The sequence below is a fragment of the Mycobacterium europaeum genome (assembly GCF_002102155.1).
Classification (GTDB): Bacteria; Actinomycetota; Actinomycetes; order Mycobacteriales; family Mycobacteriaceae; genus Mycobacterium; species Mycobacterium europaeum.
Map to the genome: position 1 here is coordinate 1 of NZ_LQOU01000067.1, position 57,671 is coordinate 57,671.

The following is a 57,671-nucleotide window of genomic DNA, read 5'->3' on the forward strand; positions in this document are numbered from 1 at the left end:
CTGCCGCGGGCCCAGATCACTGGCTTCTGTGACCCGCCGCGAGGCTTCGGCGCGGCTGATCAGCGTGGCCTCGGCGATCGCGTGGGACAGCGTGCCGCCGAGCTCTTCTGGCGTGGCTTGGCGGGCCAGGGAATTGATCACCGGATGCTCGATGGACGGCAGTTGGCGGCGCACCTTCTCGCAGCGCTCCAGCAGCACCAGCTGTTGCTGGACGCTCATCGCGTCAACCGGTAACGCGCGAGCGCGGGCCAAGACTGAGTCAAGGTCGTCGAACACCGCGACGGCCTCGTCATCACCACCCGAACTCATGAGCCCCAAACTAGCCACCCCCACCGACAAAAAGCGGTCTGAAATCGCCATAGATGCACACTCGCGCAAAAGATTTAGAGAATCTCCTGTGCGAATGATCGCCATAGATGCACACTCGGCAGTAGCGTCCGAAATCTGGCCCCTCTCGGGGCCGCCCCGAGGAGGCGTGACCACACGAACGCTGGCCTGCGTGATTAGAGGGCCTAGGCCCCTCTTCACAGCAGCCGCCCGGCAGGAACATACACGCAACGGGCAACGAAGGAACGGCGGACGTGACACTCGGTGCGGGTACGGCCCACGCCGTCTGCTCCACCGACACCGGCGGCAACCAGCCACCCGAGTGCGCACCGCCCGAAGGACCCGCGGGCTGCTACACCTCACATATCTGCAGCCAGAGATCCAGGGACAGCCGCCGGGGTTGCGGCTGCCGCCGAACACCGGCGTCTGCCCGCCCTTTGGCCCGGATGTGTCCGTGAATTACAGCGTCTCGTCCAGCTCGCCGAGCCGGTCGGTCAACCGCAAGTTCTCCGAGTAGTCGACCGGGCAGGCGATCACCGAGACGCCGTCGTCGTCGAGCGCGGCACGCAGTGTGGGTAACAGTTCCTCGGCGCTGTTGATCCGATATCCCTTGGCGCCGAAGCTTTCCGCGTACTTCACCACGTCGGGGTTGCCGAACTTCACGTAGTAGTGCGCGCCGAGCTCGAGGTCCATCTTCCACTCGATCAGCCCGTAACCGCCGTCCTCCCAGATCAGCACCACCAGCGGTATCCGCTCGCGGACGGCGGTCTCGATCTCCTGCGAGTTCATCAGGAACGCGCCGTCGCCGACGACGGCCAGCACCTTCGTGTCGGGCCGTGCCAGCTTCACACCGAGCGCGCCGGGTAGGGCAAAACCCATGGTGGACAACCCGTTCGACACCAGGCAGGTGTTGCACTCATACGTCGGGTAGAGCCGCGCCATCCACATCTTGGTCGCGCCGGTGTCGACCAGGACCACGTCGCTGCGCCCCAGCGCCGCGCGCGTGTCGGCGACCACCCGTGCCGGGGCCAGCGGGTAGCGCGAATCCTGTTGCCCGCGCGAGAATTCCTCTTCGAGCAGGCCGTGGCCGGGAACCTCCGGATCGGCCTCGTAGGCGTGGCCGTCCAGCCCGACGGTCAACGCGTCCAGCGAGGCGCTGATGTCGCCGATGATCCCGACGTCCACCGAATAGTGCGCGTCGACCTCGGCCGGGAACCGGTGGATGTGGATGATCTTCTTGTCGGCCTGCGGGTTGATCCGGACGGGGTCGAACTCCTGCAACTCGTAGCCGACGGCGATCACCACGTCGGCGTTGTCGAAGCCGAAGTTCACGTAGTCGTGCCGCATGAAGCCGATGGTTCCGATGCTGTTGGGATGGTCGTCGGGCATCACGCCCTTGCCGTGGAAGGTGTTGGCCACCGGGATGCCGAACTGCTCCGAGAACCGGACCAGCGCCGCCGTGGCGTTGCCGCGGGCGGCGCCGTGCCCGGCCAGCACCACCGGCCGCTTGGCCTTGCGCAGGGTGTCGACCGCACGCTCCACCTGGCCGGGCGCGGGCGCATCCGGGCGAACGACGTTGCGCGGCAACGGTGTCAGGTCGTAGTCGGTCTCGTCGGCGTCGATGTGCTCGGGCACCGCGAGATAGACCGCGGCCGGGCGTTCGGTCTCGGCGACCTTGAACGCCTTGCGGAACATCTCCGGGATGGCCCGCGCGGTGGGGACGCCGGCGGCCCACCGGGTGATGGGCGCGAACATCGACACCAGGTCGACGTACTGGTGTGACTCCTTGAACTCCCGGTCGTGACCCACCTGCGCGGAGATCGCGACCAGCGGGGTGCTGTTGGTGGTGGCGTCGGCCACGCCGAGTTGCATGTTGATCGCGCCCGGCCCCAGGGTGCTCGACACCACCGCCGCCCGCCCGGTGACCCGCCCGTACATCTCGGCCATGAAGGCCGCGCCCTGCTCGTGCCGGGTCAGCACATAGCGGATGCTCGAGGCGGCCAGCGCCTGCACGAAGCGGATGTTCTCCTCTCCCGGCAGGCCGAAGACCACGGAAACACCCTCGTTTTCCAGGCACTTGACCATCAGCTCGGCGGCTTTACTCATCCGGCACCTCCCTCGAGGGAACGATAGTGGCAGGCTGGATGTTGGACCTTTCACCAACCCCGAAGCGAAGGATGTCAGCGTGCCCATCGCGACCATCAACCCGGCCACCGGCGAGACAGTAAAAACCTTCACCCCGGCAACCGACGAAGAAGTCGACGCGGCCATCGCCCGCGCGTACGCCCGGTTCCAGGACTACCGCCATAACACCATCTTTGCCCAGCGCGCGCAGTGGGCAAACGCGACCGCCGACCTGTTGGAGAAAGAGGCCGACGACGTCGCCGCGATGATGACGTGCGAGATGGGCAAGACGCTGAAGTCGGCCAAGGCCGAAGTACTCAAGTGCGCCAAGGGCTTTCGCTACTACGCCGAGAACGCCGAAAAGCTGCTGGCCGACGAGCCGGCCGACGCGGCCAAGGTCGGCGCGTCCAAGGCATACATCCGCTACCAGCCCCTCGGCGTGGTCCTGGCCGTGATGCCGTGGAACTTCCCGCTCTGGCAGGCCGTCCGGTTCGCCGCGCCGGCGCTGATGGCCGGCAACGTCGGCATCCTCAAGCACGCCTCCAACGTGCCGCAGACCGCGCTCTACCTCGCCGACGTCATCGCGCGCGGCGGCTTCCCGGAGGGCTGCTTCCAGACGCTGCTCGTCTCGTCCAGCGCGGTCGAGCGCATCCTGCGCGACCCCCGCGTCGCCGCGGCGACCCTGACCGGCAGCGAGCCGGCCGGGCAGTCGGTCGCCGCCATCGCCGGCGACGAGATCAAACCCACCGTGCTCGAGCTCGGCGGCAGCGACCCGTTCATCGTGATGCCGTCGGCGGACCTGGACGAGGCCGTCAAGACCGCGGTCACCGCGCGGGTGCAGAACAACGGGCAGTCCTGCATCGCCGCCAAGCGCTTCATCGTCCACACCGACATCTACGACGCGTTCGTCGACAAGTTCGTGGAGCGGATGGCGGCGCTCAAGGTCGGCGACCCCACCGACCCCGAGACCGACGTGGGCCCGCTGGCCACCGAGTCCGGTCGCGACGACATCGCCAAGCAGGTCGACGATGCCGTCGCGGCGGGCGCGACGCTGCGCACCGGCGGCAAGCCGCTCGACGGGCCGGGCTGGTTCTACCCGCCGACGGTGATCACCGACATCACCAAGGACATGGCGCTCTACACCGAGGAGGTGTTCGGCCCGGTCGCGTCGATGTACCGGGCCGAGAGCATCGACGAGGCCATCGAGATCGCCAACGCCACCACGTTCGGGCTGGGCTCCAACGCCTGGACGCGAGACGAGGCCGAACAGCAGCGCTTCATCGACGACATCGAGGCCGGCCAGGTCTTCATCAACGGGATGACGGTGTCCTACCCGGAGTTGGGCTTCGGCGGCGTCAAGCGCTCCGGCTACGGCCGCGAGCTCGCGGGCCACGGGATCCGCGAGTTCTGCAACGCCAAGACCGTCTGGGTCGGGTAGTGGCGATCGCAAGCGCGGCGTAGCCGGGCGCTGGGGCACGCCCCCAGGGGGTACCCCCACCCGCTTGCGGGGGACGGGTCGCCACCAACGGGGGTGAGACCGACACCGGGGACGCGGCCGGCGGCAGCAAGGTCGGGTAGCCGCGTCAGGCCGACGCGGCCGCCAGGGCCCTCTCGTCCTCGTCGGCGAAGGTGTCCTCCAGGTGCAGCGGCGAGTAGTCGAGGTCGATCTCGGCGACCGGCCGCCCGCGGGCGCTGGAGATGGTGCCGAAGCGCCGCATGCCCTTGTCGGACGCGTACTGCATGAACTCGTCCACCGACAGGCCGAACGGCATCGGGTCATACAGGGTGAAGCCCTCCTCGATGAGGCGCAGCCCCAGCGGCATCAGCTCGTTCATCCGGGTCTCGAAGACGCCCCAGTTGGCGTCGTCGGCGGCGACGTGGCGGCGGCAGGTGAACGTCCCCCACGCCATGTGGCGCCGCTCGTCGTCGCCGATGCGCCGGACCAGTTCCTGCATGCCGGGCAGGATGCCGCGCTCCACGCAGATCTTGTGCCAACCGAAGTAACCGGTGAGCGCCAGCATGCCCTCGACCATGTGGTTGTAGGTGACCGACGCCCGCACCTGGGCGGCCGGCGACGGGTCCACCGACAGCGCGTTGAGGCAGTCCGGCAATTCCTCGTAGAAGATCGTCCGGTAGGTGGGGATGGCGTCGAGGTAGCGGTGCAGGTCGTCGGTGACCCCGACCGCGTCGAGCCACATGCGGAACACCTGGACGTGCTTGGCCTCCTCGAATGCGAACTGCGTCAGGTACATCTCGTCGCCGAGCCGGCCCTCGGCCCGCATCGCGGACATGAACGGCTGAATGTCCTCGGTCACGGCTTCCTCGCCGGCGATGAACTCCGCGCACAGCCGGATGGCGTAGTCGCGTTCGTCGTCGGTCAAGGTCTCCCAGTCGGCGCGATCGCGGGAGAAGTCGATGTCGGCCGGATCCCAGAATTTCGCGTTGCCGCCGGCGAACAGCCGCAGCGGCAGGCTGTCCCAGTTGAGGCCCCCTCGAACCATCGAGCCCGAATGTGTGCGTGTCATGTGACCTCCTCGGATCGTTGTGGGGCTGAGCGCACGGGCGGCTGGGCGTGCGTAGGCGCCGCGAAGGCGGCCGCCAGCACCGCGACGAGCCGGCGCACGGCGAGCGCCGGCTGCTCCGGTGTGTGTTCGTCGAGCCCGAGAACGGGATCCAGACCGCGCATGTACGGCGCGAGTGCCAGGTGCGGAAAGATCAAGAGCAGCAACGACAACAGCGCATCGGTGTCGGAATCGGCGCGCAGGTCGCCGCGCGCCTTCGCGTCGCGCACGAGCGGCCGCATCACCTCGAGGTAGTGGCGGTGAATGACGTTCTGCACACTGACGCGGGCCTCGGTGTCGACCTCGAGCGTCGCCGCCGCGTGCAGCGCGCGTTCGTGCGGGTGGTCGGCGAAGTAGGCCACCCACGCATCGAGCCAGTCGGTGAGGAAGTCGAAGAACGGCCGGCTCGGGTCCAGCTCGCGGATGCGGTCTTCCATGTAGGCGCGCACCCGCTGGCTGCCGATGTCGGCGATGAAGGCGTACAGGTCGCGCTTGTCCGCAAAGTATTGGAACAGGCTGCCTTTGGCGACGCCGGCCCGGCGTGCGATGACGTTGAGGCTGCCGCGGGAGAACCCGTGCGCCCCGAATTCCTGTTCGGCGGCGTCGATGATGGCGGCGCGACGACCGGGGTCGACCCGGGCCCAAGTCACCGTTGGCAAATGCGGCCTCCTAGCAATCGATGACCACTGGTCATATTACGGTGATCTGCATCACAGTCAAGGGGCCGGCGGGCACGGCCCGCGCAGGCCGGCCTAGGGCCGCATCTCGTACGCGCCGTTGAGCGGAAGGATGTGCTCCTTCCAGATCTGGGCGTACCGCGAGGGGTCGTGGGCCGGGCGGCGGATCATCCGCGTCGCGAACCGGGCCTGGTCGTCCGTCGTCGCGGGCTTGTCGCTCAACTCCACCGCGTAGCCGTTGAAGTCGCGGACCAGCACGGCGAAGATCCCGTCGATCAGCGTCTCGTCCACGTCCGACAGCGCGGCCTCCTCGAGGATGAGCTGCGCGTAGGGCACCGTCGCGAACAACTGGCCCACGGCGAACGCGAAGTCGACGTCCTTCTGCTGCGCGGCGTCGGGGGTCGCGCTGGCCAACATGTCGGCGAGCACGTCGATCTGCTTGCGCAGCAACGCGACGTTGGGCAGGTGCGCGTACCCGTCGAACATCGCGCGCCAGTCGTGGAAGCGCACCTTGCCCAGCCCGCCGGTCGGACCCTGCGCGAACAGGAAGGTGTCGTCCGACGCATCGTCGCGGCGGCCGATGATCGGCAACTCGCTGGTGGGGGCGAACAGGAAGTTGGGCATGAACTTGCCGAGCAGCCCGATGTTGATGTGCACCGTGCCCTCCAGCCTTGGCAACAAACCGATCTCGCGGGTGACGGCCTCGAAGAAGGTGTCCTTCTCGACGCCCTTCGCGGCGATGACGTCCCAGAGCGCGATGACGACCCGCTCCCCCTCGCTGGTGACCTTCCCCTTCGTGAGCGGGCTGTACAGCAGGTAACGCCGGTCGTCGGCCGACGCGCTGCGCATGTAGTCGCAGGCGCGGGTGGTCACCAGCCGCATCGCGACCAGCCGCAGGTAAGCGTCGGTGAGCAGCCGCCGGACATGGGTGAAGTCGGTGACGACGGTGCCGTAGAGGACGCGGTTGGAGGCGTGGGTGACCGCCTCGTACATGGCGTGGGTGCACATGCCGACGGCGCCCCAGCCCAGGTTGTACTTGCAGACGTTGACGGTGTTGAGGGCGGCGTGGAAGGCCTCGGGGCCGCGGTGCAGGATGTCGGCCTCGCTGACCGGGTAGTCGCGCAGCGCGTAGTTGGCCACGTAATTCTGCGAGTTCACCACGTTCTTGATCAGGTCGTACCGATCGTGCTGGGAGTCGGCGGCGAAGAACACGTACTCGTCGGTGCCGGCGATCTTGCCGAAGGTCGACACCATCCGCGCCACGTTGGCGTTGCCGATGTAGTACTTCTCGCCGCTCGCGGTCCAGCCCCCGAGACCAGCCTCGTCGGAGGGCGTCAGGATCATGTCGGTCTGGTAGACGTCGGCGCCGTGGGTCTGCTCGGACAGCCCGAAGGCGAACACCTCCCCGGCCTCCAGTTGAGCGGCGGCCTTGCGCTTGGCGTCGGAGTTGCCGCTCATCCAGATCGGGCCCAGGCCCAGCGCGGTGACCTGGAAGGGGTACCAGTAGCTCAGCCCGTAGAAGCCCACGATCTCGGCGAACTCGCTGATCCGGTAAGTGTCCCAGCGGCAATCGCTGGCACCGTACTCCGACGGTGTCAGCAGCGACGCGAAGATGCGCTCGCGTCCGATGTGGTCCAAAAACTCGGAATACCACACCCGTTCGTGGTCGTCGGACTTCAACCGCGCCTTGCCCCGCGATTCGAAGAAGTCCACCGTCGCGGCCATGATCTCCGCCGAGCGCCGGTCTGGGTATTGACGTTGCAGGTGGTTGGGATTGAGCAACATGACGCGACTCCCGCGGGTTCCGGTTCGGACGAGGGTGACGGTACTGCAACCTCGGGCGCGCCGGAATAAATCGGCACTGTTGTGCGACCACCGAGTCGACCTAGCATCAGTCTCGTGTCAGAACTCAATACCGCCCGCGGCCCCATCGATACCGCCGACCTCGGTGTGACGCTCATGCACGAGCACGTGTTCATCATGACCACCGAGATCGCCCTGAACTATCCCGAAGCCTGGGGCGACGAGGAACGGCGGGTCGCCGACGCCATCGACCGGCTCAACGAACTGAAGGCCCGCGGCGTGGACACCATCGTGGACCTCACCGTGGTCGGGCTGGGCCGCTACATCCCCCGCATCGCGCGCGTCGCGGCGGCCACCGAGTTGAATATCGTTGTGGCGACCGGGCTTTACACCTACAACGACGTGCCGTTCCGGTTCCATTACGAGGGCCCGGGAGGGTTGCTGGACGGCCCCGAGATCATGACCGAGATGTTCGTCCGCGACATCGAGCAGGGCATCGCCGACACCGGCATCAAGGCCGGCATCCTCAAGTGCGCCACCGACGAACCCGGCATCACACCGGGCGTCGAGCGGGTGCTGCGGGCCGTCGCCCAGGCACACAAGCGCACCGGGGTGCCGATCTCCACGCACACGCACGCGGGGCTGCGCCGCGGGCTCGAGCAACAACGCATCTTCTCCGAGGAGGGGGTCGACCTGAGCCGGGTGGTCATCGGCCACTCGGGTGACAGCACCGACGTCGGCTACCTCGAGGAGCTCATCGCCGCGGGTTCGTATCTGGGGATGGACCGGTTCGGCCTGGACGTGATCTCGCCGTTCGAGGAGCGGGTCAAGATCGTGGCGACGATGTGCGAGCGCGGGCACGCCGACAAGATGGTGCTCTCGCACGACGCCAACTGCTACTTCGACGCGCTCCCCGAAGACCTGGTGCCCCAGATGGCGCCGAATTGGCATTACCTGCACATCCACAACGACGTCATCCCCGCCCTCAAAGAACGCGGCGTCACCGACGAGCAACTGCACACGATGCTGGTCGACAACCCGCGCCGCATCTTCGAGCGGCAGGGCGCATATGAGTGAGCCGGTCCCGCCGATCGGCACCCAGATCGCGGCGCTGGCCGAACTCGCGCCCGACGAGGCCGCCGTCACCTGTGACGGGCTCACCCTCACCCGCGCGGAGCTCGACGCCTCGACGAACCGGTTGGCCCGCGCCTACGCGGAGCGCGGCGTCGGGGTCGGCGACTACGTGACCATGGTGCTGCCCAACTCCGTCGAGTGGATCCAGGCCGCAGTGGCGTGCTGGAAGCTGGGCGCGGTCCCCCAGCCACTGTCGGCGCGGTTGCCGGACGCGGAGCTGCGGGGCCTGCTGGACCTGCGACCGCCCGCCCTGCTGGTCGGCCGCGAGCATCCCCAAATACCCAGTCTTCCGGCCGGTTTCACGCCCGGCCCGGAGCATTCCGACGCGGCGCTGCCGGAGGCGGTGTCGCCGGTGTGGAAGGCGATGGGATCCGGCGGCAGCACCGGCCGGCCCAAGCTCATCGAATCCGGCGGCGACAGCCGGATACCGGCCGCCATCGGATATCCGCTCGGCGCGCAGGAGGGCGACACGACACTGGTGCCGATTCCGTTGTCGCACAACACCGGTTTCACCACCGCGACGCTCGCGCTGCTGATGCGCCACCACCTGGTCCTGATGAGCCGGTTCGACCCGGAGCGGTTCCTGCGGCTGATCACCGATCATCGCGTCACCTTCCTGACGACGGTGCCCACGATCATGCAGCGGGCGCTGCCCGTGTATCACGCCGACCCGAAGTCCTACGACCTCTCGTCGATCCGGCGCTTCTGGCACATGGGCGCCCCATGCCCGCCCGCCGTCAAGCAGGCGTGGATCGACCTGCTGGCCCCGGAGAAGGTGTGGGAACTCTACGGCGGCACCGAGTTACAGGCGCTCACCTTCATCTCCGGGGACCAGTGGCTGACCCACCGCGGATCGGTGGGGGTGGTGGTCGCCGGGGAGATGAAGGTGCTCGACGACGATGGCAACCCCTGCCCGCCCGGCGTGGTCGGCGAGATCTTCATGCGCCCGGCCCCGGGCAGCGCGCCGACCTACCGCTACGTCGGCGTCGAGGCGAAGAGCCGGGATGGCTGGGACTCCCTGGGCGACCTCGGCCACTTCGACGCCGACGGGTTCCTGTACCTGTCCGATCGTCGGGTCGACATGTTCACCGTCGGCGGCCGCAACGTCTACCCGGCCGAGATCGAGAACGCACTCTCGGCACACCCCGACGTGCTGTCCTGCCTCGTCGTCGGTGTTCCGGATGACGATCTGGGTCAGGTGCCCTACGCGCTGGTGCACACCGCCGACGGGTCCACCCTCGACGCAGAGGGCGTGAAAGAGTTTCTGCGCGAACACCTTTCACCGTACAAGTTGCCGCCCTCCCCCGATTTCATCGAGTTTGTCGACGCTCCCCTGCGTGACGACGCCGGCAAGGCCCGGCGGTCGGCCGTGCGCGCCGAGATCATCGCGCGGCTGCGGGCGCCCGAGCCGGCCTGACGCCCACCAACGATCCTCCAAGGCCGCGGCCGCACCATCGGGTTACGTCTCCGAGTCGACCGGCTAAGGCGCGATCGCGTCGGCCTCGGCGTCGACGGCATCCGGCGTTTCGTCCGGCTTCTCCCGTTTCTCCCAGCGCCGCAACGCTTCCCGGCAGGGTGACTCGACCAGCCCGTAGCTGACCGCGGCGATCGCCCACCCGAAGATCAGCGTGAGCACCAGCACCGACGGCATCCGGCCGGTGAACGCGAAAGTTCCGAGCACCGGGAACACCATGGCCAGCGCGGCCAGGTGCCACACGAACAGGCCGTAGGACCATCGCCCCAGCGTCACCGTGGCGGTGCTGCCCAGCAACCGGTGCGGGGTGTCGACCCGGTCCAGCACCAGCGGGGCGACCAGCGCGAGCGCCACCAGCGAGCCCGCCGCCGTCTTCACGGCGAACTGGGTGGCCGTGCCGGGAATCAGGCCCTCCGGTCCGGCCAGCGGGGACGCCGCCAGCAGGTAGGCCAGCACGGCGACGACACCCATCGCCACGCGCCGGCGCGCCCACCGGTGCGGCACACCGATCGGGTCGTGCACCCATTCGGCCAGCAGCATGCCGGCGGCGAACCAGGAGAAGAAGGCCGGCGGCCAGTTGAGCGGGTTGGTGCCGGATCCCGTGTGGATGGGCGCCCAGCCCCAGGCCCAGCTCAGCGCGGCCAGGGCGGCGATGGCCGGCACCCGCGCGCCGACCGGCAGCCGCCGGGCCAACAACGCCAGGATCGGCAGCGCGAGGTAGAAGCTGACCTCGACGGAAAGGCTCCACATCTGGGTCAGCCCGCCGGTCAGGGTGAGCGGCACATAGATCTGGGTCAGGGTCAGGTTCGCCAGCCACACCGTCGGGCTGGCGTGATCCGCGTCGGGCAGCAGCGTCAGGATCACGACGACCGCCACCACATAGGCGGGCATGATGCGCACCACCCGGGACCGCAGATAGTGGCCGGTGCGCGGGCGCGGCGCCAGGCCGCGCGCCGCCGCCGCGTGGCCGCGCCACAACAGGAAGCCCGACAACGCGAAGAACACCGCGACGGCCAGATCGAAGCGGCCGAACAGCCGGCCGGTGACGCCGCTGGAGTGCCCGGTCTGGAAGGCGACGTGCGTGACGACCACACCCATGGCCGCGCACGCGCGCATCCCCTCCACCGCGGGCAGGAAGCTGCGAACGCCGCCCGCACGCTGGCCATCCGTCACCCCCACAGTCTGCATCTGATGGGCCGGCAGAACGAATGGGTACACCCGAAGGACCCGCGTGCGACGGCGACAGGTTCGCAAGCCGCGGGCTTACGTTCGGCTGTTAGGGTCAAACGGGTTTGCGGCTGACGGCGCAAGAGAGCACTAGGAGGGCACAGCAACGTGAACCGAGCAGTCATGTTGCGGTTCGCCGCATGCGGGGTCATCGGACTCGGAGCCGCCCTGCTGATCGCCGCGCTGCTGTTGTCGACGTACACCACCAGCAGGATCACCAAGGTCCCGCTCGACATCGATACCACGCTGATCAGCGACGGCACCGGAACCGCGCTCGACTCCGCCTCGTTGTCGACCGATCACGTCGTCGTCAACCAGAACGTGCCGCTGGTGTCCCAGCAGCAGATCAGCGTCGAATCGCCCGCCAACGCCGACGTCGTCACGCTGCAGGTCGGCAGCTCGGTGCGGCGCACCGACAAGCAGAAGGACAGCGGCCTGCTGCTGGCGATCGTCGACACCGTCACCCTCAACCGCAAGACGGCGATGTCGGTCTCCGACGACACCCACGCCGGCGGCTCGGTCCAGAAGCCGCGCGCCTTCGGCGACGAGAACCCGCCCACGGCGATGCCGCTGCGGCACGACGGCCTGGCCTATCGGTTCCCGTTCCACACCGAGAAGAAGACGTACCCCTACTTCGATCCGATCGCCCAGAAGGCGTTCGACGTCAACTACGACAGCCAGGACGACGTCAACGGTCTGACCACCTATAAGTTCACCCAGAACGTCGGCTACAACGCCGAGGGCAAGCTGGTGGCACCGGTGCCCTACCCGTCGCTGTACGCCGACCAGGCGACGGACTCCAAGTTCACCGCCTCGGCGGCGATGTGGGGCCTGCAAGGCGGCGACCCCAACGAGCAGATCACCATGACCCGCTACTACGCGGCGCAGCGCACCTTCTGGGTGGACCCGGTGTCGGGCACCATCGTCAAGGAGACCGAGCACGCCAACCACTACTTCGCCCGTGACCCGATGAAGCCGGAGCTGACGCTGGCCGACTACAAGGTCACGTCCAACCAGGACACGGTCGAATCGCAGGTCAACGCCGCCCGCGACGAGCGCGACCGGCTGGCGCTGTGGTCGCGGGTGCTGCCGATCACCTTCACCGCGGTCGGGTTGATCGCGCTGGTCGGCGGTGGGGTGCTCGCCTCGTTCAGCCTGCGCACCGAGAGCGCGCTGACCGATCCCGGCCTGGACCGGGGTGACCAGGACTTCTTCGGCCGCAGTGGGCTCGAGGAGCCGGTGCCCGGCGCCGAGGCCGAGACCGAGAAGCTGCCCACGCAGCGCCCCACGTCGCGCGATGATCCCGACGCGCCCACCCTGGGTGCCGACGAGCCGCCCGACTCCGGGCCGCCCGAGCCCACCGGTCCACCCGAACGGGAATAGCCCGCCGCGTGCGCTGGACCCGGCCCGGGTACGCCCTGGTCTTGGCCCTGCTGGTGGTCGGGCCGCTGCTCAGGCCCGGTTACCTGCTGCTGCGCGACGCGGTGTCCACGCCGCGCTCATACGTGTCCGACACCGCGCTGGGCCTGACGGCGGCCCCGCGCGCCACGCCGCAGGATTTCGCGGTGGCGCTGGCCTCGCACGTGCTGGACGGCGGCGTCGTGGTCAAGGCGTTGCTCGTGCTGGGGCTCTGGCTCGCGGGATGGGGCGCTGCCCGGCTGGTCGCCACGGCGCTGCCCGACGCGGGTGCGCCCGGGCAGTTCGTCGCCATCACCCTGGCGATCTGGAATCCCTACGTCGCCGAGCGGCTGCTTCAGGGGCACTGGAGCCTGCTGGTCGGCTACGGCTGTCTGCCCTGGGTCGCGACGGCGATGCTGGGGCTGCGCACGGGCTCCGGCTCGTTCTTCGGGTTGACCTTCTGGATCGCGCTGGCCGGGCTGACACCGACCGGCCTGCTGCTCGCCGCGACGACGGCGCTGTTCTGCGTGGGCGCGCCCGGCACCGGCCGGTCGCGCCGGCTGTGCGCGGCGGTGACGCTGGGCGTCGCGCTGGTGTCCGCGCTGCCCTGGCTGGCCGCGTCGGCGCTGGGCGCCTCGTTGACCGCGCACACCGCGGCGAACACCCTGGGGGTCGCGGCGTTCGCGCCGCGCGCCGAGCCGGGGCTGGGCACGCTGGCCAGCCTGGCCGCCCTGGGCGGGATCTGGAACGGCGAGGCCGTGCCGATCTCGCGGACCACGATGTTCGCGGTGGCGTCGGCCGCGGTGTTGCTGGGCGTAGTCGCGGCCGGGCTGCCGACGGTGCTGCGCCGTCCCGCGGCGCGGCCGCTGTTGGTGTTGGCCGCGGTGGCCGTGCTGGTTCCGGCGGCGCTGGCGACCGGCCCGGGCCTGCACCTGCTGGCCGCGTTGGTGGATGCCGTGCCCGGCTTCGGTGTGCTGCGCGACGGGCAGAAGTGGGTCGCGCTGGCCGTGCCGGGCTACGCGCTGGCGGGCGGGGGCGTGGTGGTCACGCTGCGCAGGTGGGTCCCGCCGCCCGCGGACATGGTGGCGGCACCGGTCTGCTGCCTGGCGCTGGTCTTCGCGCTGCCGGACCTGGCCTGGGGGGTGTGGGGCCAGGTGTCGTCGGTGCAGTATCCGCGCGGCTGGGCGGCGGCGACGGCCGCGATCAACGCGCAGCCCGCGACGGTGGCGGTGCTGCCGGCCGGCACCATGCGGCTCTACTCCTGGGCTGGTCGCGCGCCGGTCTTGGACCCGTTGCCCCGCTGGGTGCGCGCCGACGTGCTGAGCACCGGCGACCTGGTCATCTCGGGGACCGTCATCCCGGGCGAGGGCGCTCAAGCCCGCGCGGTGCAGCAGTTGCTGTTGGCCGGGCCCGCGCCGTCCGCGCTGGCGCCGGCGGGCGTGGGCTGGCTGGTCGTGGAGTCGGACACCGCCGGGGACATGGGGGCGTCCGCCCGCACCCTCGACGCGCTGACCCCGGTCTACCGGGACGACGACCTCGCGCTCTATCGGATCGGCGGCGACACCGCCGGGGTCTCCGCCACGGCGCGCACGGTGACTCTGCTCGCGCACCTGGCGTGGCTGGCGGCGCTGCTGGTGGGCGGCGCCGGCGCCTTGGTCGGCCGTGCGCGACGCGCTGGCTTCCCGCCGCCGCTTCACGACACATAAACGGCTGCGACGACACGCCGCGCAACGCTTTATGTCTCGCGGCGACGCCGACGCCCGTGGCTAAACCACGCCGCTCAGGTACCCGCCCGTGCGCACGGCCTCCAGCACCGTGCGCATGGCGTCGGCGCTTTGCCGCCACGAGAATTCACCGCTTCGGGTGTGCGCCTTGGCGCCGAGTTGCTCGCGCAGCACCGGGTCGGACAGCAACTCGCCGAGACGATCCACCAGCTCGGCGTGGGTGTCCACCAGGATGCCGGTGACCTCGTCGACGATGGAATCCGACAAGCCGCCCGAGGACCGGTAACCGATGGTCGGCACCCGGTGCTGAGCCGCCTCCACGACCGCCAGGCCCCAGCCCTCCTTGCGCGAGGGCAACAGCTGCACCCACGAGCTCTGCAGCACATGGTGTTTGGTCACGTCGTCGACGTGACCGTGGAACGTCACCGCGTCGGGGATGCCGAGCCGGCGGACGTGGTCGACGAGCCGCCGGCGCCACCACCCGTCGCCCACGATGTCGAGGTGCAGGCCCGGCATCCGGGGCCGCAGCCGCGCCACGGCCTCCAGCGCGTCCTCGATCTGCTTGTGCGGCACCAACCGCGACAGCACCACCACCCGCGGCGCCGCGGCGCGCGGGCCGGTCAGCGAGCGCGCCGGGGCCTCGTCGAGCCCGTTGCGCACCACCGCGATTCGCGCGTTGTCCACGCCCAGCGCCAGCAGGTCGCGCGCCGACGGCAGCGATACCGTCACGTACTGGTTGCGCCGGTTCAGCCACGGCGACAACGTCGACTCGACGAACCAGCCGAGCCGGCCCAGCACGGGCCCGGCCACCGGCCATTGCTCGCGGTGACAGTGGTGTACCAGGACCACCACCCGGCGGCCGTAGACCAGCCGGGCGAGGAACGGCAGGCCGTTCTGGGTGTCGACGACCACGTCGGGCCGCACCCGCCGCAGCGGTCCGAGCCCCAGCCGGGCCGCCGCCATCGCGAGCAGGGCCCAGACGTAGACCGAGTACCGGCCGCCGGCCCGGTCGATCCGCACGCCGTCGACCATCTCGCGCCGGGGCGCGCCGGGATAGCGGGCGGTGCGCAGCGTGACGGCGACACCGGAGGCGGCCAACTGCGCGCCGATGCGCTGCAGGTAGGCCTCGCTGCCGCCGCCCTGGGGGTGTCCGGTATCGCGCCAGCACAGCAGGAGCACGGAGCGCAGACCAGACATCACTGGTCAGCCTAGCTCGGCGACGATGCACGCCGCGGCGCGGCGCGAGGTGGGGGCACCCCCAGCCGCGTTAGCGGCGAGGGGGCGAGTCGGGCAGTCAAGCACAGCTCGGCGACGATGCACGCCGCGGCGCCCGGCAACCGCGCTGCGTAGGGTTGGCCGGTGCCCGTGACCCCGCCTTCCACCCAAGTCTTCGCCCGGCGGGCGACCCTGGCCCGTGCGGTGCGGCTGCTGTCCGAATTCCGCTTCGAGCAGTCCGACCCGGCCCGGTTCTACGGCGCGCTCGCGGCGGACACCGCGGCCATGGTGTGCGACCTGTGGCTGGCGGCGCGGGGCGGACCCGCCGCCGGCCGCACCGTGCTCGACGTCGGCGGCGGCCCCGGCTACTTCTCGGCTGCCTTCGACGACCTGGGTCTGCGCTACATAGGCGTCGAACCCGACCCCAGCGAGATGCACGCGGCCGGCCCGCCGCTCGCGGCAGATCCCGGAGACTTCGTCCGCGCCTCGGGCATGGCGCTGCCGTTCGCCGACGACTCGGTGGACATCTGCCTGTCGTCCAACGTCGCCGAGCACGTGCCGCGGCCGTGGCAGCTGGGCAACGAGATGCTGCGGGTGACCAAGCCGGGCGGGCTCGCCGTGCTCTCCTACACCGTCTGGCTGGGCCCGTTCGGTGGGCACGAGACCGGCCTGGCCCACTACCTCGGCGGTGCCCGCGCCGCCGCCCGGTACGCCCGCAAACGTGGGCATCCGGCGAAAAACAACTACGGGTCGTCGTTGTTCGCCGTATCCGCGGCCGAAGGGCTCGACTGGGCCGCGAGCACCGGGGCGGCGGTGGCGGCATTTCCCCGCTACCACCCGCGATGGGCATGGTGGCTGACGTCGGTCCCGCTGCTGCGGGAGTTCGCGGTCAGCAATCTGGTGCTGGTGCTGCGGCCCCGATAATGAAACATGTTCTCGTTTTGTCCCGGCTTGGGTAGGGTGGCGCCATGCGCGCCGGCGACGATGCAGCGCGGAGCAATGAGGAGGAGCGGCGCAGATGCCAGAGAGCCAAACGACGGAATACGACAAGCTTTTCATCGGCGGCAAGTGGACTGCGCCGTCGACTGACGAAGTGATCGAGGTGCACTGCCCGGCCACGGGCGAGTATGTCGGCAAGACGCCCATGGCGGCGGCCGCCGACGTCGACGCCGCGGTCGCCGCGGCCCGCGCGGCCTTCGACAACGGACCCTGGCCCACGACGCCGCCCAAGGAGCGCGCGGCCGTGATCGCCAACGCGCTCAAGCTGATGGAGGAGCGCAAGGACCACTTCACCCAGCTGCTGGCGGCCGAGACCGGCCAGCCCCCGATGGGCGTCGAGACCATGCACTGGATGAGCTCCATCGGGGCGCTGAACTTCTTCGCCGGCCCCGCCGTCGACCAGGTCAAGTGGAAAGAGATCCGCACCGGCGGCTACGGGCAGAGCATCGTCTACCGCGAGCCCATCGGCGTGGTGGGCGCGATCGTCGCGTGGAACGTGCCGCTGTTCCTGGCCGTCAACAAGCTGGGCCCGGCCCTGCTGGCCGGCTGCACCGTGGTGCTCAAACCGGCCGCCGAAACCCCCCTGAGCGCAAACGCTTTGGCCGAGGCCTTCGCCGAGGCGGGGCTGCCCGAGGGGGTGCTGTCGGTGGTGCCCGGCGGGATCGAGACCGGACAGGCGCTGACCTCCAACCCGGGCGTCGACCTCTTCTCGTTCACCGGCAGCTCGGCCGTCGGCAAGGAGATCGGCAAGCGCGCCGCCGACATGCTCAAGCCGTGCACGCTGGAACTCGGCGGCAAGTCCGCGGCCATCGTCCTCGAGGACGTCGACCTGGCGGCCGCGGTCCCGATGCTGGTGTTCTCCGGGATCATGAACACCGGGCAGGCCTGCGTGGCCCAGACCCGCATCCTGGCCCCGCGTTCGCGATACGACGAAATCGTGGATGCCGTAAGCGCTTTCGTGCAGGCCCTGCCGGTAGGCCTGCCGTCGGACCCGGCCGCCCAGATCGGTTCGCTGATCTCGGAGAAGCAACGCGCCCGGGTCGAGGGCTACATCGCCAAGGGCGTCGAGGAGGGCGCGCGGCTGGTGTGCGGCGGCGGCCGGCCCGAGGGCCTGGACAGCGGCTTCTTCGTGCAGCCGACGGTGTTCGCCGACGTCGACAACAAGATGACGATCGCCCAGGAGGAGATCTTCGGGCCCGTGCTGAGCATCATCCCCTACGACACCGAGGAGGACGCGATCAAGATCGCCAACGACTCGGTGTACGGCCTGGCCGGCAGCGTGTGGACCGCCGACGTGGAGCGCGGCATCGCGGTGGCGGAGAAGATTCGCACGGGGACCTACGCGATCAACTGGTATGCCTTCGATCCCTGTTGCCCCTTCGGCGGTTACAAGAACTCGGGCATCGGGCGCGAGAACGGCCCCGAAGGTGTGGAGCACTTCACCCAGCAGAAGAGCGTGCTCATGCCCATGGGCTACACGATCGAGGGCTAGCGCCTAACCCCGAACGCGCACCCACCGCGAAAAATCAGCAGCTCGCGGTGGGTGCGCGTTCGGCGTTTCCGGCCACCCGGCGCCAAAGATTATGCAAAAGGGCATAGAAACCAGCTGGGTTACTAGCGCGTAAATTAAGCGACAACGGACCGGTTTCGGACTTTCCCGTGCGTCTGAGCTTACCTAGCCAATAAAACTTGCTTACTGGACCGTTGTCTTATATGCTTCTCAGCATAATCATCGGCGGCGCTCAGGCCGGGAGAGAATCATGTGGATCATCGAGCTGAACATCGGCGGCTATCAATTCACCCGCGAGATGCCCGACCTCAAACGCCGGAGTTTCCGCTTCAGCCCGCGAAGCATGCACTGGCCGGTCCCCCGGCACTCACACGCTGCATGACGTCAGCCACGGGAGGCACGAGAGTGGCGACCACGAGCGAAACACTGCGGGACCACACCGCGACGAAGCGCGGCGGTACGCGCAAGAAAATGCTGGCCAGCGCCGCCGAGGTGATGCGTGAACGCGGCGCCGCGGGGGTGACCATCGACGCGGTGCTCGCCCGCAGCGGCGCCCCGCGCGGCTCGGTCTACTACCACTTTCCCGACGGCCGCAATCAGATCCTGATCGAGGCGCTGCGGTATTCCGGTGACGCGCTCACCGCGATGATCGACGACGCCGCCGAGCAGGGTGCCCGGGCGTTGCTGGGCAAGTTCGTGGAGTTCTGGGAGCGCCTGCTGACCGAGGGCGGCTTCAGCGCCGGTTGCCCGGTGGTGGCCGCGGCAATCGGCTCGGACGACGACGACGCCAAGCTCTCCGCCGAGGCCGGCGCCATCCTTGGCCGCTGGTGCGCCGCGCTGACGCGGGCGTTCACCCACGACGGCTTCGACGAGCCCTGCGCCGCCTCGCTGGCGGTGACGTCGATCGCCGCCCTGGAGGGCGCCATCGTGTTGTCCCGCTCGACCGGCAGCATCGACCCGTTGCGCCAGGTCGGCGATCAGCTCGAATTCCTGATCAAGGCAAGGGAATTCGTGGTCCGCAACAAGATCGCGGAGTGATCCTCAGTCGCTGGCCGGCAGCGGCTTGACCTCTTTGAGCTGCAGCGCGGTCGCCCCCACGCTCAAGCTCCCGGCGCCCGGCTTGGTCACCAGCACCTCGGCGCCGGTCTCGTCGACGTAGCGCTTGCCCATCACGGTGCCGTCGGCGAACGCCGGATCCGGCTCCCCCGAACGCTCTCCGCCTATCGGCACCATCGGCGCACCGCCGCAACGCAAGTCGTCGAGGCTGTCGGCGCTCCTGACGACGATCACCTGCGTGTCACACACCTGGCTGGCCAGGCGGGTTCCATTCTTGATCATGCACGTAGCCCTTCCAGCGTCTCGATGATCTCCCGGCGAAGCACTTTGCCGGTGGGGGTCGTGGGCAGCTCGTCGCGAAACACCACCCGGTCCGGGGTTCGTGACCCGCGCAGGCTTTTTCGGACGTGCTCGCGCAATTCCTCGGGATCGGGATCGGCACCGGGCCGGGGTACCACCACCGCGACGATCGCCTGTCCCCACTGCGGATCCTCCACGCCGACCACGGCGACGTCGCGCACGTGCGGGTGCTCGACGAGGACCTCTTCGAGTTCGGCGGGCGCGATGTTCTCACCGCCGCGGATGATGGTGTCGTCGCTGCGGCCGCCGATGAACAAGTACCCGTCCTCGTCGAGCATGGCGACGTCCCTGGTGGGAAACCAACCATTCTCGTCGAGCACCGAACCGATGCCGGTGTAGCGGCCGGAGACCTGCTCGCCCCGGACGAAGAGCTCACCGGTCTGCCCGGGCCCGAGCACGTTGCCGTCTTCGTCGCGGATCTCGATCTCGATGCCGGGCACCGGCCGTCCCACCGAGGCCAGCCGCCTGGCGACTTCCGGCTCCGCGGCGGCGTGCGCCGCCCGGTGATCGTCGGGGGTCAGCACCGCGATGGTCGAGCTCGTCTCGGTCAGGCCGTAGGCGTTGACGAAGCCCACGCCGGGCAGCAGTTCCAGGGCGCGGCGGACCAGCGGCAGCCCCACCTTCGACCCGCCGTAGGCCAGGTTGCGCAGCGAGGGCAGCTCGTGGCCCTCGGCCTCCAGCGTGGCGACGATGCGGTCGAGCATGGTGGGCACCACCGTCGCGGTGGTCACGTTCTCGGTGTTGACCAGCCGAACCCATTCCCGCGCATCGAAATTCGGCAGATAGACCATCTTGCGCCCGGCGTACAGGTTCGACAGCGCGGCGCCCACCCCGGCGATGTGATAGGGCGGCACGCAGATCAGCGCGGCGTCGCTCTCGGCGGCCGACTCGAACTCCACCGTGCCGGTGACGTAACTGGTCAGGTTGTTGTGCGAGAGCTCGACGGCCTTGGGCTGCGACGTGGTGCCCGAGGTGAACAGCACGATCGCCACCGAGTCCGGGTCGGGGAATTCGGCGGCGGGCTCGCTGTCGCGCGCGGCCGCGAGGAATTCGTCGGTGGTCATCAGCCGGCCGGGGGCGCCGCCGACCATGTCGCGGTAGCGGCCGTCGACGATCACCAACGGCTCCGGCAGGCGCTCGATCAGCGCCCGGATGGCGTCGGCGGACAGCCGGTAATTGAGCGGGGTGAAGGGCAGCCCGGCCCGCGCGGCGGCAAAGATCAGCACCGGCAGCATCGCGCCGCCGGTGCCCACGTAGACCACGTGTTGGGCGTTCGTGCCCGCGATCACCCCGGCGCCACCGTCGGCGAGATCGCTGAGCTGCTGCGTCGTCAGCCGCAGGGCGCCGGAGGAGCCCTCGGATACCACGGCCGTGCGATCGGGATTGCTCGACGCGGCCATCTCCAGCAGCAACGAAATACTCACGCTTGCACTTTCTGCGGTATCAACGCGTTACAAAGCTGACCAAAAGTGTCATGTTCGACTGTAGTTTAGATCACGCGACACCGTCGAAGCCGGGGGCCGGGCTCAGCTGCCCGTCCACCGCGGGAGGCGCTTCTCGGCGAAGGCGATGGCGCCCTCTTTGGCGTCGTTGGACGCGAACACCGGAGCCAGGATCTTGTTCTGCTCGGCGAACATCTCCTCGGGGCTCCAGCCGCGGGACTCGACGATGATCCGCTTGGTGGCGGCCACCGCGAGCGGCCCGTTGGCGGCGATCTTCTCGGCGAGCGCGATCGCCTCGTCGAGCGCCTTGCCGGGCTCGGCCAGCACGTTGACCAACCCCAGCTCGTGGGCGCGCTCGGCGGACAGGTTGTCGCCGGTGAGGGCGAGCTCCATGGCGATGGCCGGCGCGATGCGCTGCGGCAGCCGCAGCAGGCCGCCGCCGCCGGCGACCAGGCCGCGCTTCACCTCGGGGATCCCGAACGCGGACTCCCTGGACGCGACGATCAGGTCGGTGGCCAAGGCCAACTCGGTGCCGCCGGCCAGGGCGTAGCCCTCGACCGCCGCGATGAGCGGCTTGACCGGCGGACGCTCGGTGAAGCCCATGCCGCGGCCCTCGACGATGGGCAGCTCGCCCCGGGCGAAGGCCTTGAGGTCCATGCCCGCGCAGAACGATCCGCCGGCCCCGGTCAGGATGCCCACCGAAAGACCCGCGTCGCCGTCGAGCCGGTCGACGGCCTCGGCCAGGCCGTTCGCCACCGCGGCGTTGACCGCGTTCTTGGCCTTCGGCCTGTTGATCGTGATGATCAGGATCCGATCCCGTTGTTCGACCAGGACTTCGGGTTCTTCGGCTGCTTCGCTCCCAGTGCTCACGTGCCGCACAGCTCCTTCGGGGTCGGGGTGGCTGTTGTCCGACCGATGGTAGCGGTCGGCCAGAATGCGATTAACGTCAGGCGAGAGTGCCGTTTTCCTCCGCGCGGCTCAGGCCGGCGCCATCGCGGCTTCGACGACAGTCAGCTCCTCGGAAAGACCTGCGGCCCTGCGTATTTCGACAAAGTCGGCGACCATGGCCTCGGTCACCTCATGTGGGTCCTTGAGCGTGGCGCCGTCGGAGAGTACCGAGATGTTGAGCTGATCGACGTAACTCCACACCGTGATGTTGAGGCCGCTGCCTGCGGTCAGCGGGCCCACCGAATAGATCTCGGTGACCAGGGCCCCGCCGACGCGGCCGCGTTCCCGTGGACCCGGAACGTTGGAGATGTTCAGGTTGAGGATCTTGTTGTGGCCGTCGCGCCCGGACGCCCACCGGAAGAAGGCCTGGGTGGGCGCGGGCGGCATGTAGGCCGCCCACCGGCTGACCAGTTCCGGCCCCATCAGCTGGTTGCTCTCCTTGGCGGCGATGGCGTTCTCGTGGCTGCACCGCACCCGCTCCAGCGGGTCGTCGGAATCGGTCGGCAGGCCCACCAGGACGCCGGTGAAGCGGTTGCCGGAGATCCGCTCGGGCGAGAAGTCGAAACTCATCGGCACCGATGCCAGCAGCGGTTCGGCCTTGCCGTCGTAGCGCAGCAGCAGGGTGCGCAGAGCGCCGGCCGACATGGCCAGCACCATGTCGTTGATGGTCGCGCCGAGCCGCTTGCCGGTCTCCTTGACGTCGGCCAGCGCCAACGTGGCGGTGGCGAACCGGCGTTCGGGCGTGATCTTGTGGTTCATGAACGTCGGCGGCGGCTCGAACGGCCGGGTCAGCTCGGGCGAGAGCTTGCGCGAGCTGCGCCGCACCCGGCCCAGGCCCTCGACCGTGTAGCGGATCGTGTGCGGGATCCGGCCGACATGGCGCAGGTGATCGGCGAAGGCCGAACTCATCAACTCCCGCGTGGTGGGCGCCGGGTCGCACAGGTACGGGCCACCCTCGGGCCCCGGCTGCAGGTCCATGCCGCGGGCCATCAGGTTGGCCGAGGCGACGCCGTCGGCCAGCGCGTGGTGGATCTTGCCGACCACCGCGATCCGGTTGTTGGCCAGGCCCTCGATGAAGTACATCTCCCACAGCGGGCGGCTGCGGTCCAGCGGTGCGCAGGCGATGCGGCCGATCGCCTCGTCCAGCTCGCGCCGGCCGCCCGGTGCGGGCAGCCGCCACGGCCGGATGTGGTAGTCCAGGTCGAGATCGCAGTGCTCCCGCCACATCGGATGGTGAAACTTGAACGGGATCTCGACCAGCTGGTAGCAGAACGGCTCGAGCTTGTTCAGCCGGCCGCGGATGACTTCGCGGAACGCGCCGACGTCCAAGCCACGCCGATCGGAATCGAGTTCGATCACAGCGGCTTTGATCGTGTGCATGTGCACGTTCGGCGTTTCGCTGTACAACAGGACCGCGTCCCACCCGCTCAGCCGTTTCACCGCTGCCCCTTACCCATAAAGGGACCATACTCAGCGGCGGCTGCTCAGATAACCTCTTTTGCCGCGTTTGTCTTGGTGCGATACACCTGGTTGAGGAACAGCGAAGTCGCGTGCGCGGCAGCGCCCGCCCGCTCGCCGTCGATGAGGTCGTAGCCGTGGCCCGCGCCGGGCAGCTCCAGGTAGCCCACCATCGAATGCGAGACCGCCCGCATCCGGTCGACGAAGCTGCGTGCCTGCTCGACGGGGATGACGCTGTCCCTGCTGCCGTGAATCACCAAGAACGGCGGCGCATTTCGGTGCACGCGTGCCATCGGCGACGCGGCGCGGAACACCTCGGGGTGGCGGGCGATCCGGCGCTTGACCACCACCCGCTCCAGGAACTCGACGAACCGGTCGCGCTCGGGCGTCGAGCGGTCCTCCCAGTCGTAGCGGCCGTAGATGCCGACCACCGCGTCCACCGAAGTGTTGGCGCCCTCCGGCAGCTTCGCCTGATACTGCGGGTCGTCGGGGGTGAGGCCGGCCAGTGCCGACAGGTGACCGCCGGCCGAACAACCCGCCACCGCGACGAAATCGCGGTCGCCGCCGAACTTGTCGACGTTGGCGCGAGCCCAGGCGATGGCGGTCTTGACGTCGATGATGTGCCGCGGCCAGCGGTGGTGCGGGGCGACGCGGTAGTCGATCGCCAGGCAGACCCAGCCCTGCTCGGCCAGGCGGGACATCAGGGCGGAGCCCTGGCCCATGGCCTTGCCGTGCACCCAGGCGCCGCCCGGGACGAAGATCAGCACCGGCGCGGGTTGCGCGGGCAGGTCCTTGCGGCGCCAGACGTCGAGCACCTGCGCGGGGTGGTCCCCGTAGTGGACGGCGCGCCGGTGCAGGTACCGGCGCTGGCGCATCGCATCCCAGATCGGCGGCGTCCGCAGCGCCGCGGGCCACTCCAGCTCGAGCTCCGCGGCCGACACGATCCCGCGCAGCGCGGCGATGGACACGTCTTGTGCGCTCAATCCGTCGGGCAGGCGGGCGTCGTCGTCCGGCGAGCGTCGGGGCTTGGTCAGACCGGAGAAGAACTCGGGGGCGTGCCGGGCGCCCCAGATGCCCATCGCGGTGAGGCCGCCCAGTGGCTCGAGGTGCTTGCCGACCACCGGCAGCGAAGCGCCCGCGGCACTCAAGGCCAGCGCGTAGTCGCCGGGACGCGCCCGCAGCAACCATTTCGCGCACGATGTCATAGCCGGCCTCCTTGCCGTGGTGTGAGGGCAGCGTACCCCCGCCCCCCGCTCCGAAACGGGCGTTTGTGTTCGCGCCGCGTCAGCCGTCGGCGGCGCGGCGCGACCCGCTCAGATCGCCGCCAGGCACGCGATCACCCGGCCGCCGATCAGCCGGACACCGGTCAGCGTCAGACCGACCTGCGCGGCCAGCGCGGCGGCACTGTCGACGCCGACGGACGCCCACCGGAACCAGGGTCCGACCTCGCAGGCGGACTCCAGCCGGACCCAGCGGGAACGGATGCCGATGTTCTCGGCGTCGAATTCGGCCACGCACCGCCCGCCCCGCGCCAGCAACTCGGCGGCCCGCCCCAGGATGCGGCGCGGGTCGCCGCCCAGGCCGACGTTGCCGTCGACCAGCAACACCGTCTGCCACAGACCCATCGCGGGCAGCGGGTCGAACACGTCGCCGAGCAGGACCGGAGCGCCGCCGCGCCCCGCCAACCGAATCGCGGTCACGGACCGATCGATGCCCAGGGCCGGTACACCCCGCTGAATCAGCCGGGCCACCAGCCGGCCCGGCCCACACCCCAATTCGATCGTCGGCCCGGTGCACATCCGCGTGACGGCTTCGTCGAAGTCCTCGTCGAAGGCGTCACCGGGACATCCGTCCCCGGGACTTCGCACGCCCAACCAGCGGTGCGCCGGTAGCGGCCGCAACTCGCCGTCGTCGTGGCGAATCCAACATCGCTCGCCGCCCAGCGCCCGATCGTAAAGATGCCCCAGCATTCACGTCCCTCGCGTCCTGCCCACCGGGCGGCCCAACGCGCGGTCCCGGTAGGGGACGTTGCGACGCCGAACCAGCAACAGCTTGCACGCTAACGCATGCCGTGCTCGCCAGCATTGCACCGATACCCCGATCTTCGTTCGGCTAATCCACCGCCATTGGTGCACGCACGCGGCGGCGCAACGGTTCAGTCGCCGCCCGTGTCCGCCGGTGCGGTGTCGGTGATACTGATGCGGTGCCGAACACCGATGTTCACCCTGACCTGCACCGAGTCGCCCGTTTCGCCCCACGCCGACTCGTCGGACCCCGGACGCTGGCGATCATGCGGGCGGGGATCGCGCTGCGCGAGCGCCTCGCCAAGCCCGTTCCCGGTGTCGAGGAGATCACGCTGGGTTCGGGAACCGGTGTCCGTCTGTTCCGGCCGGCCGGCGTGGCCGAGCCGACGCCGGCGCTGCTGTGGATCCACGGGGGCGGTTACGTGATCGGCACCGCCCGCCAGGACGACCGGCTCTGCAGCGGGTTCAGCCGGCGGCTGGGCATCACCGTCGCATCGGTGGATTACCGCCTGGCGCCCGAACATCCGTATCCCGCGCCGCTGGAAGACTGCTATTCGGCGTTGACCTGGCTGGCCGGCCTACCGTCCGTGGACCGGTATCGGGTGGCCATCGGCGGTGCCAGCGCCGGCGGCGGCCTGGCCGCGGCCCTGGCCCTGCTCGCCCGCGATCGCGCCGAGGTGAGCCCCGCGTTCCAGCTGCTGACCTATCCCATGCTCGACGACCGCAGCTCGGCGACCGCCCACAACCCGAACTACCGGCTGTGGGACACCCGCAGCAACCGGTTCGGCTGGTCGGCGTACCTCGGCGGCGCCGACCCACAGATCGCCGTGCCCGGGCGCCGCGAAGACCTCAGCGGCCTGCCACCGGCCTGGATCGGCGTCGGCACCCACGACCTGTTCCACGATGAGGACCTGGCCTACGCGGAACGCCTGACGGCCGCCGGGGTGCCGTGCGAGGTGGAGACCGTGCCTGGAGCCTTCCACGGATTCGACCTCTGGGCACCCAAAGCCCAAGTGTCGCAGCGGTTTTTCGACAGCCAGTGCGCCACGTTGCGCGCGGCGCTCGCCCTCGCGCCGTGATCGCCGGTCACATCGCGAAGTAAACGAGTTCCCCGCCGATGATGGTGGCCGCCACCATGCCGGCGTCCAGCTCCGCCAGCGCCGTAGCCGGCGGCTCGCTGAGCACGCACAGGTCCCCCGGCTCTCCGGTCGCCACCGTCCGCGGCCGGGCCGGCCGCTCGGGCCGCCCCAGGAACATCGTCAAAGCGTCTCGGGCAGAGACACATTCGTCGGCGTTGAGGACGACACCGCTCGGGGTGGTGCGGTAGACGGCGGCGCGCATCGTCGTCCAGGGATCGCCGTGGCCGAACGGCATGTCGGTGGACAGCGCCACGGGCACCGCCGCCTTCAGCAGGGAGGCAACGCGCCACAGCTGATCGTGCTCGGCGGCGGGGACGTCGGCGAGGTAGTGATCGCCGCGCTCGGCGACGAAGTTGGGCTGCGTCACCACCGTGACCCCCAGCTCGGCAAGATCGGCCAGGTTGTCGTGGGGCACCACGGCGGCATGCTCGATGCGGTCCTGCGGATGGCTGCCGGCCGCCCGCAGGGCCGCGACGGCCACCACGAGTTGGGCGGCGGTCACGCAGTGCACGGCGACCGGGCGGCCCGCGTCGTGCCGGCCGGCGATCCAGTCCGCCAGCCCGTCCACGTCGAGGCGGTCGTCGTGCAGGATCTTCTTGCCCGGGGACAGGAAGCTGGGCCGCGGCCGGAACTCGCCGCGCCGGTGGGCGACCACCAGCGACACCATGTCGTCGGCGTCGAGGTCGGGAGTGGCGTCGGTGACGCCGGTGATGCCGGTCGCGGTGATGCGCCGGCTCAGTTCCGCCAGATCGCTTTCGCGCCGCTGCAGCAGGTCGGACCAACCGTGGTCCGCGCTGCGCAGACGCCCGTCGGGGTGCTCGGCCAGGCCCACCCGGCCCAGCGCCTCGGAGTTGAGGATCCACAGCGCACCGCTGCGGTGCTGGATGCGCACCGGGACGGTGCGCACGATGGCGTCGAGCGCGTGCCGGTCCAGGTCGCCGGCCACCGATTCGTGGTAGCCGACGGCGCGAATCCACCCGTCGGGACCCGGCGTCGCGTTCGAGAGCAGTTGCGTCAGCTCGGTTTTGGTGCAGACCCCGGGCGGTCCGACGAGGAACGAATCGAGCGCGGAGGCCGCCGAGCGCACGTGCACGTGGTGGTCGTGCAGGCCGGGCAGGACGGTTCCGCCGCCGGCGTAGAGCACGCCCTCGCCGGGTTCGGCAACCAGGCCGTCGCCCATCTCGTCGATCCGCTCGCCGACCCGGATATCGGTGGTGGTCCCGTCCAGCAGGGTGGCCCGCCGAATCAGCATGGCCGACAACTCCGTTGAGCCACCAGTTGGCGCACCGCCTCGTTGTGCGCACCCAGCCGCGCCGCGCGCCGGGCCGGCGGCGGAACCGGCGGGGGCGGCGCGAGCAGGTTTGCGACCGATGCCTGCGTGGGCAGCTGCGCATAGCCGGCGGCTACCGCGGCCATCGAAACCTCGATCAGCTCGCCGCCGCCCCGGCCCAGCGAGTCGGCGACCAGCCGGGCCGCCTCCAGCCCGGTCAACGGATCGGCGATGGCGTCGCCGCAGAACACCGGCCCGTCAGCCGCGACGCCCACGAGGCCGCCACCGACCGCGGCGTCGTCGCCGAACGCCGGGCGCTCATCGAGGTATCCCTTGACGCGCAACCAGATTCGCCCTTTCCCCGCCGGCACGTCGTCCGGTCCCAGCCGGCGCCGCGTGAGCGCCGCGGGGCGCGAGCCTTCGATCACCACATCGGCCACAGCGAGCAACTGGCGCAGCTCGTCCTCCTGACGGTCGAAATCGACGCAGTACGACAGCTTTTCACCGTTCATCCAGTCGAAGAAGCTTTGGTTGCCCGCTCGGGTACCGTCCGGGCGGGCCGGGCTCTCGACCTTGACGACGGACGCCCCGGCGCGTGCGAGCAGCTGTCCGCACAGCGGGCCCGCCCACATGGCGGACAGGTCGGCGACGAGCAGGCCCGCGACGCCGTGCGCCGGTGCGCGGGTCCCGCGGGGTCGTATTCGCGGGGCGGTGGCGGTGGCTTGGCCCAGGGCGGCCGCGGGGATGTCGAGCAGCGTGGTGCGCTCGATGACCGCGGCGAGCGGTTGGGTTGCGACCCAGCGCCGCAACGCCGCCCAGGGGTCGCCCGTGTCGTCGTCGCTCTGAACCAGCGCGGGGACGGCGGCGGCGTCGTCGGGGCGCGACAGCGTGATCGCGCACCAGCCGTCGGCGGCCACCAGTAGCCGGGTCGCCCCACCGGCGGACACCCGGCCGCGGCGGGTCAGGCCCAGCAGCGCGGCGCGGCCGGTCAACAGGCCGGCCGCATCGATGGTCACACCCAACCGCTCGCCGACGGCCGCGGCCACCCGCTGGGCGTGGGTCAGCACGGTCGCCCGGGAGAAGTCGGGCGGCCCGTCGGGCAGGCCGGTCAGGTAGGCCAGCCCGCTGCTCCCCCACGCCGACGTAGCCGAGCTCACGCCCCCATTGTGCTCGTGCCGCGCCTCCTCAGAAGTGCAGCGCGCGGAACCGCCAGTCCAGCACCGCGCGGTCAGCCTCGCCCGGCCCGTCGCCGGCGGCGTAGACCAGCGACCGCAGCCCCAGCACACCGCCGCGGCCGGCCGGTTCCGCGGATTCGACGTGCAGCTCGCTGTACAGGGTGTCGCCCTCGTGCACTGGGCCGGTGTGGTCGCAGGACTCCCAGCCCAGCACCGTCGCCAGGTTCGGCAGCAACCTGGACGCCTGAGCGAGGGCCAGCCCGATGGTGTGCCCGCCGTACACCAGCCGCCGCCCCGCGACCCGCGAATCATGGTGTGTGGCGGCGATGTTCAGGGTGAGCCGGGCGAGCTCCGGCGCACCGCTGACCACGTCGCCCGTGCTGTGCAGCACGGCGCCGGCCAGGCCCGGGTCGAAGTGCGGGCCGGGCACCCGGTGGCGGAACACCTCGCCGTCCCACTGCGCGGCCGGGTCGTGGGCCGGGCCCGGCGCACCGACACCGACCGTCGAAAGATCGTCGTGCGGCGCCTGGTCGGGCCGCCAATCCGGGCCGGCGGGCAGCATGCCACACCGGTAGAAGTCGAGTACCAACCGGTCGTCCTGGTCGACGGTGGTCATCCGCAGCGCCGCCAGGCCGGTGGGCGCCCGGCCCGGCTTGAGCGAGTTGGCGCGCAGCCCAACCACTTCCGTGCGGGTGTACAGGGTATCGCCGATGACGGGGAAGCGGTGAAAGGTGAGCCCGCGGTAGAACAGGTTGGCCTTGACCCGCTGGGTGGCCAGCGTCGACTGCCCGATCGCCACGTCGCAGACCAGCGCCGGATGGGCCAGCGGAGCGGGCAGGCCCGTCACGGCCGCGCACAGGTCGGCGTCCAAGGCGAGCCGCAGCCGGTCCCCCACGATCGCCTGGTGGGCGGCGGCCAATCCCGGCGACAGGGTCACCGCGGGCGCCCAGTCGAAGACCTGGCCGACCGAGAGATCGTCGAAGTACGGCCCGCCGGCACGGATTCGCGCATACCCCTCGCTGGTCACAACGCCACATGCTGGCAGGCTGTCGGATCGGGGGTCAACTTCGTGGCGATCGCGAGCGCGGCGAAGCCGGGCGAAGCGGGTCTGCCACCATCAACACCCGTGGCGATCGCGAGCGCGGCGAAGCCGGGCGAAGCGGGTCTGCCACCATCAACGCTGGGAGGCGGTCATCGGTGAACGACGAAGAAGAGATGCTGGTGGCGACGGTGCGGGCGTTCATCGACCGCGACGTCAAGCCGACCGTCCGCGAGGTCGAGCACGCCAACACCTACCCCGAGGCGTGGATCGAGCAGATGAAGCGGATCGGCATCTACGGCCTGGCGATTCCCGAGGAGTACGGCGGGTCGCCGGTGTCCATGCCGTGCTACGTCCGGGTCACCGAGGAGCTGGCCCGCGGGTGGATGAGCCTGGCCGGCGCGATGGGCGGGCACACGGTGGTGGCCAAGCTGCTGACGCTGTTCGGGACCGAGGAGCAGAAGCGGACCTACCTGCCGGCGATGGCCACCGGCGAGCTGCGCGCCACCATGGCGCTGACGGAACCGGGCGGCGGCTCGGACCTGCAGAACATGACGACGACGGCGCTGGTGGACAGCTCTGGCGGCTTGCGGATCAACGGTGCCAAGACGTGGATCAGCAACGCGCGGCGGTCCGGTCTGATCGCGCTGCTGTGCAAGACCGATCCGAACGCCACGCCGCGGCACCGCGGCATCTCGATCGTGCTCGTCCAGCAGGGTCCCGGCCTGACGGTGTCACGGGACCTGCCCAAGCTGGGCTATAAGGGCGTCGAGTCCTGCGAGCTGTCCTTCGACGACTACCGCGCGCCCGAGTCGGCCGTGCTGGGCGGCCGCATGGGCGAGGGGTTTTCGCAAATGATGAAAGGCCTCGAGACGGGCCGCATCCAGGTGGCCGCCCGCGCCCTGGGCGTGGGCATGGCGGCGCTCGAGGACGCGCTGGCGTATGCGCAGCAGCGGGAAAGCTTCGGCCGGCCGATCTGGCAGCACCAGTCGGTCGGCAACTACCTGGCCGACATGGCGACCAAACTGACCGCCGCCCGGCAGCTCACCCGCTACGCCGCCGAACGCTACGACAGCGGCGAGCGCTGCGACATGGAGGCCGGCATGGCCAAGCTGTTCGCCTCCGAGGTGGCGATGGAGATCGCCCTGAACGCCGTGCGGATTCACGGCGGCTACGGCTACTCATGCGAATACGACGTGGAGCGCTACTTCCGAGACGCGCCCCTGATGATCGTCGGCGAAGGCACCAACGAGATTCAGCGCAACGTGATCGCCGCGCAACTGGTCGCGCGGGGCGGCATCTGAGCGCGAGCCCGAATGTGCGGGCTCGACGTCGGTGGGTCCTGTATCCTTGCCTGACTTCTCCCACCAGCAAATCGGTTCGGGAGTAAAAGCTACTGCAACGAAAGAAAGTCGGCTGCCATGAGTTATCCCCCAGGGCCGTACGAAGGCTCGCCGGAGTGGCAGGGTCAGCCGCCGGAATGGCAGGGTCAACCGCCGGCATGGCCGGGCCAGCCCCCGGGCTGGCCGGGTCAGCAACCGGGTCAGCAGCCCGGTTGGCCGCCGCCTCAGCCGGGCTGGCCGGGCCAGCCGGAACCGGAGAACTACCTCGTCTGGGCCATCCTGTGCACCGTGCTGTGCTGTCTGCCGCTCGGAATCGTCTCGATCGTCTACTCCACCAAGGTGTCCGGCCTGTGGGCCCAGGGCCGGTATGCCGAGGCCCAGGCGGCGGCCGACAACGCCAAGAAGTGGGCCATCATCGGCGCCATCGTCGGCGCGGTGTTCGCGGTGATCATGGTGATCCTCTATGTCGCCATCGGCGTGATCGCCGTCTCGAACCTGCCGTCGACCACGACCACCACGTATTCGGGCATCTGACAACGCTTTAGGCGATTCTCAGGCGCCGGTCGCGTCGATCAGTCCCCAGGCCAGGGCAGTGCCGGCGTCGATGATACGGCCCGACAACACCAGATAGGCGGTGCGCCACCGGCCGATCCGGCGGGTGACGCTGAGCGTTCCGCCGGCGCCGGGAATCAGCCCCAGGTGCAATTCGGGCAGGCCGAACACCGAATCGTCGCGCGCGCTCACCCATCCGCAGAACGCCGCCATCTCGAGCCCGCTGCCCAGCACGCGGCCGTGCACCTCCGCCGTGCAGGCCGGGCCGAGCCGGGCGGTGAGCGCGTCGAGGGCCAGGGCGGGGCTGTGCCGGGTGCGGGCCAGGTGCGCGCTCGCCGGATCGGCGAAGGTGCCGAATTCGGCGAGGTCCCCCCCACTGCAGAACGACGGCCCGTTGCCGCTCAACACGATCCCGGTCACCGACGGGTCCAGTTGCGCGACGGTCAGCGCCTCCAGCAGGGTGGCCCGGGCGTCGGTGGAAAACGCGTTGTGCCGCTGCGGCCGGTTGAACGCGATGCGCAGCGTGTCGCCGTCGCGCTCGGCCCGCACCGGGTCGGCGATGTCGGGCATCCGGGCCGGGCCTCGCTCGGTCAGCCAGCGTGCGAATTCGGGGCCGGCCTGCAGGGTCGAGTACGCCAGCGATTCGGTCACCACGGCGGGCAGCGCCGGGCCGCCGGGGTCCACCGCGCGCAACACGTCGTCACAGACGCTGCTGGCCTGCGGCCAATGCCGACACCGCGCGGTCAACTCGGCGAGCGCGTCGGGCACCGAGTCGACGGTGACGACCCGGCGATCCTCGTAACGGTCCTCCGTCAACGTGAAAGTCGCCGCGTTCAGCCATGATTCGCAGGCCGCCAGGTCGTCGGCCCGGCCGTGCGCCACGATCACCCCGGGTGGGGCCGCGGCGCCGGTCCCGGGGCCCGCGCCGGGTGCGCTCGACAGGTCCACCACCTGCAGCATGGATCAGACCGAATACTTCTCGATCAGCCCGTTCTTGTAGAGCTTGCCGGTGTCGGTGCGCGGCAGCTGCGCCTCGAAAGTGATCGACCGCGGACATTTGTAGTGCGCCAGCCGATCCCGCAGCCAGGTGAGCAGCTCGTCGGCGAACTCGTCGGTGGCGTCGGCGGGGTCGACGGTCTGCACGGCCGCCACCACGCGTTGCCCCATCTCGTCATCGGGAACGCCGAACACCGCCGCGTCCAACACCTTCGGGTGGGTGACCAGAAGGTTCTCGGTCTCCTGCGGGTAGATGTTGACCCCGCCCGAGATGATCATGTGGTGGCGACGGTCGGTCAGGTACAGGTAGCCATCGTCGTCCACGTAACCGACGTCGCCGACGGTCACCCAGCCGTGGGTGTCACGGGACGCGGCGGTCTTCGCCTCGTCGTTGAGGTACTCGAAGGAATAGCCGCCCGCGAAGTAGATTTCGCCGGCCTGCCCGGGTGGCAGCTCGTTGCCGTTCTCGTCGAGGATGTGGATCTCGCAGGCCATCGGCTTGCCGACCGAGCCCGGGTGCGCCAGCCACTCCTCGGCGCTGATCAGCGTCGACCCGATCGCCTCGGAGGAGGCGTAGTACTCGTCGATGATCGGCCCCCACCAGTCCATCATCTGCTTCTTGATCTCCACCGGGCACGGCGCCGCCGCGTGCATCACCCGCTGCAGGCTGGACAGGTCGTACGAATTGCGCACGGCCTCGGGCAGTTTCAGCATCCGGGTGAACATCGCCGGGACGAACTGGCCGTGCGTGACGCGGTAGCGCGCGATGGCGTCCAGGCAGCCTTCGGGATCGAATTTCTCCAGCACGACGGTGGTGATCCCGCCGGCCTGCGCGCTCATCGACCACACCGACGGCGCGGTGTGATACAGCGGGGCCGGGCTCAGGTAGACCGAATCGGGGGTCATCCAGAGACTGACCAGGGCCGACATCATTCCGGGCGCCTCGGACGGCGGCACGTGCGGCAACTCGCGTTTGATGCCCTTGGGCCGGCCGGTGGTGCCCGACGAATACTGCAGCAGGTCGCCCTCGCGTTCGTCGTCGATCGGCGTGTCCGGCTCGGCGGCAACGCATTCGGGGTAGCGCTGCCAGCCCTCGAGATCGTCGTTCGCGATCATCAGCAGGCCGGGCAGGCCGCCCGGCAGGTGCTCGGCCAGGTTCTCGCAGGTTTTGCGCAGCGCCGCCGACCCGATGATCGCCTTGGCGGCGCTGTTATCGATGATGTAGGCCGCCTCGGCCGGGGTCAGGTGCGTGTTGATCGGCACGTAGTACAGACCGCTGCGGCGCGCCGCCCACATCACCGCGTGCATGTGCTCGTTGTTCTCCATGAGGATCGCGACGACGTCGCCCTCGGTGAGGCCGGCGCGCCGGAAGTGATGCGCCAGCCGGTTGGCCCGCGCCTCCAGCTCGTCGAAGGTGACGACGGTGCCGGACGGGTGAAGAATGACGGCGGGCTTGTCGGCGCCGCAGTGCTCACGAATCTGCATGCGCAGACTGTACCGCCGAAAAACTTGACGGGTGTCAAGTGGTCACCCGTCCGGCGGCGTCAGCCGGGCCGCCGGCCTCGCGGGGCCGGCCGCGGGTTCATGCCGACTCCTGCTGCCCGTCCTCCATGAACCCAGGGCCGGCACCGAATCGCGGCGCCGCCGCCGCGTGCTTGCCGACGGCGCTCTGCCAACCGGCGAATCGCAGCCAGGCGTCGATGTAGTCGTTGCTGATGGGGGCGCTCAACGGCGGAACGTCGAAGGCCTCCGCCAGGGTCGGCAGGTGAGCGATCAGGGCGGTATAGCGTTTGGTGAGTTCGGCTTCGGCCTGTGCGGCGCGCTGCGGTGTCAGCAGCCCTGCCGCCGCGTACCACCCGGCGTTGGCGAGGCCCCGTTCCAGTGCGTAGACGGCGGCGAGGTCCTCGATGACCGCGCGGGCGGACGGATCGGCTTCGCGCACCGCGGCGGCGAACAGGGACTGGGCGGCGAGCCGTTCGGCCGTGGCACTGCTGAGCACGATGGCAAACGAGTCCGGGCCGATCGCGCCGACGCCGGAATGCGTGCCCTGCCGACCGGCGGCGGCGATGGTCGACTCGCGTTCACGGAGCATCGCGATCCACCAGGGCGACTCCTCGGGCATGCCGGCAATCCGTAGCAGTGCCGGATCCATCCGGCCCAGGACGCGGCCGGTCGCGACTTGCAGCGACTGGTTTTCGCCCTCGGCGGTGATGATGCCCTGTGCGCTTCCGATGTAGTCGGTGATCAGGTTGTCGCGGAACATGCCCTGCGCCCCCAGCCGCTGGCGACACGTCTGCAGCACGTCGTGGGCGGTGTAGCTCAGCAGCGGTTTGGCCAGCATCGCCCTCAGATCGCGGTCGGAGGGATCGGCGGCGGCATCGGCAAAGCGCGCGCGCACGTCGTTGGCGAAAGCCGTCATGGCATAGATCCGGGCCATGCTGGAGATCAGGTCGCGCTGAACGCCGTCCCGGGCGCTCATCAGCACCTTGCCCGAGGTGAGTCGCTGCTGGGCGTAGCGCAGAGTCAATGCCAGGGCGGCCCGCGCCGAGGCAACGCTGGCCGCCGCCAACAAGATGCGGCCCGTCTGCAGTTGGCCGATGCTGCGGTGGAATCGGTCGCGCAGGGGCAGGTCGCAGGTGAAGGTGCCGTCGTCGTCGATGCGGGCGAAGTCGCCGCACAGCAACGCGTCCTCGGGGAGCACCACGTCGGTGAACCGGATCATCGCGTTGTCCATCGGTGCGTAGCCCTTCTCCGGCAGCGGCACGACGTCGACCCCGGGCGCGAGCCCTTCTTTTGTCCGCAGCCGGACCAGGAAGGGAAAGACGCCCTCGTCGGTTCCGTCGACGATGAGTCGAGCGGTGACAATGGTGGTCTTGGGTACTTCGGGGTCTGCGACATTGGGCATCCACTTGCACGCTTCGCCGCTCGGGGTGCTCAGCGTGAACCGACGTTCCTCCCGGTGCCACACCGCTCGGGTCTGCTGGTCCAGAACGTTGGTGCCATAACCCAATTCGGTCAACAGCATCACGCCAACCGCCGCCGTCGTGTCCAGCTCATCGAGGCACTGCCGTTGATATGCCGTTCCCCGTCCGAGGCGTTCGATGGCCCCGATGGTCAGGCTGAAGTGACCACTGAGAACCGGCAGCAGCCGCGGCGCCAGCGCCGCCGACCAGTCGAAGATGGCGGCGAGCTTGTGGTGATCCGCGGCGAGCTGACGCGAGGATCCGCCGAGTTCCTCGACGGTGGTGCACAGCAGCTCATAGCTTTTCCGCGCCTGTTCGGCGTACGCCGCGTGCGACTGCGGGGTGTCGTTGAGTGCGACGACGGCGTCGCGCACCCGCCGCTGCTCATGGTATTGATCGCCGAAAACGACGTGCCTGAGTGCGCGACGCACGCCTTGCCTGCCGGCTTCGTCGCCGTCGCCGCCCGCGCCCCGCTCTCCCCCCGCCGAATCCTCAACTTGCGCAACGACGTAACGGCTTGCCGATCGATCGGTGTTCATATTGTGCCCCCTCGACTCATTCACACGGCCATGATCACGACGCGACGCAATTGCGCCCGCCCTGCTTCACTGGTGATTCTTGAATGCGCGGCTTTCGTCGGAATACACTGCGATCCAACGGTTCCGGCGAGTTACGGAACTGCCACGCGCCACGCGTCAGGCGAATCGCATCGCGAAATCGCTTGGACTGAGCCGCAAACCCGTCGACGATCGATCACCCGAAGCCATCCTCAATACGCCTTCAGCACGTGACATGCCAACCTTTGAGAACGGGTATGCATGCCCCGTTCGGTTGTGCTGTCCAGTCTGTAAGAGCGTCGAACCGCAAGCAACGCCTTGCAAATGAACGGGCGCGGACGATCCCGGAAGCCTTGTCTCCGAACGGAATTCAGCGGCCGTCAGGACTCGGGCGGTTGGGAGGCCGACAGCAAAGCGGCCGCGGTCGACCGCAGCCGCCCGCGGCCGGGATACGACTGTTCACCACCCGGCATCTGACCGGTCGCGCCATCGCCTGAAAAGAGCTGCACGGACTCCTGGCCGGTCCTGGCCAGTTCGCAGCATGTGGCGGCCAACCGCCGCGCGAACCGCTCCGGGGTTCGCGCGGCAAGCTAATCGCGGGGAGCTAACCGCGCCGTCTAGCCGGCGTCGGCCAGCCGCTGCTTGAGCGCCTCGAACTCGTCCTTGACACCGGTGGGCAGGCGCTCGCCGACGAACTCGAACCACTCCTCGATCGACGGCAGTTCCTGGCGCCACTCGGCCGGGTTGACCGCCAACGCCTTCGCCACGTCGTCGCTGTCGACGTCCAGGCCGTCCAGGTCCATGTCTTCGGGGCCCGGCACGATGCCGATCGGGGTGTCCTGACCACCGGCGCGGTGCTCGATGCGGTCGACGATCCACTTCAGCACCCGGCTGTTCTCGCCGAAGCCCGGCCACAGGAAGTCGCCGTCCTCATTGCGGCGGAACCAGTTGACGAAGAACACCTGCGGCAGCTTGGACTCGTCGGAGTTCTTGCCCAGGTCGAGCCAGTGCTGGAAGTAGTCGCCGACGTGGTAGCCCAGGAACGGCAGCATGGCCATCGGGTCGCGGCGCACGGTGCCGACCTTGCCCTCGGCGGCCGCGGTCTGCTCGCTGCCCATGGTGGCCCCCATGAACACGCCGTGCTGCCAGTCACGGGCCTGCGTCACCAGCGGCACCGTGGTCTTGCGGCGGGCGCCGAACAGGATGCCCGAGATCGGCACGCCCTGCGGGTCGTCCCACTCCGGCGCCAGGATCGGGCACTGCGACATCGGCGTGCAGTACCGCGAGTTCGGGTGCGCGGCCGTGGTTTCCGTCTCGCGGTAGTACCAGTCGTTGCCCTTCCAGTCGATCAGGTGCTCCGGGCTGCCCTCGAGGCCTTCCCACCACACCTCGTTCTCGTCGGTGAGCGCGACGTTGGTGAAGACGGTGTTGCCGGCCTCGATGGTGCGCATGGCGTTCGGGTTGGACTTCCAGTTGGTGCCCGGCGCGACCCCGAAGAACCCGAACTCGGGGTTGACGGCGTAGAGGCGGCCGTCCTTGCCGAACCGCAGCCAGGCGATGTCGTCACCGAGCGTTTCGGCGCGCCAGCCCGGGATGGTCGGCTGCAGCATGGCCAGGTTGGTCTTGCCGCACGCCGACGGGAACGCCGCGGCGAAGTAGTAGGCCTTGTTCTCCGGCGAGATGAGCTTGAGGATCAGCATGTGCTCGGCCAGCCAGCCCTCGTCGTGGGCCATCGCCGACGCGATGCGCAGCGAGTAGCACTTCTTGCCCAGCAGGGCGTTGCCGCCGTAGCCCGAGCCGTAGCTCATGATCTCGCGGGTCTCGGGGAAGTGGGTGATGTACTTCGTGTCGCTGCACGGCCACGCCACGTCCTTTTGGCCCGGCTCGAGCGGGGCGCCGACGGAGTGCAGCGCCTTGACGAAGAACCCGTCGTCGCCCATCTTCTCCAGCGCGGCCTTGCCCATCCGGGTCATCACCTTCATCGAGACCACGACGTACTCCGAGTCGGTGATCTCCACGCCCAGCTTGGGGTCCTCGGCGCCCAGCGGGCCCATGCAGAACGGCACCACGTACATGGTGCGGCCGCGCATGCAGCCGCGGTACAGGTCGGTCAGGGTGGACCGCATCTCGGCGGGGTCCATCCAGTTGTTGGTGGGTCCGGCGTCTTCCTTACGTTCGGAGCAGATGAAGGTGCGGGACTCGACGCGCGCCACGTCGGAGGGGTCGGACAGCGCCAGGAAGGAGTTCGGGTGCTTGTGCGGGTTCAGCCGCTTGAACGTGCCCGCCTCGACGAGCTGATCCGTCAGCCGCTGCCACTCCTCGTCGGAACCGTCGGCGAAAACCACCCGCTCGGGCTGGGTGAGCTCGGCGACCTCCTGCACCCACGCCAGCAGCCCCTGATGTTTCGTGGGCGCGGTGTCCAAACCGGGAATGGTCGCTGAGGTCATCGAAGTCTCCTGAATTCTTCGTCGTACTCGGGCTTCTCTGGGTGCCTAATCGCCTATGCGGTCGCCCACACAACGCTTGAGATGGTGGCGTTAACTACAGGTTATCGCGAGGATCTTGTCGGGGAAGTCTCGGGCAGGTATAAGCCTTCTCACACCAACGATTCAGAAGCGCCCGCAGCATCGGCATCGCCGCTCCTAGAAGGCGGTTTTTCGGTCGCTTCGGCTGCGCCGTCTTTCTTCGCGTCCGAGACGGTGTCACCGGCTGCAGGAGTACCCGCTTCACCGAGTTCTGCACGTACCGCGTCGAGGGCGGCCCGCACCGTGGGCATCTCGCGGTCCCGCGCGGCGGCGGCCCGCGACGCGGCGGTGGCGTAGGCGCGCAGCTCGCGGTCGATGGCGCTGACCTTCTCGCTCACCTCGGCGTTCTCCACCTCGTCCTGGGCCAGCACCGCCTTGCTCAGCACGGACTCGGCCACCAGGACGCGGGTGGCGACCAGTTCCTCGGCCACCGAACGCAGCGAGGAGGTCACGTCGCCCGCCCAGCGGTCCAGCAGCGCCCGGTCGCGCAGCAGGCTGCGGATGTTGATCACCAGGAGGGTGACCGCCAGCCCGATCGCCACACACGTGACCGCCGCGACGACGGACAGCGCCGGGCTCAGTCGCGCGGCCAGCCCGCTCATCAGGCGGCTCAAGGTGAGCGCCACCCCCAGGCCGAAGCCGGCGCCCAGCAGCGTCAGCAACCAGGTTTCGTGCCGGCGCGACTTCAGCGGCGGCGCCGGGACGTCGACCGTCGGCAGCTCCTCGGGGGCCGGCAGGGTGGTCGCGACCCCCACCACCTGCGCGACGTCGGCAAGGTGGGTGGTGGTGCCCTCGTTCACCTCGGCGACCACCTCGCCCAGCCGGTCGCGGGTGTGCGCTGCAAACCGGGGCATGTCACGCCGGGACAATCCCGCGACGTCCTCCTGCAGCTCGCTGCGCACCGACGAGCAGCGGTTGCGCGCGAAGTGAGACAGCTGGACCCGCGCCTGCTGGATCTGGCCGCGCAGCGTGACCGTGCGCTCGGTCTTGGCCTCCCGCCGCTGCCGCAGGGCCGTGCTGCGCTCGTCGCGCAGCGCGTCGACCCGGGCCCGCCGCCCGGCGCCGTCGGCGTCGCGGTCGAATCGCTCCGCGACGGTCTTGAGCCGGAACTCCCAGGCCCGCAACCTGTTCCGGCGCGCCAAGGCCGGGTCGGCCAGCTGCGCCGAGAGGGTCTCCACCAGCTCGTCGACGTCCGGCTCGCCGACGTCGGGCAGGGCTGCCGCGCCCACCCAGGGCACGCGGCCGTACCGCCCGGCGTGCGCGCCCAGCGAACCGCGGTTGGCGGCCAGCACCTCGCGCCACGCGCGGTGCACGTCGGTCTTGGACACCACCCCGACGACCGCGTCGGTGTGCGCGGCGGCGGCGTCCAGCAACGCGCAGTCCGACGGCGTGAGCTGGGCGGCCGCGGAGACGACGAACACCACCGCGGCCGGCACCTCGCCGGGACCCAGCTCCGCCGACTCGACGAACTTCTGCTCCGGCAGCCGTTCGGTCAGCACCGCCGCCACCGCGCTGACCCCGGCCATCCACGGCCCGGTCACCAGCACGACGTCGCGGCGGTGGACGGCGGGGGGGTCCAGCGCCGGTCCGATGCGCGCCACCAGCGCGTCGACCGCGGCGACCGGATCGTCGTGTTGCTCGCCGTTCACGGCCAGCCCCCCGGAGGCTGAGCGGGCAGCGATCCGCAGGCCTGCGACCACAGCCGCATCGATCCCCGGGCGATGTCGGCGCCGCAGGCGCGGTGCAGGTCGCTGACCGACGCGCGGCTGTAGCGCTGCCAGCGCACCGCGCGCGGCAGGTGCGCGGACGGGTCGCGGTCCCAGTCGGCGGGTCCCGAATTGTCCGGGTCCAGCCCGGCCGCCTCGGCCAGGTCGACGGCGGCCGCCATCCGCGCCACCACGGTGTCGTCGTGGGACAGGAAAGCACCGATCCGCTCCGCGGCTTCACCCGCGCCGACGGCCAGCGCCTCCAGCTCCGCGACGGCGTCGAGCACCCGCTGGTAGCGCGCCTCGGCGCCGGCGATCGAGATGCGGGACAGGACCGCGTCGACCCCGCTCGTCCTGCGCAGCAGGGCGCGCACCTGGGTGGCCGTTCTGCCCTGCCGGATCGCCGCGACGGCGAGCGCGATGCCGAACAGGTCCAAGGTGTCCAGCAGGCGCGTTCGCACGTCGGCCGGCACCGGGTTGTCGGCCGCCAGGAAACCGGCGAACGAACCATCGAGCGCGGCGGCCACACCGGGGTGCGCGGCCAGCGTCCGCAGCGCCGCCCACAGCCCGGCGTCCAGGTCGTCGAGCGCGGCGACCGCGAGCAGGCTCGTCAGCGGAACCATCGGCGCGCCCAGTGCGGCCCCGAGTTCGGCGCACCGCGTTCGCGCCGCCGCGATCGGCCCGTCCCCACGGCACAGGGATCCGGTCAGGTCGGCCTTGTTCAGCACCGCCACCACCGGGCGTCCGGCGCCGGCGATCGCGGCGACGTCTTCGGGCTTGACCACCTCGGCGGTCACGTACACCACAAGGTCGACATCGCGATCGTCGGTGGTTGTCACCGAGACGCCCGCGGCGGATCCGGCGCCGCGCAGCGCCCGCGCCACCGTGCCGCGGCCTACTCCGGGGCGCCCCGCGACGAGCACCCGCAGCGGGGCGGCCGTTCGCTCCGCGATCGCCGTGACCCGCGGTTCGGCGTGGCCGGCGGCGAATCGCGCCAGCTCATCGACGAAATCCCGGTGTCCTTGACCCCTCATGGTCCCCCTCATGCCCTCCCCGTTCGATTCGATGGGTCCGACCCGGGGGCCGATCGAGTCCCACCGAATGGTGACACCCGCGTCACTTTGATGCGAGCCACCGTTTGACTGTTACCAGCTGAAGGCAACTGTTGGGTATCAATCTGGACCAGGGGCGGCTACATCAATGGTTTATGGGCCACCATGGACAAATGCATGCGCAACCCGGGGTGGAAGTGTGTCCCGACGCGCCGGAGCAGTCGGACGGGACGCGCAACCAGCGTCATCTTCCAGCATCGACCTTTCGCTCCCGACGTTCCACCCTCTCCGACGCCCAGCGGCGTACCTGGGACCGGCGGTGGCCGGAGCTGGGCCTGTCCCTGGGCGCTTCGGCCTCCGAAGGCGCCGAGCCGCGGCTGGACACCCGGGCGTGGTTCGGCCGCCAGGCGCCGCTGGTGCTCGAGATCGGTTGCGGCAGTGGCACATCGACCTTGGCGATGGCGACCGAAGAGCCCGAGGTGGATGTGCTCGCCGTGGAGATCTACAAGCGGGGCCTGGCGCAACTGCTGTGCGCGATCGAACGTGAGGGAGTGGGCAACATCCGATTGATCCGCGGCAACGCCCTCGATGTGTTGCAGCGGCTGATCGTGCCGGGTTCGCTGACCGGGGTGCGCGTCTTCTTCCCCGATCCCTGGCCGAAGGCCCGCCACCACAAGCGCCGGTTTCTGCAGACGGGCACGGTTGGCCTGATCGCCGACCGGTTACTCCCCGGTGGTGTCCTCCACGTCGCGACGGACCACCCCGGCTACGCCGAACACATCGGCGCCCTCGGCGACGCCGAGCCGCGGCTGCGTCGCGCCGGCCCCGGCGACGCGCTGCCGATCTCGGTGGTGCGGCCGACCACCAAGTACGAGTCGAAGGCCCACGAAGCGGGCAGCGCCGTGACCGAATTCATCTGGCTACGACATGAGTAGGCGATGACCATGAGCCTGGCGGAAGAACAGACCGTAGACCCCGTGGCGGCGTTGCCCGACGACGCGCTGGGCAGCTTCCCGCCCCCGGGCGGGCGCGTCTTGCTGGTGTGGGACGCACCCAACCTCGACATGGGGCTCGGCTCGATCCTGGGCCGGCGCCCGACCGCCCTGGAGCGGCCCCGATTCGACGCCCTGGGGCGCTGGCTGCTGGCGCGCACGGCCGAGGTCAGCGCCGGCCGACCCGGTGCCGTGGTGGAGCCCGAGGCCACCGTCTTCACCAACATCGCACCGGGCAGCGCCGACGTCGTGCGGCCCTGGGTCGACGCCCTGCGCAACGTCGGATTCGCGGTGTTCGCCAAGCCGAAGATCGACGAGGACAGCGACGTCGACCGCGACATGCTCGCCCACATCGAGCTGCGGCGCAGCGAAGGGCTGGCGGCGCTGGTGGTGGCCTCGGCCGACGGGCAGGCGTTTCGGCAACCGCTGGAGGAGATAGCGCGCACCGGGGTCGCCGTCCAGGTCATCGGATTTCGCGAACATGCGAGTTGGGCGCTAGCGTCGGATACCTTGGACTTCGTCGACCTGGAAGACATCAGCGGTGTGTTCCGGGAGCCACTGCCGCGAATCGGCCTGGATTCGCTGCCTGACCAGGGAGCGTGGCTGCAGCCGTTCCGGCCGCTGTCCGCTCTGTTGACCGCGCGTGTGTGACACTGGAAGACCGATGCGCGGGTCGTTAACGATCCAGTAAGGAGCTTGCGTGTTCGCCTGGTGGGGTCGAACTGTGTACCGCTACCGGTACATCGTGATCGGGGTCACGGTAGCTCTGTGCCTGCTGGGTGGGGTTTTCGGGATGAGCCTCGGTAAGCATGTCACACAGAGCGGCTTCTACGACGAGGGCAGCCAATCCGTGAAGGCCTCGGTCCTGGGCGACCAGACCTACGGCCGCGACCGCACCAGCCACATCGTCGCCACCTTCACCGCCCCGCCGGGCAAAACGGTGGAGGACCCGGCATGGCGCAACAAGATCGTCGCCGAACTCAACAAGTTCAAGGCCGACCACCCCGACCAGGTCGTCGGCTGGGCCGGCTGGCTGGCGGCCCCCGACAGCACCAACCCGGTCATCAAGGGCATGGTCAGCGAGGACAAGAAGCACACCTTCGTGTCCATCCCGCTCAAGGGCGACGACGACGACACCATCCTCAACAACTACAAGGCCATCGCGCCCGACTTGCAGAAGCTCGACGGCGGCACCGTGCAGCTGGCCGGCCTCGAACCCATCGCCAACGCGCTGACCGGCACCATCGCCACGGACCAGCGCCGCATGGAAGTCCTGGCGCTGCCCTTGGTGACGGTCGTTTTGTTCCTGGTGTTCGGCGGTGCGGTCGCCGCCGGCCTGCCGGCCATCGTGGGCGGGCTCAGCATCGCGGGCTCGCTGGGCATCCTGCGCCTCGTCGCCGTGTTCGGGCCGGTGCATTTCTTCGCCCAGCCGGTGGTGTCGCTGATCGGCCTGGGTATCGCCATCGACTACGGGCTCTTCGTGGTCAGCCGGTTCCGGGAGGAGATCGCCGAGGGCTACGACACCGAGGCCGCCGTCCGCCGAACCGTGATGACGGCCGGGCGGACCGTGACGTTCTCGGCGGTGCTGATCATCGCGTCGAGCGCCAGCCTGTTGGTGCTGCCCCAGGGATTCGTGCACTCGCTGACCTACGCGATCTTCGCCGCGGTGGGGCTCGCCGCGCTGCTGTCGATCACGTTCCTGCCGGCCTGCCTGGGGATCCTCGGCCGCCACGTCGACGCGCTGGGCGTGCGGACCGCGTTCCGCGTGCCGTTCCTGCGGAACTGGAAGTGGTCGCGGGCCTACCTGAACTGGCTGGCCGACCGGCTGCAGAAGACCAAGACCCGTGAAGAGGTCGAGGCCGGCTTCTGGGGCAAGCTGGTCAACTGGGTGATGAAGCGGCCGCTGGCCTTCGCCATCCCGATCGCCGTCGGCATGATTCTGCTCGTCATCCCGCTGGGCAACCTGTCGTTCGGCGGCATGAGCGAGAAGTACCTGCCCCCGGACAATCCCGTGCGCCTGGCGCAGGAGCACTTCGACAAGCTCTTCCCCGGCTACCGCACCGAACAGCTGACCATGGTGATCCAGAGCACCAACGGCAGCAAGGTCACCGACCAGCAGGTGGCCGACATCCGTAACCGGATCTCCTCGATCGGCGGCTTCACCGACAAGACGTGGGAGGAGCGGGCGTGTCCGACCATCGCCGGCAACCCGTGCGTCGCCGGGCCGAACGGGACGACGGTGCCCAAGGACGGCTCGGTGCGGGTGATCCAGAACGGGCTGGTCAACAAGAGTGACGCGGCGAAGAAGCTCGCCGAGCTGCGGGCGATCAGCCCGCCGAAGGGTCTCAACCTCTATGTGGGCGGCACCCCGGCGCTGGAGCAGGACAGCATCCACAGCCTGGCCGAGAAGGGGCCGTTGATGCTGGTGCTGTTGCTCAGCGCCACGCTGTTGTTGATGTTCCTGGCCTTCGGGTCGGTGGTGCTACCGGTCAAGGCCGTGCTGATGAGCGCGCTGACGCTGGGCTCCACGCTGGGCATCCTGACGTGGATCTTCGTCGACGGGCACCTGTCGGGAGTGCTGAATTTCACGCCGACGCCGCTGATGGTGGTGCTCATCGCGCTGGTCGTCGCCGTGGGCTTCGGCCTGGCCACCGACTACGAGGTGTTCCTGGTGTCGCGGATGGTCGAGGCGCGCGAGCGCGGCATGTCGACGGCGGAAGCGATCCGGATCGGCACCGCGACGACCGGGCGCCTGATCACCGCCGCCGCCCTCGTGCTCGCGGTGGTCGCCGGCTCGTTCGTGTTCTCCGACCTGGTGCTGATGAAGTACCTGGCATTCGGCCTGATGGCGGCGCTGCTGTTGGACGCGACCGTGGTCCGCATGTTCCTGGTGCCGTCGGTGATGAAGCTGCTCGGCGACGACTGCTGGTGGGCCCCGCGCTGGGCCCGCCGGCTGCAGAACAAGATCGGGCTGGGCGAGATCGACCTGCCCGACGAGCGCAAGCGGCCGACCCTCAACGGCCGGCCCGCGCGGCCTCCGGTCGGGGCCAGCCTGGTCGCCGCCGCACCGCGCCCGTCGCACGACCCCACCCACCCCGCCGCCCTCGAGCCGTCGCGCGCGACGCGCCCGGGACCGGCCGAGCCCAAGCCCGCTCCGGACGCGCCGGCGCGCGCCGCGGCACCCCCGGCCGACGCCGCCACCACCCACATGCAGCCCCGACCCGGTCAGCCGACGGAGGCGAAGACGGCGCGCCTCTCGGTGCCCACCGCGGCGCCGGCCCGTCCCCCCGCGCCGGGCCCGGCGGCGCCGCCACCACCGCCGTCGGGTGGCCAGACCCGGGCGATTCCGGTGCCCACCACCCGCTCCGACGATCAGGGCGACGCGGCCGAACCCACCACCGCCTTCCCGTCGATGCGGCCCGAGGGCGACGACTCCGACCCGGCCACCGAGAAGCTGAACTCCCACGAGCAGGTGGACGGCGGCGACGCGCGCCAGCGCCGCCGCTCCGGCGGCGGCCTGTCCGCCCAGGACCTGCTGCGCCGCGAGGGGCGGCTCTAGGCTTCAGGCCACGCTAGCGACCCGAGCCCGACTTGGTTTCCGGTTCGTCGGGTTCCGCCTGCAGGATCGCGCCGCCGCCGTCGGCCTCCTCGGCCTGTTTCTCGGCTTCGGCGGCCGGATTCGGGGCGAGCAGCACCTGCATGGCGTTGTTGAGGAAGGCGACCGTCGGCACGGCCAGCAGTGCGCCGACTATGCCGGCGAGCACGCCGCCGGTGGAGATCGCCAGCACCACCCCGAGGGGGTGGATCGAGACCGCGCGGCCCATCACCAGCGGCTGCAGCACGTGGGCCTCGAGCTGGTTCACCGCGATCAGCAGGCCGAGCGTGATCAGCGCGTACACGATGCCCTTGGCCAGCAGGGCGACCACCACCGCCAGCAGGCCCGAGATCAGGGCACCGACGAGCGGGATGAACGCGCCCAGGAACACCAGCGAGGCCAGCGGCAGCGCCAGCGGGATGCCCATGATGGCCAGGCCCGCGCCGACGCCGGCCGCGTCGGTCAGGGCCACCAGGAACGTCGCCCGCACGTACCCGGTCAGTGACCCGTAGCCGGCGCGGCCCGCCTCGCTCACCCGGTCGCGGACGTCGGCCGGGAAGATCTTGGACACGTAGGCCCAGATGTTGCGCCCGCCGTAGAGGAAGAAGATGAGGGTGAACAGCACCAGCACCGCCGCGGTGACCAGCTCGGTGATGGTGGCCGCGGTGGACAGGGCGCCGCTTTCCAGCTTCGCCTGGTTGTTGCGCAGCGCCTCGATGGCGGCGTTGCCCGCGTTGTCGATCTGTTCGCTGCGCAGGTGCGCCGGCCCGTGGATGAGCCAGTGCCGGGTGGACTCGATGCTGCGGGTCACCTGTTCGGTCAGGCCCGGCACGCCGTCGATGAACTGGATGACGACGAACGCCAGGACGCCGCCCAGGATCGCGAACCCGCCCAGCAGCACCAACGCCACCGCCCCGCCGCGGGGCAGGCCGCGCCGGTCGAGCCAGTCCACCACCGGCAGCAGCAGCGCGCTGAGCAGCAGCGCCACCAGCACCGGCACCACGATGACCTCGAGCCTCTTCACCACCCACAGCAGCGCGATCAGCGCCGCGAGGATGACCAGCAAACGCCAGGCCCAGGCTGCGGTCTTACGGACAAGGGGTTCGACCGAAGCGTCGTCGGTGTTTGCCGGCATTGGGTGAGCCTATCCGGCGGGGGACACCGCCAAACCTGCGTGGACCTGCCCGCCCACCGATGCGGGCGGGCCCGCGTCGGCACGATCCGGTTACGACGGCGACACGGTCGGCGCCGCGCGGCGATCCCCGCGCCACCTGCACCGTTACCCTAAATCACGTGTCGCACGACGCACCCGCCCGCAATCTCGACTTCCCGCGCGAAGAGGCCCCGCGCGGGAAGTACTGGTGGTTGCGATGGGTGATCCTCGGCTTCGTCGCGATCGTGCTTGCCGTGGAGGTCGCGCTGGGCTGGCATCAGCTGGCCAAGGCCTGGATGAGCCTGTACGAAGCGAACTGGTGGTGGCTGCTGGCATCGGTGGCGGCGTCGGCCGCGTCGATGCACAGCTTCGCGCAGATCCAGCGCACGCTGCTGCGGTCGGCCGGCGTGCACGTCAAGCAACTGCGATCCGAGGCCGCCGTCTATGCCGCCAACTCGCTGAGCACCACGCTGCCCGGCGGTCCGGTGCTGTCGGCTACGTTTTTGCTTCGCCAGCAACGGATTTGGGGCGCCTCGACGGTGGTGGCGTCGTGGCAGCTGGTGATGGCGGGCGTCCTGCAGGCCGTCGGGCTGGCGCTGCTGGGGCTGGGGGGCGCCTTCTTCCTCGGCGCCAAGAACAACCCGTTCTCGTTGCTGTTCACCCTGGGCGGCTTCGTCGCGTTGCTGATCCTCGCCCAGGCGGTCGCGTCGCGACCGGAGCTGATCGACGGGATCGGCTGCCGGGTGTTGTCGTGGGTCAACTCCGTGCGCGGCCGGCCCGCCGACACCGGCCTGGACAGGTGGCGCGAGACGCTGATGCAGCTCGAATCGGTGAGCCTGGGCCGCCGCGACATGGGGGTGGCGTTCGGCTGGTCGATGTTCAACTGGATCGCCGACGTGGCCTGCCTCGGCTTCGCGGCCTATGCCGCGGGCGATCACGCGTCGGTCGCCGGGCTGACGGTGGCCTACGCGGCCGCCCGCGCCGTCGGCACGATACCGCTGATGCCCGGCGGGCTGTTGGTGGTCGAGGCGGTGCTGGTGCCGGGGCTGGTGTCCAGCGGCATGTCGCTGCCCAACGCGATCTCCGCCATGCTGATCTACCGGCTGATCAGCTGGTTGTTCATCTCGGCCATCGGCTGGGTGGTGTTCTTCTTCGTGTTCCGCACGGAGAACGTCGCCGTCCCCGACGACGAGGAGGCCGCGCCGGCGGCGCAGCAGGGTCAGCCCGCCGGCGATCCGACCGAGACCGCCCTGCAGGGCCCGCTGCCGCCCGATCGGGACGCGGAAACCGACAGCTAACCGGCGGTGTTGCCCCGCGGCGGACCCGACAGCGGGTTGGCCGGCGCCGCAGCGCCGGGCCCGGTGGCGACCGGCGGCAGTGCCCCCGCCGCGTTGCCCGGCAGGGCGGGCAGCCCGCCGGCCGCGCCCTGCGCCTGCTGCATCATGCCCATCGCCTGGGACGGCGAGATCGGCAACTTGCACTGCAGCGACAGGTTGGTCAACGGCTGGGCGATCGACGTCATGTCGCCGGCCACCTTGGGGTGGGCCTCGAAGTAGGACTTCAGGCCGGTCATCGACTGCGGGCCCGCCTGCTGCTGCAGCATCGAAGTCATCGTCTGGTTGGTCTCCGGGTGCGAGTCCAGGTAGTCGCCCATCGACTTGGACACCGAACCGATCGTCCGGGCCACCTCGCTGGCCGCGCACGGGTCGTTCGCGCCGGTCGCCGGCGGACCCGCCAGGACCGCCAGCGCGGCACCCGGCAGGGTGGCGGCGACGAGCCCGGCGAAGATTCTGCGGCGCCCGGTCGCGGTGGCTCTCGTCATGGAAACTCCTTCACGGTTTGCCGGCGTCGCGCGCAGCACTGACGCCCCGCAAACGGCTGCAATAGACAGGCCCATCGATCGCGGAGTTCCCCACGGCCCCCGCGGGCCATCCGACATCCTGCCATCGCCGGTGACGGCCCTGCCAGCCCACGTGAGCACGTGTGAGGAAAATCCCGCCCGGTCACCGCTTCACAACGACTTGGCAGCGTCTTGGCAACAAGGCCGTCGCTGCAGCTCAGGAACCAGAAAGCACACATGATCCACAGGCCGCTGCGGTATTCTCGCCAGCACGCGTAAGCGCGACACACGGGGAGTGGAAGAAATCCAGCAGTTAATGATGCGCCTCAGCCGCAGCCTGCGTAAGTACCGCTGGTTGGTCTTCACCGGCTGGTTGCTGGCTTTGGTCCCGGCCGTCTATCTGGCCCTGACGCAGTCGGGGAACCTCACCGGCGGCGGATTCGAAGTGGCCGGTTCGCAGTCGCTGCTCGTGCACGACCAGCTCGAGGAGCTCTACCACGACCAAGGGTCCTCCTCGCTGGCGTTGGTGGCCGCCCCCCGCCCGGACGCCAGCTACTCCGACATCAACGACGCGGTGGCGCTGCTGCGGCGGACCGCCGCCGGGGTCCCCGGCGTCTCGGAGGTGCCCAACCCCACCCAGCGGCCACCCCAGCCCGACCGGCCGTACGTGCTGTCGCTGCGGCTGGATTCGCGGAACACCAGCGACGTGGCCAAGCAGCTGCGCAAGAAGGTCGGCGTCAACGGCGATCAGGCCGGCCAGACCGCGAACGGCCGGGTGCGGCTGTACGTGATCGGGCAGGGCGCCCTGTCGGCGGCCGCGGCGCAGAACACCAAGCACGACATCGCCGCCGCCGAGCGCTGGAACCTGCCGGTGATCCTCATCGTGCTGCTCGCCGTGTTCGGCTCGCTGGCCGCCGCGGCGATCCCGCTGGCGCTCGGGGTCTGCACGGTCGTGGTCACCATGGGCCTGGTCTATCTGCTGTCGGCCTACACGACGATGTCGGTGTTCGTGACGTCGACGGTGTCGATGTTCGGGATCGCGCTCGCGGTGGACTATTCGCTGTTCATCCTGATGCGCTTCCGCGAGGAGCTGCGGTCCGGCCGCGAGCCGCGGGAGGCCGTCGACGCCGCCATGGCCACCTCGGGGCTGGCGGTGGTGCTGTCCGGGATGACCGTGGTCGCCTCGCTCACCGGGATCTACGTGATCAACACTCCGGCGCTGAAGTCGATGGCGACCGGAGCGATCCTGGCCGTCGCGGTCGCGATGCTGACGTCCACCACGTTGACGCCGGCCGCGCTGGCGACGTTCGGCCGGTCGGCCGCCAAGCGGTCGGCCCTGCTGCACTGGTCGCGCGGGCCGGAGGGGGGCCAATCCCGGTTCTGGAACCGCTGGATCGGCTGGGTGATGCGGCGGCCGTGGATGTCGGCGCTCGCGGCGTCGCTGGTCCTGCTGGCCATGGCCGCGCCGGCCTCGTCGATGGTGCTGGGCAACAGCCTGCTGCGCCAGTTCGACTCCGCGCACGAGATCCGTGCCGGGGTGGGCGCCGCGGCCGAGGCGCTCGGTCCCGGCGCGCTCGGCCCGATCCGCGTGCTGGTGACCTTCCCGGACGGCGGCGCCGCCTCCCCCGAACACGGCCAGACCATCAACGCGATCCGGCAGCGGATGGCGCAGGCGCCCAACATCGTTTCGGTCGCGCCGCCGCAATTCGCCGAGGACAACGGCAGCGCCCTGCTGTCCGCGGTGCTCTCCGTCGACCCGGAGGACATGCGCGCCCGTGAGACCGTCGGCTGGATGCGCGCGCAGCTGCCCAAGGTGCCCGACCGCGGGACGGCACGAGTCGACGTCGGCGGCCCGACCGCGCTGATCAAGGACTTCGACGACCAGGTGTCCAAGACCGAGCCGCTGGTGCTGGGGATCGTCGCGCTCATCGCGTTCGTGATGTTGCTGGTCTCGGTCCACTCGATGTTCCTGGCGCTCAAGGGCGTCCTGATGACCTTGCTGTCGGTGGCGGCCGCCTACGGCAGCCTGGTGATGGTGTTCCAGTGGGGCTGGCTGAAGGACCTCGGGTTCGCCCAGATCACCTCGATCGACAGCACCGTCCCCCCGCTGGTGCTGGCGATGACGTTCGGGTTGTCGATGGACTACGAGATCTTCCTGCTCACCCGCATCCGGGAACGCTTCCTGCACTCCGGCAACACCCGCGACGCCGTGGCGTACGGCGTGAGCACCAGCGCCCGCACCATCACCAGCGCGGCCCTGATCATGATCGCCGTCTTCGTCGGCTTCGCCTTCGCCGGCATGCCGCTGGTCGCCGAGATCGGCGTGGCGTGCGCGGTGGCGATCGCGGTGGACGCCACCGTGGTGCGGCTGGTGCTGGTGCCGGCGCTGATGGCGATGTTCGCCCAATGGAACTGGTGGATCCCGCCGTGGCTGTCGCGGGTCCTGCCGTCGGTCGACTTCGACCGGCCGCTGCCCGCGGTCGACCTGGCCGACGTCGTGGTGATCCCCGACGACATCTCGGCGCTGACCGCGCCCAACGCCGACCTGCGGATGGTGATCAAGTCGGCGGCCAAGCTCAAACACCTGGCGCCCGACGCCATCTGCGTGACCGACCCGCTGGCCTTCACCGGCTGCGGCCGCAACGGCAGCCAGCGGCAGGGCACCCTGCTGCAGTCGCCCGAGCAGGACCGGGGCCGCGACCCCGGGCAGATTCCGCATCAGGTCAACATCGAGGACGAGAAGGCGGGCGCCGGGGACCGGAAGATCAACGGCCACACCATCGGCGCCTCGGCGGCCAAAAAACGGGCCGGCGGACTGGCGTCACGCAACGGCATCGCCAAGGCGATCGTCGGGGCGGACCGGCCCGTCCATCCGGTCACGTTGTGGCGGGGCCGGCTCTCGGTGGCCATCGACGCGCTGGAGAACGGCACCGGCGCCGAGGACCGGCCGACATACGAGCGCCTGTGCCCGGTGGAGACCACCCATGTGCAGCTGCCCACGGGCGACCGGTTGCTGGTCCCGACCGGCGCCGAAACGCTGCGGCTCAAGGGCTACCTCATCATGTGCCGTAACAGCCGCCGCGATTACGCCGACTTTGCCGATATGGTTGAAACGTTGGAGCCCGAGACCGCCGCCGTGGTGCTGTCCGGAATGGACAGGTATTACTGTTGTCAGTCGCCCAGGCGGCAATGGATCGCCAGCCAGTTGGTGCGTCGACTCGCTGATCCCGATCCCTGGGATTTCAACGACGAGCAGGGGTCTGAGGCCGACGCCCACTCGGACTGGGAGGAGATCAGGCAGCGCTGCCTGTCGGTGGCCGTAGCGATGCTGGAGGAGGCGAGGTGACGTTGGCACCTGACCGACGCCCCGCGCCGCCGCAGCGGCCGGCCACCGACCCGCGCGGTCGCGACACCGCACCCAACCCGGATCTCGACCAGCCGGTGGAGTTCTGGCCGACCTCGGCCATTCGCGCCGCGCTACAGGGCGGCGACATCGCCACCTGGAAGCGCATCGCCGCCGCGTTGAAACGCGATCCGTACGGCCGGACCGCGCGGCAGGTCGAAGAGGTGCTCGAGGGCACCCGGCCCTACGGCATCTGCAAGGCGCTCTGGGAGGTGCTGGAACGGGCCCGCACCCACCTGGAGGCCAACGAACGGGCCGAGGTAGCCCGCCACGTGCGGCTGCTCATCGACCGGTCGGGCCTGGTGGAGCAGGAATTCGCGTCGCGCATCGGAGTGGCCGCCGAGGAACTCACCGCCTATCTGGACGGCAGCACCAGCCCGTCGGCCGCGTTGATGATCCGGATGCGCCGACTGTCGGACCGGTTCGTCAAGGTGAAGTCGGCGCGTTCGCCCGAATCCAACTGATCATCACCTGATCGGCAGCACGTCCGACACCAGCCAGGCGTCGTTGTGCTTGGTCAGCGCCACCCGCAGCGCCGGCGCCGACTGGCTGGGCGCTTGCCCCGGCGCGTTCTGGGTGACCCGCAGGATCACCGCCACGCTGGCCGCCGACGGCCCCAGGGCCTCGACCCCGGCCGACAGGGTGGCGGCCTGCGCGGTGACGTTGTGCTGGGCCAGCTCGGCGCTGGACTTCGCGTACTGCTCTTTGAAGGCCGCGGCGTGCTCCGGGACGATCAACGCGGTGGCCCGGTCGATGGAGGTGTCCGGCGCCCCCGGGGTGAACGACGCCATCGCCTCCGCCATCCCGGTGGCGACCCGAACCACGTCGCGGGAGTCGTCCTTGAACTGGCGGTCCACCCGCGTCCAGTGGGTGTATCCGGTGACCACCGCGGCCACCAGCGCGGCCGCGCACAGGAAGACGACGGCCAGTCGCAGGCCCGGCGCGTCGTCGTCGGTGCCGACGCTGACCGAATCGCGGCGCAACAGCCAGAAATTGACGCCCACGCCCTCGACGATCAGCAGCACCAGCACCGAGCAGACCGACACCCACCACAGCGGCCAGCCGAGCACCAGCCCGATCGCCAGCAACGCCGCGATCGCGGCCAGCGGCGCCAGGATGTCGAACGCGAGGAGCCGCCAGATGTTTCTCATCGGATCGACTCCAGACCGGAGATCATCAGCTTGCCGTCCACGTTGCACACGTCGAGCCGCAGATTCCAGTGCACCGTCTGCGGTTTGGCGCCGGCGTTCTCGCTGACCGACGTCGCGACCAGCAGCACCGAGTCCATTCGGCTCGCGAACGGCGGCAGCTTCGTGGTGACCACTTCTCTTGGGGGCCTCGCACGCTCCGGTTGGGTGTCCAGGTCGCGGTGCACGGTCTCGACGGCCACCGCGTCGATGCGCCCGGCGCTCTTGGACTGCAGCTTCTGCACCACCTGGCGGTAGGGCTGCATGGCGGCGTCGAAATCGGTGTTGAGTTCGCCGACCGTGCCGTCGTGCAGGCGCTGCAGGCTGGCGTCGACGTTGCCGCTGTTCATGTTGATCAGCACCCCCGTCCAGTCGGCGGCGGTCTGCATGACGCGGGTGAGGTAGCGGCGTTCGGCGATGTCGTCGCGGTGCGCCGACCACAGGAAGAACCCGAACACGACGGCGGCCACCGACAGCACCCCCAGCACGGCCGACGCGATGCCGTACGGGGAGAACATCGGGCCGCCCGCGGCGGCGGGCTCCTCGGAGTCGTCGTCGGGGGCTTCGGCGGGTTCGGCGACTTCCGCCGCTGCCGCTTCCGGGGTCGCTGGCTCGGTTGGCTGGCCGTCGGACATGGCCCGATCGTTGCATCCGACAAAGATGGAAGGATGGCGGGGTGACTGTAGAGACCATTCGCTCGGGCATCGACCTGAGCTACGTCGACGCCGAGACCCGCCCCCAAGACGACCTGTTCGGTCACGTCAACGGCCGCTGGCTGGTCGAATACGACATACCGGCGGACCGGGCGACCGACGGCGCGTTTCGTCACCTGTTCGACCGCGCCGAAGAGCAGGTGCGCGACCTGATCATCGAGGCCAGTGAGACCGGCGCCGCGCGGGGCAGCGACGAGCAACGCATCGGCGACCTGTACGCCAGCTTCCTCGACGAGGCGGCCATCGAGCGCCGCGGCCTGCAGCCCCTGCTCGACGAGCTGGCCACCATCGACGCGGCCGTCGACGCGGACGCGTTGGCGACCGCGGTGGGCGCGCTGCAGCGCACCGGGGTGGGCGGTGGCGTCGCGCTGTACATCGACACCGACGCCAAGAACTCGGCGCGCTACCTGGTGCACGTCACCCAGTCCGGCATCGGCTTGCCCGACGAGTCCTACTTCCGCGACGAACAGCACGCCGAGGTGCTCGCGGCCTACCCCGGTCACATCGCGCGGATGTTCGGCCTGGTGTTCGGCGGCCCGCCCGAAGCGCACGCCGAAACCGCGGCCCGCATCGTCGCGCTGGAGGCCAAGCTGGCGGCCGCGCACTGGGATGTGGTCAAGCGCCGCGACGCCGACCTGTCCTATAACCTGCGCACCTTCGCGGATCTGCAGAGCGAGGGCAAGGGTTTCGACTGGGCCGGCTGGGTGAACGCGCTGGGCGGCACGCCGCAGGCGTTGGCGGAAGTCATTGTCCGCCAACCCGATTACCTCACCGCGTTCGCCGCCCTGTGGTCCGCCGCCGACCTGGCGGATTGGCAGGATTGGGCCCGTTGGCGGTTGATCCGCGCCCGCGCCCCCTGGCTGACCGACGACCTGGTCGCGGCGGACTTCGACTTCTACGGCCGCCTGCTCACCGGCGCCGAGCAGATCCGGGAACGCTGGAAGCGGGCGGTGTCGCTGGTGGAACACCTGATGGGCGACGCCGTCGGAAAGCTGTACGTGCAGCGGCATTTCCCGCCGGGCGCCAAGGCCCGCATCGACGCGCTGGTCGACAACCTCAAGGCGGCGTACCGCCAGTCCATCAACGAGCTGGACTGGATGACGCCGCAGACCCGGGAGCGGGCGCTGGCCAAGCTGGACAAGTTCGTCGCCAAGGTCGGCTACCCGGCGAAGTGGCGTGACTACTCCCGGTTGGTGATCGACCGCGACGACCTCTACGGCAACTTCCAGCGCGGCTATGCGGTCAACCACGACCGTGAGCTGGCCAAGCTGGGCGGACCGGTCGACCGGGACGAGTGGTTCATGACGCCCCAGACGGTCAACGCCTACTACAACCCCGGGATGAACGAAATCGTCTTCCCCGCAGCGATTTTGCAGCCTCCCTTCTTCGACCCCGAAGCGGACGACGCCGCCAACTACGGCGGGATCGGCGCGGTGATCGGGCACGAGATCGGGCACGGTTTCGACGACCAGGGCGCCAAGTACGATGGCGACGGCAACCTGGTGGACTGGTGGACCGACGCCGACCGCACCGAATTCGGCAGCCGGACAAAGGCTTTGATCGATCAGTACGGCGCGTACACGCCCCGCGCGCTGGACCAGAGCCACCACGTGAACGGTGCGTTCACCGTCGGGGAGAACATCGGCGACCTGGGCGGGTTGTCGATCGCCCTGCTGGCCTACCAGCTGTCGTTGAACGGCCGGCCCGCGCCGGTCATCGACGGCCTCACCGGGGTGCAGCGCGTGTTCTACGGCTGGGCCCAGGTGTGGCGCACCAAATCCCGCCAGGCGGAGGCGATCCGGCGGCTGGCCACCGACCCGCACTCCCCGCCGGAGTTCCGCTGCAACGGCGTCATCCGCAACATGGACGCCTTCTACGAAGCGTTCGACGTCGCCGAGGACGATGCGCTGTTTTTGGAACCGCAGCGGCGGGTCAGGATCTGGAACTGACGGGTACTTCCACCGGCTCGATTCGCGCGGGCACGTGCTTGTGCCACGGCGTGCCCGCGTAGGGATCGCGCCATTCCGTCGAGGTGAGGGCGTTCGGGGCGACGCCCGGAATCACGGTATGCCCGTCGCCGTCGACGTAGTCGAGCCCAAACCCGTTGGGCAGGGCCGCATGTCCGGCCAGCATGGTCTCGGTGATCTCGACGGTGGCCTCGGCGCTGCCGGCCGCGGTGCTGATCCGGGCGCGGCATCCGTGGACGAGTCCGAGGGTCTGGGCGTCCTCGACGCTGACGCGCAGGGCCCCGTCGGTGTCGCGTTTGCGCCAGGACGGGTCGCGGATGATGTCGTTGGCGGTGTAGGCGCGGCGCTCGCCCACCGACAGCACGATCGGGAAGTCCGGCGTGGTCAGCCGCGGCGGCGCCGCGGCCAGCGCCCGCAATTCGTCGAGCATCTCGGGAATTTCCAGCGCGATCTTGTGATCGGCGTGGCTGATCAACGCGAAGTCATCCTCGTAGTTGTGCACGGTGAACGTCACCCCGGACGGGGTGTCGAGGATCGCGTCGAACAGCGCGTTGCCGTCGGCGTGACCGGCGCGCCGCACCGCGTCGGGATAGGTCATGGCCGTCTTCTGGGCGAGCCCCCACAGCGCGGCCGCGCCGCGCAAACCGTCGGGCAGCGTGGGCCCGAGCGTCTCGTACAGCACGTAGGGCAACAGCTTCGCGAGCGTCGGATTGGTGGCGGTGGCGGCCAGGAACGCTTCGGTGTAGTCCTCGCGGTCGCGTTGGGCGGCCTCGTGCAGCGGACGCAGGTCCGCATCGTCCACCACGCCCAGCGCCCGCACCAGCCGCGCCCAGATCTCCGGCTCGGGCAGGGTCCCGGGCAGCGGTTCGAGGAGCGGCCGGCGCAGCTGAAAGGCGTTGCGTGGGAACTCCAGGTTGAAGAACGTGGCTTCCGGCTTCTCGAACTGGGAGGCCGCGGGCAGCACGTAGTGCGCGAGCCGGGCGGTCTCGGTCATCGCGACGTCGACCACGACCATCAGTTCCAGCGCTCCGAAGGCCTCCCGG

43 protein-coding genes and 2 pseudogenes (1 of these 45 running past the window's edge) are annotated in these 57,671 nt (G+C 69.9%); 18 read left to right on the forward strand and 27 right to left on the reverse strand.

The genetic code is table 11. From position 1 onward, the window contains the following. Positions 1-309: DUF222 domain-containing protein (locus AWC03_RS25760; protein WP_142278525.1), on the reverse strand; the 309-nt coding region annotated here is incomplete at its 3' end. 477 nt (positions 310-786) lie between these two features. Beyond that, on the reverse strand, positions 787-2,433 hold the full coding sequence (locus tag AWC03_RS25765; protein ID WP_085243534.1) for an acetolactate synthase large subunit: 1,647 nt from the start codon (positions 2,431-2,433) through the stop codon (positions 787-789). Between the two features lie 79 nt (positions 2,434-2,512). On the opposite strand from AWC03_RS25765, the gene AWC03_RS25770 reads away from it, so the two are divergent. After that, a complete protein-coding gene (locus AWC03_RS25770; protein WP_085243535.1) occupies positions 2,513-3,889 on the forward strand; it encodes an NADP-dependent succinic semialdehyde dehydrogenase in 1,377 nt (458 codons plus the stop codon). A 145-nt stretch (positions 3,890-4,034) separates the two neighbouring features. Here the strand turns inward: AWC03_RS25770 and AWC03_RS25775 are convergent, their stop codons facing one another. The 3 genes from AWC03_RS25775 to AWC03_RS25785 all read right to left on the reverse strand — a co-directional run bounded on the left by AWC03_RS25775 (position 4,035) and on the right by AWC03_RS25785 (position 7,474). Next, positions 4,035-4,976: a R2-like ligand-binding oxidase gene (locus tag AWC03_RS25775; RefSeq protein WP_085243536.1), complete on the reverse strand. Its 942-nt coding sequence runs from the start codon at positions 4,974-4,976 to the stop codon at positions 4,035-4,037. Further along, on the reverse strand, positions 4,973-5,671 hold the full coding sequence (locus tag AWC03_RS25780; protein WP_085243537.1) for a TetR/AcrR family transcriptional regulator: 699 nt from the start codon (positions 5,669-5,671) through the stop codon (positions 4,973-4,975). The genes AWC03_RS25775 and AWC03_RS25780 overlap by 4 nt, the downstream gene beginning before the upstream one ends. A 93-nt stretch (positions 5,672-5,764) precedes the next feature. After that, entirely contained in the window at positions 5,765-7,474 is a 1,710-nt protein-coding gene (locus tag AWC03_RS25785) for an acyl-CoA dehydrogenase family protein (protein ID WP_085243538.1), read from the reverse strand. 114 nt (positions 7,475-7,588) lie between these two features. Between AWC03_RS25785 and AWC03_RS25790 the strand changes: the two genes are divergently transcribed. Together AWC03_RS25790 and AWC03_RS25795 are read left to right on the forward strand one after the other, a co-directional pair. Further along, positions 7,589-8,569: a phosphotriesterase family protein gene (locus AWC03_RS25790; protein WP_085243539.1), complete on the forward strand. Its 981-nt coding sequence runs from the start codon at positions 7,589-7,591 to the stop codon at positions 8,567-8,569. Continuing rightward, positions 8,562-10,043, forward strand: a complete 1,482-nt coding sequence (locus tag AWC03_RS25795; RefSeq protein WP_085243540.1) for an AMP-binding protein — start codon at positions 8,562-8,564, stop codon at positions 10,041-10,043. Before AWC03_RS25790 ends, AWC03_RS25795 begins: the two co-directional genes overlap by 8 nt. Before the next feature lie 63 nt (positions 10,044-10,106). Here the strand turns inward: AWC03_RS25795 and AWC03_RS25800 are convergent. After that, a pseudogene (locus AWC03_RS25800) lies at positions 10,107-11,346 on the reverse strand (acyltransferase family protein). A gap of 89 nt (positions 11,347-11,435) precedes the next feature. Here AWC03_RS25800 and pgfA point away from each other — a divergent pair. Then, entirely contained in the window at positions 11,436-12,710 is a 1,275-nt protein-coding gene (gene pgfA / locus AWC03_RS25805; protein WP_158090006.1) for a cell envelope lipid trafficking protein PgfA, read from the forward strand. 8 nt (positions 12,711-12,718) lie between these two features. Beyond that, a pseudogene (locus AWC03_RS25810) lies at positions 12,719-14,451 on the forward strand (MmpA family trehalose lipid delivery protein); the annotation flags it as partial. A gap of 40 nt (positions 14,452-14,491) precedes the next feature. Here the strand turns inward: AWC03_RS25810 and AWC03_RS25815 are convergent. Beyond that, complete coding sequence (locus AWC03_RS25815; RefSeq protein ID WP_085243543.1) at positions 14,492-15,646, reverse strand: glycosyltransferase family 4 protein; 1,155 nt, start codon at positions 15,644-15,646, stop codon at positions 14,492-14,494. A gap of 168 nt (positions 15,647-15,814) precedes the next feature. Here AWC03_RS25815 and AWC03_RS25820 point away from each other — a divergent pair, with 168 nt between their 5' ends. From AWC03_RS25820 to AWC03_RS25830, 3 genes are all read left to right on the forward strand, one after another. Then, on the forward strand, positions 15,815-16,588 hold the full coding sequence (locus AWC03_RS25820) for a class I SAM-dependent methyltransferase (RefSeq protein ID WP_085243572.1): 774 nt from the start codon (positions 15,815-15,817) through the stop codon (positions 16,586-16,588). Between the two features lie 94 nt (positions 16,589-16,682). Next, a complete protein-coding gene (locus AWC03_RS25825; RefSeq protein ID WP_085243544.1) occupies positions 16,683-18,155 on the forward strand; it encodes an aldehyde dehydrogenase in 1,473 nt (490 codons plus the stop codon). Between the two features lie 489 nt (positions 18,156-18,644). Beyond that, positions 18,645-19,211, forward strand: a complete 567-nt coding sequence (locus AWC03_RS25830; protein ID WP_085243573.1) for a TetR/AcrR family transcriptional regulator — start codon at positions 18,645-18,647, stop codon at positions 19,209-19,211. 3 nt (positions 19,212-19,214) lie between these two features. Here AWC03_RS25830 and AWC03_RS25835 read toward each other — a convergent pair whose 3' ends face one another. The 6 genes from AWC03_RS25835 to AWC03_RS25860 form a co-directional block, all read right to left on the reverse strand. Next, a complete protein-coding gene (locus AWC03_RS25835) occupies positions 19,215-19,511 on the reverse strand; it encodes a hypothetical protein (RefSeq protein WP_085243545.1) in 297 nt (98 codons plus the stop codon). Next, a complete protein-coding gene (locus tag AWC03_RS25840; protein ID WP_085243546.1) occupies positions 19,508-21,013 on the reverse strand; it encodes a class I adenylate-forming enzyme family protein in 1,506 nt (501 codons plus the stop codon). The genes AWC03_RS25835 and AWC03_RS25840 overlap by 4 nt, the downstream gene beginning before the upstream one ends. Positions 21,014-21,115: 102 nt before the next feature. Beyond that, positions 21,116-21,901: a crotonase/enoyl-CoA hydratase family protein gene (locus AWC03_RS25845; protein WP_085243574.1), complete on the reverse strand. Its 786-nt coding sequence runs from the start codon at positions 21,899-21,901 to the stop codon at positions 21,116-21,118. A gap of 108 nt (positions 21,902-22,009) precedes the next feature. After that, a complete protein-coding gene (locus AWC03_RS25850; protein ID WP_085243547.1) occupies positions 22,010-23,419 on the reverse strand; it encodes a WS/DGAT/MGAT family O-acyltransferase in 1,410 nt (469 codons plus the stop codon). Between the two features lie 44 nt (positions 23,420-23,463). Further along, positions 23,464-24,642: an alpha/beta hydrolase gene (locus AWC03_RS25855; protein WP_085243548.1), complete on the reverse strand. Its 1,179-nt coding sequence runs from the start codon at positions 24,640-24,642 to the stop codon at positions 23,464-23,466. A 108-nt stretch (positions 24,643-24,750) separates the two neighbouring features. Continuing rightward, entirely contained in the window at positions 24,751-25,407 is a 657-nt protein-coding gene (locus tag AWC03_RS25860; protein WP_085243549.1) for a class I SAM-dependent methyltransferase, read from the reverse strand. 233 nt (positions 25,408-25,640) lie between these two features. On the opposite strand from AWC03_RS25860, the gene AWC03_RS25865 reads away from it, so the two are divergent. Then, positions 25,641-26,540 carry an alpha/beta hydrolase gene (locus AWC03_RS25865; protein WP_085243550.1) on the forward strand — a complete coding sequence of 300 codons (900 nt, stop codon included), beginning with the start codon at positions 25,641-25,643 and terminating at the stop codon, positions 26,538-26,540. A gap of 7 nt (positions 26,541-26,547) precedes the next feature. On the opposite strand, the gene AWC03_RS25870 is transcribed toward AWC03_RS25865, so the two are convergent. Genes AWC03_RS25870 through AWC03_RS25880 form a run of 3 tightly spaced genes read right to left on the reverse strand, consistent with a single transcriptional unit; the run spans position 26,548 to position 30,072 of the window. Continuing rightward, positions 26,548-27,852: an amidohydrolase family protein gene (locus tag AWC03_RS25870; protein WP_085243551.1), complete on the reverse strand. Its 1,305-nt coding sequence runs from the start codon at positions 27,850-27,852 to the stop codon at positions 26,548-26,550. Then, positions 27,846-29,027 carry a CoA transferase gene (locus AWC03_RS25875; RefSeq protein WP_085243552.1) on the reverse strand — a complete coding sequence of 394 codons (1,182 nt, stop codon included), beginning with the start codon at positions 29,025-29,027 and terminating at the stop codon, positions 27,846-27,848. The genes AWC03_RS25870 and AWC03_RS25875 overlap by 7 nt, the downstream gene beginning before the upstream one ends. Positions 29,028-29,055: 28 nt before the next feature. After that, positions 29,056-30,072, reverse strand: coding sequence for a MaoC family dehydratase (locus AWC03_RS25880; protein WP_085243553.1), 1,017 nt, complete (start codon positions 30,070-30,072; stop codon positions 29,056-29,058). Positions 30,073-30,242: 170 nt separating this feature from the next. Here AWC03_RS25880 and AWC03_RS25885 point away from each other — a divergent pair, with 170 nt between their 5' ends. Further along, positions 30,243-31,388: an acyl-CoA dehydrogenase family protein gene (locus AWC03_RS25885; protein ID WP_085243554.1), complete on the forward strand. Its 1,146-nt coding sequence runs from the start codon at positions 30,243-30,245 to the stop codon at positions 31,386-31,388. 117 nt (positions 31,389-31,505) lie between these two features. Next, on the forward strand, positions 31,506-31,961 hold the full coding sequence (locus AWC03_RS25890) for a CD225/dispanin family protein (protein ID WP_085243555.1): 456 nt from the start codon (positions 31,506-31,508) through the stop codon (positions 31,959-31,961). An 18-nt stretch (positions 31,962-31,979) separates the two neighbouring features. Here AWC03_RS25890 and AWC03_RS25895 read toward each other — a convergent pair whose 3' ends face one another. From AWC03_RS25895 to AWC03_RS25920, 6 genes are all read right to left on the reverse strand, one after another. Next, positions 31,980-32,939, reverse strand: coding sequence for an enoyl-CoA hydratase/isomerase family protein (locus tag AWC03_RS25895; protein ID WP_085243556.1), 960 nt, complete (start codon positions 32,937-32,939; stop codon positions 31,980-31,982). Between the two features lie 3 nt (positions 32,940-32,942). Further along, positions 32,943-34,460 (reverse strand): fatty-acid--CoA ligase FadD4, encoded by a 1,518-nt coding sequence (gene fadD4 / locus AWC03_RS25900; RefSeq protein ID WP_085243557.1) that lies wholly within the window; start codon positions 34,458-34,460, stop codon positions 32,943-32,945. Between the two features lie 97 nt (positions 34,461-34,557). Continuing rightward, complete coding sequence (locus AWC03_RS25905; protein WP_085243558.1) at positions 34,558-36,477, reverse strand: acyl-CoA dehydrogenase family protein; 1,920 nt, start codon at positions 36,475-36,477, stop codon at positions 34,558-34,560. Between the two features lie 635 nt (positions 36,478-37,112). Beyond that, complete coding sequence (locus AWC03_RS25910; protein WP_085243559.1) at positions 37,113-38,942, reverse strand: phosphoenolpyruvate carboxykinase (GTP); 1,830 nt, start codon at positions 38,940-38,942, stop codon at positions 37,113-37,115. Between the two features lie 149 nt (positions 38,943-39,091). Then, positions 39,092-40,669: a hypothetical protein gene (locus AWC03_RS25915; protein ID WP_085243575.1), complete on the reverse strand. Its 1,578-nt coding sequence runs from the start codon at positions 40,667-40,669 to the stop codon at positions 39,092-39,094. Further along, positions 40,666-41,760, reverse strand: a complete 1,095-nt coding sequence (locus AWC03_RS25920; protein WP_085243560.1) for a hypothetical protein — start codon at positions 41,758-41,760, stop codon at positions 40,666-40,668. Before AWC03_RS25920 ends, AWC03_RS25915 begins: the two co-directional genes overlap by 4 nt. A gap of 173 nt (positions 41,761-41,933) precedes the next feature. Here AWC03_RS25920 and trmB point away from each other — a divergent pair, with 173 nt between their 5' ends. Genes trmB through mmpL3 form a run of 3 tightly spaced genes read left to right on the forward strand, consistent with a single transcriptional unit; the run spans position 41,934 to position 46,329 of the window. Beyond that, positions 41,934-42,713 (forward strand): tRNA (guanosine(46)-N7)-methyltransferase TrmB, encoded by a 780-nt coding sequence (trmB, locus tag AWC03_RS25925; protein WP_211279289.1) that lies wholly within the window; start codon positions 41,934-41,936, stop codon positions 42,711-42,713. Between the two features lie 9 nt (positions 42,714-42,722). Further along, positions 42,723-43,421 (forward strand): NYN domain-containing protein, encoded by a 699-nt coding sequence (locus tag AWC03_RS25930; RefSeq protein WP_085243576.1) that lies wholly within the window; start codon positions 42,723-42,725, stop codon positions 43,419-43,421. A gap of 49 nt (positions 43,422-43,470) precedes the next feature. Beyond that, entirely contained in the window at positions 43,471-46,329 is a 2,859-nt protein-coding gene (gene mmpL3, locus AWC03_RS25935) for a trehalose monomycolate exporter MmpL3 (protein ID WP_085243562.1), read from the forward strand. Positions 46,330-46,342: 13 nt separating this feature from the next. Here the strand turns inward: mmpL3 and AWC03_RS25940 are convergent, their stop codons facing one another. Continuing rightward, the gene (locus AWC03_RS25940; RefSeq protein WP_085243563.1) at positions 46,343-47,500 is read right to left on the reverse strand and encodes an AI-2E family transporter; all 1,158 of its coding nucleotides are present in this window, start codon (positions 47,498-47,500) and stop codon (positions 46,343-46,345) included. Positions 47,501-47,658: 158 nt separating this feature from the next. Between AWC03_RS25940 and AWC03_RS25945 the strand changes: the two genes are divergently transcribed. Next, on the forward strand, positions 47,659-48,816 hold the full coding sequence (locus tag AWC03_RS25945) for a lysylphosphatidylglycerol synthase transmembrane domain-containing protein (protein ID WP_085243564.1): 1,158 nt from the start codon (positions 47,659-47,661) through the stop codon (positions 48,814-48,816). On the opposite strand, the gene AWC03_RS25950 is transcribed toward AWC03_RS25945, so the two are convergent. Continuing rightward, a complete protein-coding gene (locus AWC03_RS25950) occupies positions 48,813-49,340 on the reverse strand; it encodes a hemophore (protein WP_085243577.1) in 528 nt (175 codons plus the stop codon). The two genes, AWC03_RS25945 and AWC03_RS25950, sit on opposite strands and share 4 nt — an antisense overlap. A 334-nt stretch (positions 49,341-49,674) precedes the next feature. On the opposite strand from AWC03_RS25950, the gene AWC03_RS25955 reads away from it, so the two are divergent. Together AWC03_RS25955 and AWC03_RS25960 are read left to right on the forward strand one after the other, a co-directional pair. Beyond that, complete coding sequence (locus AWC03_RS25955; RefSeq protein WP_085243578.1) at positions 49,675-52,704, forward strand: MMPL family transporter; 3,030 nt, start codon at positions 49,675-49,677, stop codon at positions 52,702-52,704. Then, a complete protein-coding gene (locus AWC03_RS25960; RefSeq protein WP_085243565.1) occupies positions 52,701-53,225 on the forward strand; it encodes a transcriptional regulator in 525 nt (174 codons plus the stop codon). The genes AWC03_RS25955 and AWC03_RS25960 overlap by 4 nt, the downstream gene beginning before the upstream one ends. Before the next feature lie 3 nt (positions 53,226-53,228). Here AWC03_RS25960 and AWC03_RS25965 read toward each other — a convergent pair whose 3' ends face one another. Then, complete coding sequence (locus AWC03_RS25965; protein ID WP_085243566.1) at positions 53,229-53,912, reverse strand: hypothetical protein; 684 nt, start codon at positions 53,910-53,912, stop codon at positions 53,229-53,231. Continuing rightward, a complete protein-coding gene (locus AWC03_RS25970; protein ID WP_085243567.1) occupies positions 53,909-54,583 on the reverse strand; it encodes a hypothetical protein in 675 nt (224 codons plus the stop codon). The genes AWC03_RS25965 and AWC03_RS25970 overlap by 4 nt, the downstream gene beginning before the upstream one ends. A 41-nt stretch (positions 54,584-54,624) precedes the next feature. Here AWC03_RS25970 and AWC03_RS25975 point away from each other — a divergent pair, with 41 nt between their 5' ends. Next, a complete protein-coding gene (locus AWC03_RS25975) occupies positions 54,625-56,610 on the forward strand; it encodes a M13 family metallopeptidase (protein ID WP_085243568.1) in 1,986 nt (661 codons plus the stop codon). Here the strand turns inward: AWC03_RS25975 and AWC03_RS25980 are convergent. Further along, a protein-coding gene (locus tag AWC03_RS25980; RefSeq protein ID WP_085243569.1) for a molybdopterin-dependent oxidoreductase crosses the window boundary here: on the reverse strand, positions 56,594-57,671 show its 3' portion. It continues 1,169 nt past the right edge of the window; 1,078 of the gene's 2,247 nt are visible here — the last part of the coding sequence; the start codon falls outside the window, past its right edge — the gene reads right to left on this strand; the stop codon is at positions 56,594-56,596. The genes AWC03_RS25975 and AWC03_RS25980 overlap by 17 nt on opposite strands.

Coding starts and splice junctions, on each gene's coding strand:
- AWC03_RS25950 (WP_085243577.1), bottom strand. CDS start 49,340: ATGACGAGAGCCACCGCGACCGGGCGCCGCAGAATCTTCGCCGGGCTC.
- AWC03_RS25775 (WP_085243536.1), bottom strand. CDS start 4,976: ATGACACGCACACATTCGGGCTCGATGGTTCGAGGGGGCCTCAACTGG.
- AWC03_RS25940 (WP_085243563.1), bottom strand. CDS start 47,500: ATGCCGGCAAACACCGACGACGCTTCGGTCGAACCCCTTGTCCGTAAG.
- AWC03_RS25955 (WP_085243578.1), top strand. CDS start 49,675: ATGATGCGCCTCAGCCGCAGCCTGCGTAAGTACCGCTGGTTGGTCTTC.
- AWC03_RS25930 (WP_085243576.1), top strand. CDS start 42,723: ATGAGCCTGGCGGAAGAACAGACCGTAGACCCCGTGGCGGCGTTGCCC.
- AWC03_RS25890 (WP_085243555.1), top strand. CDS start 31,506: ATGAGTTATCCCCCAGGGCCGTACGAAGGCTCGCCGGAGTGGCAGGGT.
- AWC03_RS25970 (WP_085243567.1), bottom strand. CDS start 54,583: ATGTCCGACGGCCAGCCAACCGAGCCAGCGACCCCGGAAGCGGCAGCG.
- AWC03_RS25815 (WP_085243543.1), bottom strand. CDS start 15,646: ATGTCTGGTCTGCGCTCCGTGCTCCTGCTGTGCTGGCGCGATACCGGA.
- AWC03_RS25785 (WP_085243538.1), bottom strand. CDS start 7,474: ATGTTGCTCAATCCCAACCACCTGCAACGTCAATACCCAGACCGGCGC.
- AWC03_RS25860 (WP_085243549.1), bottom strand. CDS start 25,407: ATGCTGGGGCATCTTTACGATCGGGCGCTGGGCGGCGAGCGATGTTGG.
- AWC03_RS25905 (WP_085243558.1), bottom strand. CDS start 36,477: ATGAACACCGATCGATCGGCAAGCCGTTACGTCGTTGCGCAAGTTGAG.
- fadD4 (WP_085243557.1), bottom strand. CDS start 34,460: ATGCAGATTCGTGAGCACTGCGGCGCCGACAAGCCCGCCGTCATTCTT.
- AWC03_RS25825 (WP_085243544.1), top strand. CDS start 16,683: ATGCCAGAGAGCCAAACGACGGAATACGACAAGCTTTTCATCGGCGGC.
- AWC03_RS25965 (WP_085243566.1), bottom strand. CDS start 53,912: ATGAGAAACATCTGGCGGCTCCTCGCGTTCGACATCCTGGCGCCGCTG.
- trmB (WP_211279289.1), top strand. CDS start 41,934: ATGGGCCACCATGGACAAATGCATGCGCAACCCGGGGTGGAAGTGTGT.
- AWC03_RS25765 (WP_085243534.1), bottom strand. CDS start 2,433: ATGAGTAAAGCCGCCGAGCTGATGGTCAAGTGCCTGGAAAACGAGGGT.
- AWC03_RS25855 (WP_085243548.1), bottom strand. CDS start 24,642: ATGACATCGTGCGCGAAATGGTTGCTGCGGGCGCGTCCCGGCGACTAC.
- AWC03_RS25795 (WP_085243540.1), top strand. CDS start 8,562: ATGAGTGAGCCGGTCCCGCCGATCGGCACCCAGATCGCGGCGCTGGCC.
- AWC03_RS25835 (WP_085243545.1), bottom strand. CDS start 19,511: ATGATCAAGAATGGAACCCGCCTGGCCAGCCAGGTGTGTGACACGCAG.
- AWC03_RS25895 (WP_085243556.1), bottom strand. CDS start 32,939: ATGCTGCAGGTGGTGGACCTGTCGAGCGCACCCGGCGCGGGCCCCGGG.
- AWC03_RS25870 (WP_085243551.1), bottom strand. CDS start 27,852: ATGCTGATTCGGCGGGCCACCCTGCTGGACGGGACCACCACCGATATC.
- AWC03_RS25830 (WP_085243573.1), top strand. CDS start 18,645: ATGCTGGCCAGCGCCGCCGAGGTGATGCGTGAACGCGGCGCCGCGGGG.
- AWC03_RS25910 (WP_085243559.1), bottom strand. CDS start 38,942: ATGACCTCAGCGACCATTCCCGGTTTGGACACCGCGCCCACGAAACAT.
- AWC03_RS25920 (WP_085243560.1), bottom strand. CDS start 41,760: ATGAGGGGTCAAGGACACCGGGATTTCGTCGATGAGCTGGCGCGATTC.